48 protein-coding genes (2 of these 48 cut by a window edge) are annotated in these 57,671 nt (G+C 60.9%); 17 read left to right on the plus strand and 31 right to left on the minus strand.

Going from position 1 to position 57,671, the window contains the following annotated elements; genetic code table 11:
- The 3 genes in view from BMX62_RS02615 to BMX62_RS02625 are tightly spaced (at most 34 nt apart) and all read left to right on the plus strand, a layout consistent with a single transcriptional unit that may run on beyond the window.
- On the plus strand, positions 1–763 hold the final stretch of the coding sequence (locus BMX62_RS02615) for a putative bifunctional diguanylate cyclase/phosphodiesterase (protein ID WP_238375818.1). It extends 1,319 nt beyond the left edge of the window; 763 of the gene's 2,082 nt are visible here — the last part of the coding sequence; its start codon lies beyond the left edge, outside the window; it ends in the stop codon at positions 761–763.
- Positions 764–797: 34 nt separating this feature from the next.
- A complete protein-coding gene (locus BMX62_RS02620; protein WP_090203705.1) occupies positions 798–1,967 on the plus strand; it encodes an FIST signal transduction protein in 1,170 nt (389 codons plus the stop codon).
- Entirely contained in the window at positions 1,954–4,089 is a 2,136-nt protein-coding gene (locus BMX62_RS02625; RefSeq protein WP_143339643.1) for an ATP-binding protein, read from the plus strand. Before BMX62_RS02620 ends, BMX62_RS02625 begins: the two co-directional genes overlap by 14 nt.
- On the opposite strand, the gene BMX62_RS02630 is transcribed toward BMX62_RS02625, so the two are convergent.
- Both BMX62_RS02630 and BMX62_RS02635 read right to left on the minus strand, forming a co-directional pair.
- Positions 4,077–7,136 carry an efflux RND transporter permease subunit gene (locus BMX62_RS02630; RefSeq protein WP_090203712.1) on the minus strand — a complete coding sequence of 1,020 codons (3,060 nt, stop codon included), beginning with the start codon at positions 7,134–7,136 and terminating at the stop codon, positions 4,077–4,079. The two genes, BMX62_RS02625 and BMX62_RS02630, sit on opposite strands and share 13 nt — an antisense overlap.
- 18 nt (positions 7,137–7,154) lie before the next feature.
- Positions 7,155–8,288, minus strand: coding sequence for an efflux RND transporter periplasmic adaptor subunit (locus BMX62_RS02635; RefSeq protein WP_090203714.1), 1,134 nt, complete (start codon positions 8,286–8,288; stop codon positions 7,155–7,157).
- A 199-nt stretch (positions 8,289–8,487) separates the two neighbouring features.
- On the opposite strand from BMX62_RS02635, the gene BMX62_RS02640 reads away from it, so the two are divergent.
- The 5 genes from BMX62_RS02640 to BMX62_RS02665 all read left to right on the plus strand — a co-directional run bounded on the left by BMX62_RS02640 (position 8,488) and on the right by BMX62_RS02665 (position 16,091).
- A complete protein-coding gene (locus BMX62_RS02640) occupies positions 8,488–9,876 on the plus strand; it encodes a cytochrome ubiquinol oxidase subunit I (protein WP_090203864.1) in 1,389 nt (462 codons plus the stop codon).
- A gap of 19 nt (positions 9,877–9,895) precedes the next feature.
- A complete protein-coding gene (gene cydB / locus BMX62_RS02645; RefSeq protein ID WP_090203716.1) occupies positions 9,896–10,900 on the plus strand; it encodes a cytochrome d ubiquinol oxidase subunit II in 1,005 nt (334 codons plus the stop codon).
- Between the two features lie 92 nt (positions 10,901–10,992).
- A complete protein-coding gene (gene cydD / locus BMX62_RS02650; RefSeq protein ID WP_274377149.1) occupies positions 10,993–12,633 on the plus strand; it encodes a thiol reductant ABC exporter subunit CydD in 1,641 nt (546 codons plus the stop codon).
- Positions 12,630–14,303, plus strand: a complete 1,674-nt coding sequence (gene cydC / locus BMX62_RS02655) for a thiol reductant ABC exporter subunit CydC (protein ID WP_090203719.1) — start codon at positions 12,630–12,632, stop codon at positions 14,301–14,303. The genes cydD and cydC overlap by 4 nt, the downstream gene beginning before the upstream one ends.
- Before the next feature lie 357 nt (positions 14,304–14,660).
- Positions 14,661–16,091 (plus strand): Glu/Leu/Phe/Val family dehydrogenase, encoded by a 1,431-nt coding sequence (locus BMX62_RS02665; RefSeq protein ID WP_090203725.1) that lies wholly within the window; start codon positions 14,661–14,663, stop codon positions 16,089–16,091.
- A gap of 26 nt (positions 16,092–16,117) precedes the next feature.
- On the opposite strand, the gene BMX62_RS02670 is transcribed toward BMX62_RS02665, so the two are convergent.
- Complete coding sequence (locus BMX62_RS02670; protein ID WP_090203727.1) at positions 16,118–17,506, minus strand: leucyl aminopeptidase family protein; 1,389 nt, start codon at positions 17,504–17,506, stop codon at positions 16,118–16,120.
- A 132-nt stretch (positions 17,507–17,638) separates the two neighbouring features.
- Here BMX62_RS02670 and BMX62_RS02675 point away from each other — a divergent pair, with 132 nt between their 5' ends.
- Positions 17,639–18,562, plus strand: a complete 924-nt coding sequence (locus BMX62_RS02675) for an ABC transporter ATP-binding protein (protein WP_090203730.1) — start codon at positions 17,639–17,641, stop codon at positions 18,560–18,562.
- Positions 18,559–19,335: an ABC transporter permease gene (locus tag BMX62_RS02680; protein ID WP_090203734.1), complete on the plus strand. Its 777-nt coding sequence runs from the start codon at positions 18,559–18,561 to the stop codon at positions 19,333–19,335. Before BMX62_RS02675 ends, BMX62_RS02680 begins: the two co-directional genes overlap by 4 nt.
- Here the strand turns inward: BMX62_RS02680 and BMX62_RS02685 are convergent.
- The gene (locus BMX62_RS02685) at positions 19,325–21,139 is read right to left on the minus strand and encodes a sensor domain-containing diguanylate cyclase (protein ID WP_238375820.1); all 1,815 of its coding nucleotides are present in this window, start codon (positions 21,137–21,139) and stop codon (positions 19,325–19,327) included. The two genes, BMX62_RS02680 and BMX62_RS02685, sit on opposite strands and share 11 nt — an antisense overlap.
- A 228-nt stretch (positions 21,140–21,367) precedes the next feature.
- Between BMX62_RS02685 and ettA the strand changes: the two genes are divergently transcribed.
- Positions 21,368–23,035: an energy-dependent translational throttle protein EttA gene (ettA, locus tag BMX62_RS02690; protein WP_090203738.1), complete on the plus strand. Its 1,668-nt coding sequence runs from the start codon at positions 21,368–21,370 to the stop codon at positions 23,033–23,035.
- A gap of 49 nt (positions 23,036–23,084) precedes the next feature.
- On the opposite strand, the gene BMX62_RS02695 is transcribed toward ettA, so the two are convergent.
- Positions 23,085–23,495 (minus strand): bacteriohemerythrin, encoded by a 411-nt coding sequence (locus BMX62_RS02695; RefSeq protein ID WP_238375821.1) that lies wholly within the window; start codon positions 23,493–23,495, stop codon positions 23,085–23,087.
- A gap of 77 nt (positions 23,496–23,572) precedes the next feature.
- On the opposite strand from BMX62_RS02695, the gene BMX62_RS02700 reads away from it, so the two are divergent.
- On the plus strand, positions 23,573–24,019 hold the full coding sequence (locus BMX62_RS02700) for a DUF2721 domain-containing protein (RefSeq protein WP_090203741.1): 447 nt from the start codon (positions 23,573–23,575) through the stop codon (positions 24,017–24,019).
- 112 nt (positions 24,020–24,131) lie between these two features.
- On the opposite strand, the gene thrC is transcribed toward BMX62_RS02700, so the two are convergent.
- The 14 genes from thrC to alaC form a co-directional block, all read right to left on the minus strand.
- Positions 24,132–25,271, minus strand: a complete 1,140-nt coding sequence (gene thrC, locus BMX62_RS02705) for a threonine synthase (protein WP_090203744.1) — start codon at positions 25,269–25,271, stop codon at positions 24,132–24,134.
- Positions 25,272–25,291: 20 nt separating this feature from the next.
- A complete protein-coding gene (locus tag BMX62_RS02710) occupies positions 25,292–26,602 on the minus strand; it encodes a homoserine dehydrogenase (protein WP_090203747.1) in 1,311 nt (436 codons plus the stop codon).
- Positions 26,603–26,696: 94 nt separating this feature from the next.
- Complete coding sequence (locus BMX62_RS02715; protein ID WP_090203751.1) at positions 26,697–27,770, minus strand: HD domain-containing phosphohydrolase; 1,074 nt, start codon at positions 27,768–27,770, stop codon at positions 26,697–26,699.
- Between the two features lie 72 nt (positions 27,771–27,842).
- Positions 27,843–29,600 carry an ATP-binding SpoIIE family protein phosphatase gene (locus tag BMX62_RS02720; RefSeq protein ID WP_238375822.1) on the minus strand — a complete coding sequence of 586 codons (1,758 nt, stop codon included), beginning with the start codon at positions 29,598–29,600 and terminating at the stop codon, positions 27,843–27,845.
- 11 nt (positions 29,601–29,611) lie between these two features.
- Positions 29,612–29,917 (minus strand): STAS domain-containing protein, encoded by a 306-nt coding sequence (locus BMX62_RS02725; RefSeq protein WP_090203758.1) that lies wholly within the window; start codon positions 29,915–29,917, stop codon positions 29,612–29,614.
- Between the two features lie 73 nt (positions 29,918–29,990).
- A complete protein-coding gene (locus BMX62_RS02730) occupies positions 29,991–31,055 on the minus strand; it encodes a protein-glutamate methylesterase/protein-glutamine glutaminase (protein ID WP_090203762.1) in 1,065 nt (354 codons plus the stop codon).
- 34 nt (positions 31,056–31,089) lie between these two features.
- A complete protein-coding gene (locus tag BMX62_RS02735) occupies positions 31,090–32,313 on the minus strand; it encodes a methyl-accepting chemotaxis protein (protein WP_238375823.1) in 1,224 nt (407 codons plus the stop codon).
- Between the two features lie 61 nt (positions 32,314–32,374).
- Positions 32,375–32,986, minus strand: a complete 612-nt coding sequence (gene cheD / locus BMX62_RS02740) for a chemoreceptor glutamine deamidase CheD (protein ID WP_090203765.1) — start codon at positions 32,984–32,986, stop codon at positions 32,375–32,377.
- Positions 32,987–32,996: 10 nt separating this feature from the next.
- Positions 32,997–33,824, minus strand: a complete 828-nt coding sequence (locus BMX62_RS02745; protein ID WP_090203770.1) for a CheR family methyltransferase — start codon at positions 33,822–33,824, stop codon at positions 32,997–32,999.
- 96 nt (positions 33,825–33,920) lie between these two features.
- The gene (locus BMX62_RS13220; protein WP_090203773.1) at positions 33,921–36,353 is read right to left on the minus strand and encodes a methyl-accepting chemotaxis protein; all 2,433 of its coding nucleotides are present in this window, start codon (positions 36,351–36,353) and stop codon (positions 33,921–33,923) included.
- Between the two features lie 30 nt (positions 36,354–36,383).
- Positions 36,384–36,887, minus strand: coding sequence for a chemotaxis protein CheW (locus tag BMX62_RS02755; protein ID WP_090203777.1), 504 nt, complete (start codon positions 36,885–36,887; stop codon positions 36,384–36,386).
- Positions 36,884–39,214, minus strand: a complete 2,331-nt coding sequence (locus BMX62_RS02760) for a chemotaxis protein CheW (protein ID WP_090203781.1) — start codon at positions 39,212–39,214, stop codon at positions 36,884–36,886. The genes BMX62_RS02755 and BMX62_RS02760 overlap by 4 nt, the downstream gene beginning before the upstream one ends.
- 36 nt (positions 39,215–39,250) lie before the next feature.
- A complete protein-coding gene (locus BMX62_RS02765) occupies positions 39,251–39,616 on the minus strand; it encodes a response regulator (RefSeq protein ID WP_090203785.1) in 366 nt (121 codons plus the stop codon).
- 245 nt (positions 39,617–39,861) lie between these two features.
- Positions 39,862–41,061: an alanine transaminase gene (alaC, locus tag BMX62_RS02770; RefSeq protein ID WP_090203789.1), complete on the minus strand. Its 1,200-nt coding sequence runs from the start codon at positions 41,059–41,061 to the stop codon at positions 39,862–39,864.
- 137 nt (positions 41,062–41,198) lie between these two features.
- On the opposite strand from alaC, the gene BMX62_RS02775 reads away from it, so the two are divergent.
- Complete coding sequence (locus BMX62_RS02775) at positions 41,199–41,576, plus strand: Mth938-like domain-containing protein (protein WP_238375824.1); 378 nt, start codon at positions 41,199–41,201, stop codon at positions 41,574–41,576.
- 11 nt (positions 41,577–41,587) lie between these two features.
- Here the strand turns inward: BMX62_RS02775 and rpoS are convergent, their stop codons facing one another.
- Genes rpoS through surE form a run of 5 tightly spaced genes read right to left on the minus strand, consistent with a single transcriptional unit; the run spans position 41,588 to position 45,493 of the window.
- Positions 41,588–42,604, minus strand: a complete 1,017-nt coding sequence (rpoS, locus tag BMX62_RS02780) for an RNA polymerase sigma factor RpoS (RefSeq protein ID WP_090203795.1) — start codon at positions 42,602–42,604, stop codon at positions 41,588–41,590.
- A gap of 35 nt (positions 42,605–42,639) precedes the next feature.
- Positions 42,640–43,488 carry a peptidoglycan DD-metalloendopeptidase family protein gene (locus BMX62_RS02785; RefSeq protein WP_090203798.1) on the minus strand — a complete coding sequence of 283 codons (849 nt, stop codon included), beginning with the start codon at positions 43,486–43,488 and terminating at the stop codon, positions 42,640–42,642.
- Positions 43,489–43,497: 9 nt separating this feature from the next.
- Complete coding sequence (locus BMX62_RS02790) at positions 43,498–44,082, minus strand: YqaA family protein (protein WP_090203800.1); 585 nt, start codon at positions 44,080–44,082, stop codon at positions 43,498–43,500.
- Positions 44,079–44,717: a protein-L-isoaspartate(D-aspartate) O-methyltransferase gene (locus BMX62_RS02795; protein WP_090203802.1), complete on the minus strand. Its 639-nt coding sequence runs from the start codon at positions 44,715–44,717 to the stop codon at positions 44,079–44,081. The genes BMX62_RS02790 and BMX62_RS02795 overlap by 4 nt, the downstream gene beginning before the upstream one ends.
- A 23-nt stretch (positions 44,718–44,740) precedes the next feature.
- Positions 44,741–45,493 carry a 5'/3'-nucleotidase SurE gene (surE, locus tag BMX62_RS02800; protein ID WP_090203805.1) on the minus strand — a complete coding sequence of 251 codons (753 nt, stop codon included), beginning with the start codon at positions 45,491–45,493 and terminating at the stop codon, positions 44,741–44,743.
- Positions 45,494–45,607: 114 nt separating this feature from the next.
- On the opposite strand from surE, the gene BMX62_RS02805 reads away from it, so the two are divergent.
- From BMX62_RS02805 to tsaB, 3 genes are all read left to right on the plus strand, one after another.
- Entirely contained in the window at positions 45,608–46,150 is a 543-nt protein-coding gene (locus BMX62_RS02805) for a Smr/MutS family protein (protein WP_090203809.1), read from the plus strand.
- A 163-nt stretch (positions 46,151–46,313) separates the two neighbouring features.
- Positions 46,314–47,018 (plus strand): Crp/Fnr family transcriptional regulator, encoded by a 705-nt coding sequence (locus tag BMX62_RS02810; RefSeq protein WP_090203813.1) that lies wholly within the window; start codon positions 46,314–46,316, stop codon positions 47,016–47,018.
- A complete protein-coding gene (tsaB, locus tag BMX62_RS02815; protein ID WP_090203817.1) occupies positions 46,999–47,700 on the plus strand; it encodes a tRNA (adenosine(37)-N6)-threonylcarbamoyltransferase complex dimerization subunit type 1 TsaB in 702 nt (233 codons plus the stop codon). Before BMX62_RS02810 ends, tsaB begins: the two co-directional genes overlap by 20 nt.
- Here tsaB and truD read toward each other — a convergent pair.
- The 6 genes from truD to BMX62_RS02845 all read right to left on the minus strand — a co-directional run bounded on the left by truD (position 47,697) and on the right by BMX62_RS02845 (position 56,725).
- Positions 47,697–48,716, minus strand: coding sequence for a tRNA pseudouridine(13) synthase TruD (gene truD, locus BMX62_RS02820; RefSeq protein WP_090203879.1), 1,020 nt, complete (start codon positions 48,714–48,716; stop codon positions 47,697–47,699). The genes tsaB and truD overlap by 4 nt on opposite strands.
- A gap of 37 nt (positions 48,717–48,753) precedes the next feature.
- Positions 48,754–50,691 carry a DNA repair helicase YoaA gene (locus BMX62_RS02825; RefSeq protein ID WP_090203821.1) on the minus strand — a complete coding sequence of 646 codons (1,938 nt, stop codon included), beginning with the start codon at positions 50,689–50,691 and terminating at the stop codon, positions 48,754–48,756.
- Positions 50,688–51,185, minus strand: a complete 498-nt coding sequence (locus tag BMX62_RS02830) for a tetratricopeptide repeat protein (protein ID WP_238375825.1) — start codon at positions 51,183–51,185, stop codon at positions 50,688–50,690. Before BMX62_RS02830 ends, BMX62_RS02825 begins: the two co-directional genes overlap by 4 nt.
- 159 nt (positions 51,186–51,344) lie before the next feature.
- Positions 51,345–53,516: a GTP diphosphokinase gene (gene relA, locus BMX62_RS02835; RefSeq protein ID WP_090203824.1), complete on the minus strand. Its 2,172-nt coding sequence runs from the start codon at positions 53,514–53,516 to the stop codon at positions 51,345–51,347.
- A gap of 30 nt (positions 53,517–53,546) precedes the next feature.
- Positions 53,547–56,039 carry an ABC transporter permease gene (locus tag BMX62_RS02840; RefSeq protein WP_090203827.1) on the minus strand — a complete coding sequence of 831 codons (2,493 nt, stop codon included), beginning with the start codon at positions 56,037–56,039 and terminating at the stop codon, positions 53,547–53,549.
- Positions 56,036–56,725, minus strand: coding sequence for an ABC transporter ATP-binding protein (locus BMX62_RS02845; protein WP_090203830.1), 690 nt, complete (start codon positions 56,723–56,725; stop codon positions 56,036–56,038). The genes BMX62_RS02840 and BMX62_RS02845 overlap by 4 nt, the downstream gene beginning before the upstream one ends.
- Between BMX62_RS02845 and BMX62_RS02850 the strand changes: the two genes are divergently transcribed.
- The gene (locus BMX62_RS02850; protein WP_090203833.1) at positions 56,724–57,344 is read left to right on the plus strand and encodes an arylesterase; all 621 of its coding nucleotides are present in this window, start codon (positions 56,724–56,726) and stop codon (positions 57,342–57,344) included. The genes BMX62_RS02845 and BMX62_RS02850 overlap by 2 nt on opposite strands.
- Positions 57,345–57,350: 6 nt before the next feature.
- On the opposite strand, the gene BMX62_RS02855 is transcribed toward BMX62_RS02850, so the two are convergent.
- A protein-coding gene (locus tag BMX62_RS02855) for an HAD family hydrolase (RefSeq protein WP_090203836.1) crosses the window boundary here: on the minus strand, positions 57,351–57,671 show its final stretch. The gene runs 366 nt beyond the window's last position; 321 of the gene's 687 nt are visible here — the last part of the coding sequence; its start codon lies beyond the right edge, outside the window; it ends in the stop codon at positions 57,351–57,353.

The raw sequence follows: 57,671 nt of genomic DNA on the forward strand, positions 1-57,671 counted from the left end.
CCTGCGGATGGCTCAGGAAAAAAACGAATTCTTCATGGTATTCCAACCTCAACAGGAGTTGTCCAGTGGCAGGATCGTGGGAGTGGAAGCACTGATCCGCTGGCGCCATAGTCAACGAGGCATCATCTCTCCAGCAGAATTCATCCCCCTGCTGGAAGAATCCGGCAGAATTCAGCATGTGGGTGATTGGGTCATTGCCCAGGCCTGTCAACAGGCCGCCCGCTGGTGTCGCCAAGGGCTGGATCTGCGTATGAGCGTCAATCTCTCTGCACGCCAATTCGAACCGGACCTGGCGGACCGCATTTTGGCCCATGTGGAACGCTACAAGATTGAACCCGCCAATCTTGAACTGGAAATCACCGAAAGCATTGCCATGCACAGCCCCGAAACCACCATGACCATTTTGCGTCAACTCAGGGATATGGGCTTTCATATCGCCATTGATGACTTCGGGACTGGTTACTCCTCCTTTGGGTATTTGCTGAAATTCCCCCTGACCACCCTGAAAATCGACAAAAGCTTTATCGACAACATCACTGAATACCGCAACAGTCGGGCCATCATCCGCTCTTTGACTGCCCTTAGCCAGGGTCTGGGACTGAAAACCATTGCCGAAGGTGTGGAAAGTCTAAGGCAGAGGGACTATCTGGATGCCTTGGGGATCAACGAAATACAGGGATATCTGATTTCCAGACCTGTACCGGCAGATGAACTTCAAGCCCTGCTGACCCATGATCAACAGCTTGTCATGCCAGATCATTAACCACCCTGCAGCCGCACAACATGGAAACCGCTTGATGAACACATTGGATATCCAGTTTCACCTTGAAACCACAGGCACTCTGGAAGCTCTGGCCCCCTGTATACAGGCCATGGAACAGCAACCGGGGGTGAAAACCTTGATGATATTGGGTTGCGACGAAGACAACTGGTGCCCCGAAGCGGCTACGGCGCTATTTAAACAATGCCGGTTACCGGTGTTTGGCGGCACCTTCCCCCAGATCATCCACGAGCGTAAACCCCATACCAAAGGTACCCTGCTGGTGGGGTTACCAGTGACAGCAGATCTTTTATTCATCAACAATTTAAGTGACAAATCGATGGATATCGACTCCAGTATCCTCGATGACCAGACACAATGGCACCAAGCGCTGGACAGTGACAATACCATCATCGTCTTTGTGGATGGTTTTTCCAGTCGGATCAGTGCCCTGATTGAATCTCTCTTTCTGCATTTTGGTCTGGATTTTAATTTTGTCGGCGGCGGCGCCGGTTCTCTGAGCCTGCAACAAAAGCCCTGTATCATCACTCCCCAGGGATTGACCCAGGATACTGCCGTCATGGCCCGCATTCCCCTTTCCAGCAGTATCGGCGTCACCCACGGCTGGGAACCCATCAGCCAGACCCTCAAGGTCACCGCCTCGGAACGAAACATCATTCACTCTCTGGACTGGAAACCGGCCTTTGAAGTGTATCGAGAAATGATTCTTGATCACGGCGGACAGGAGATTACCCGGGATAACTTTTTCGATATTGCCAAGGCCTATCCCTTTGGCATCTCGAAACTGGACAGCGAAATGGTGGTGCGGGATCCCTTGATGGTGGTAGACGATCATTCCCTGATGTGTGTGGGAGAGGTCAATGAAGGCTGTTTTGTCAAACTCCTCAACGGCACACCCAGCTCTCTTGTTCAGGCCGCCACCCAGGCCAGAAAGATTGCTCAGGCACGATATCCTGCTGGCCATCAATCCTCCGCATTATTCATCGACTGCATCTCCAGAGTGCTGTTTCTAGGAGATGAGATCTCCCGTGAACTGGAAGAGGCCGGTGGTAATATGCCCTTGTTCGGTGCCTTTACCCTGGGAGAAATCGCCAACACAGGAAAGGACTATATGGAATTCATGAACAAGACCTCCGTACTCTGCCTCTTTGATCTGGAACAAGGACATTCAGGTGAAACGGCTTGAAGCCACACAGATTCTTTATGAAATTGCCCTGTCCGTTGGTCAGACCCTGGAACTGAACCGGATGCTCAGGCATAGCCTGGGCACCATGATGCGCTTGTGCAATTTCAATCTCGCAGTGGTGATACAAACTGCCGACGGGGCAGGGGCATCAGCGCCCACACAGAAGATCGTCGAGGCAATCCCACGCAGCGTCATCCAGAGGCCATATTTCAATGCCTTTCTGGAGCGGATGGACATACCTCAGGCGCCTGCCGACTTTGAACCCTGGTTGTCCCGTCTGCCCCTGCACTATGAGGAGGAAGAAGGCCAGCACTGGTATGCGTTTGCACTGAGCGGATTTGGCGTGCTGGTGGTACGCAAGCATACCTCCCCGATTCACGAGGATCTGTTCAACAGCCTGCCCAAGTTGATGGAAAAGCTGGCCCAGGCCATTCGTGCCTGCATCTATGAGCAGGAACTCAAACAGCAGATGGAAGCCGCCCAAAGCGCCGAACGGACCAAGAGCCTGTTCATGGCCAATATCAGCCACGAAATTCGCACTCCGATGAATGGCATCCTCGGACTGCTGGATGTGGTGCTGGATCACCCCCTGCCGGAGGAAGCCAGGGAACAGCTAAAACTGGCCCGGCTATCGGCAGAACATCTGCTGGGCATCATCAATGCGGTACTGGACCTGTCCCGAATCGATGCCGGAAAAATGACACTGGAGGCCAAAGACCATGATTTACCTGAACTTTTGATCCAGATCGTCCGCAGCCAGACCCCCACGGCCCACTGTAAACGATTGCAGCTCAAGCACCAGCTAGACCCCAACCTGCCCAGATATGTGCAGGTGGATGCCACTCGACTGCGCCAAATCATCATCAACCTGATGGGCAATGCCATCAAATTCACTGAAAAAGGAGAGATCACACTCAAGGCAACACTGGTCAGCCAGCATGATCAGGGTGCAGATATCCTCTTGTCCGTGGAGGACACAGGCATCGGCATCCCCACCCATGCCATTGAACGGATCTTTGAGACCTTTGAACAGGGCGACAACACTTACAGCAGGATGTACGAGGGCACGGGGCTTGGACTGGCCATCACCCGTAAACTGATCACCCTGATGGGCGGGGAAATCTCGGTGACCAGCGAGGTGGGCAAGGGTTCGAAATTTACCATCCAACTGACCCTGCCTCACGGCAACCCGCCGCCGGATGTTTCCGATATCGACATCCAACATGCCCAGGTTACGGAACAACTCAGCAGGATGAAACTGCGGATACTGGTGGCCGAAGACAATTTGATCAATCAAATGGTGATCAAAAAGATGCTGGACCGCATCGATGCTGTGTATACCGTGGCAGAAAATGGTCTGGAAACCGTGGAAATGGCAGCCCGAAGGGGGTTTGACCTGATTTTCATGGACATGATGATGCCTCTGATGGATGGTCTGGAGGCCACCTGCCACATCCGCCAGCAGGAAAAGGAAAATCACTGGCCCAATTGCCCCATCATTGCCATCACCGCCAATGCCATGGCCGGAGATCGGGAACGCTACCTTGCCAACAATATACAAGGTTATGTCGCCAAACCCATCCAGTATCCGGTACTGATCCAGGAAATCGACCGGGTGCTGACACAGTATCCTCCCTCACTACCGATGGATACCCCGGACACGGACATTGACGACATCCATATTGAAAATGAACCCGCCTGGTTCATCGAGGAACATTCGACTCAATGGCGCGAAACACTTGCCCAAAGCACTCAAGCTCTGCCTTTTGACTGGAACAAGGCGCTCAGGCAGATCGGTGATGATGAATCCCTGCTCATTCAGGTGCTGGCGGTCTTTCTCGAAGGGATCGATGATCAGTTGCAACAGATGCAGGCCCATCTGGCCGAGGGGAAGATGCACGAACTGGGCATCCATGCCCACACCCTCAAGGGCCAATGTGGCACCTTCTGCGCCAGCGCCGCCAAGGATGCAGCCCAACACCTGGAAACCCTGTGCCGAAATCAGGGGAACACCGATGCCATCCGCCTGGCTCTTGACGACCTTATGGCACAGATGGCGACATTGCTGCCCCCATTACGAGAACAATGGGCCAAAAGTCCACCACTGGATCAACTGGACTGAGCGCTCATGGCGGCCCTGTCCCGGGCCAGATAGGTGTACACCGCCGGCACCACAAACAGGGTGAACAGGGTGCCGATGGTCATGCCGGCGGCGATCACCAGGCCCATGGCAAACCGGGAACCGGCGCCAGGACCACTGGCAATCAGCAGCGGGATCATGGCCAGCACCGTGGCCGCCGTGGTCATGAGGATGGGCCTGAGCCGAATCCCCGCCGCCTTTTCCACCGCTTCCCGACGGGATAACCCCTGCTCCTGCAGCTTGTTGGCGAACTCCACGATCAGGATGCCGTGCTTGGCGATCAGGCCAATCAGGGTCAGCAGCCCCACCTGGGTATAGATATTCAGAGTGGTCAGGCCCAGGCTGACGAACAGCAGCGCACCAGCAATGGACATGGGCACGGTCACCAGCATGATCAACGAATCCCTGAAGGATTCAAACTGGGCCGCCAGTACCAGGTAGATGACCACCAGGGCAAAGAAGAAGGTCATCACCAGCTGGCGGCCCTCGGTCATGAACTGGCGTGACTGCCCCGCATAATCCACACTGTAACCCGGCGGCAGGACATCGGCGGCGATCTCCTGCAGCACCTCCAGGGCCTCCCCCAGGGTCACCCCTGGCCGGGGCACACCGGACAGGGTGACCGCGTTGAGCTGCTGGAAGCGCTTGAGCTGCTGGGGATGCACCGAGTCCTTCAGGGTGATCAGGGTATCCAGCGGCACCAGCTCGCCGTCCCGGTTGCGGGTATAGAGATCCTCAATCTGATCCGGCGTCAGCCGATCCACCCGCTGCAGCTGGGGAATGACCCGGTAAGACCGGTCATCCAGGGCAAAGCGGCCCACGAAACCGCCGGAGAACAGAGACGACAGGTCCGCCGACAGGGTTTGCATGTCCACCCCCATCAGGGCGGCCTTTTCCCGGTCGATATGGATCTCGGTCCGGGGGCTATCGATCCTGAGGTCGCCATCGATGTAGATGAAACGACCACTGGCCATGGCCCGATTCACCATCTCCCTGGACACCTCCAGCAGGTTCTCCGAAGGATCGGTGGAGCGGATGACGAACTCCACCGGAGCGCCGCCTCCGGCACTGGGCAGGGACGGCGGCGCCAAGGCGAAGATGCTCAGCCCCGGGATCTCTTCCAGCCGGGGCTGCAGGTCGTTATCCAGCACTGCCTGGGTGCTGCGATCACGCTCGTCCCAGGGCACCAGCACGAAACCCGCCACCGCGGTATGGGTGCCGCCAAAACCATTGATGATGAAGATATTGGAAAGCTCCGGAATCTCGTCCAGATACCGGTTCATCACCGCCGTGTTGCGCTCCAGCTGATCCAGGGTCATGGGGGCATCCCCCTGGGCGATGGCAAAGACGAAACCCTGATCCTCCGCCGGTTCAAGCTCGCTGCTGCTGGTGATGAACAGGAAATAACAGGACACCAGGACAATCAGACCAAACACCAGCACCACATGGCGATCATCTAAAATCCCGTGGAGACGACGCTCATAACGCCGGTGCAGCCCGTCAAAGCGGGCATCAAGCCAAGCCTCAAAGCGGCGTTTACCGCCCTCACCGTGGGGCTTGAGCAGGCGGGAACAGAGCATGGGGGAAAGGGTCAGGGCGATCACGCCGGAGAGGATCACCGAGGCCGCCAGGGTAAAGGCGAATTCCACAAACAGGGTGCCGGTGATACCGCCGACAAAGCCGATGGGGATGAAGACCGCCACCAGGCTGGTGGACATGGCAATGATGGGCCAGGCCAGTTCCCGGGCGCCCTGCAGAGCCGCCTCCAGCGGCTTCATGCCCTCCTCGATGTGACGATGGACATTCTCCACCATGATGATGGCATCATCCACCACGATACCGATGGCCAGCACCATGGCCAGCAGGGTGAGCAGGTTGATGGAAAACCCCATCAGCAGCATCAAAAACAGGGTGCCGATCAACGACAGGGGCACCGCCAGGGCCGGGATGATCACGCTGCGCATGGAACCGAGGAAGGCATAGATCACCGCCACCACGATCACCAGGGCCAGCAGGATGGTGATCAGGACCTCCTGGATGGCACTCTCGATGTAGAGGGTGGAGTCATAGACGATGTCTCCCTTGAGACCCTCGGGGAACTGGGGTTCGATCTCCCGCGCCCAGACCCGTCGAACATCGGCGATCACGTCCAGGGCATTGGCATCCGGCGACACCTCGATGCCGATGAAGGTGGCGGACTGGCCGTTGAAACTCACGGCGCTGTCATAGCGCTCCGAACCCAGTTCCACTTCCGCAATGTCCTGCAACCGGACGATGGCGTCCTGTTCCGATCTCACCACCAATTGCTCGAAATCCTCGGCGCTGGACAGGTCCGTTTCCGCCGTCAACTCCACGGACACCAGGCGACCCTTGGTGCTTCCCACCGCCGAAAGCACGTTATTGGCCTGCAGGGCGCGACGCACATCGGCACCCGTCACCCCCAGGGCCGCCATCCGCTCGGGATCAAGCCAGATGCGCATGGCAAAGGTCCGTGCCCCCAGGATCTCGGCCCGCTGCACCCCCGGCAAGGTGGCCAGTTGCGGCTCCACCACCCGCACCAGGTAATCGGTGATCTGGTTGTCACTGAGCACCTCGGAATAGAAGCTCATGTACATGGCGGCGATGGTCTCGCCCACCGACAACTGGATCACCGGCTCCTCCGCCTCCTGGGGCAGATCCGAACGGACCTTGTTGACCTGGGCGGCGATCTGGGTCAGGGCCTCGTTGGGGTCATGGTCCATGCGCAGGTAGGCCTGCACCGTGCTGACGCCGGAAAGACTGGTGGAGACCAGATAATCGATCCCCTCGGCGGCGGCAATCTCCCGTTCCAGGGGCGTGGTGATGAACCCCTGGATCAGGTTGGCATCGGCACCGATATAGGTGGTGGTGACCGTCACCACCGCATTCTGGATCTCCGGAAACTGGCGCACGTTCAGCTCAAAGCCGGCCCGGATCCCCAGCAGCAGGATGAACAGGCTGACCACCGTGGCCAGCACCGGCTTACGGATGAAGACATCAGTAAATCGCATCAAGGCTCTCCGGCCGCATCAGGCATTGGGCGGTGTGGGTGCCAATTCTTCGCCAGGCTGCAGATCGGGATCGTCGTTGATCTTCACCACGGCGTTGTTGCGCAGCTTGAGCAGGCCACTGGTGGCCACCCGCTCCCCCGGCGCCAGCCCTTCCAGAATCACCACCAGATCCCCGCGCCGGGTGCCGGTACGCACGAAACGCTGGCGCACCCGCAGTTCATCCCCGTCACCCGACTGGATCACATAGACCGAATCGCCATAGGGGTTGAAGCTCACCGCCGACTGGGGCACCACCACCACCGTTGCCTCTTCTCCCACATCCAGGGTCACGCGACCGAACATGCCGGGGCGCAGTCGCTGTTCCGGATTGGGAATGATGGCCTGAACCTCGAAGGTACGGGTGGAGGCCCGCACGGCGGGTTCAATGGCACGGACGCGACCTTCGAAGCTATCCCCGAAGGCATCCACCCTCACCCCCAGGGGCTGTCCCGGTGCCACCTCTCCCAGGCGGCGCTCCGCCAGGGAGAAATTGAGATAGATCGGATTGAGGGCCTGCAGGGACACCACCGGATCACCGGCGGAAAGGAACTGGCCCACGTTCACCCGGCGGATGCCCAGTTGCCCGGAAAAGGGCGCCGTCAGGGTTTTTTGCTGGATACGGGCCTTTTGTTCCTGCACCGCCGCCGCGGCCTGTTCCGCCTCGCTCTCCCGGCGCTGCAACTCCGCTTCGGAGATATTGTTCTGACGCACCAGCCGGCGGGCTCGCTCCCGTTCCAGATCCGCCAGCCGGGCCGCGGCCTCCAGGCGACGGAGCTGGGCCACATCGGTGCGGCTGTCCAGGCGCAGCAGCACCTCCCCGGCCTGGACCTGGGCGCCGTTGTCGAACAGGATCTCCTGCACGATGCCGCTCACCTCGGTGGTCAGATCAGCCCCCTGCACGGCGACAAAACTGCCCACCGCCTCCAGTTGTGGCCGCCACACCAGTTCCCTGGCCTCGGTGGCAGTGATGGTGGCCACCGGCTCGGGCAGGTTGTCGAAGATGTCGGTGATCAGGGCATTGATGAATGCCTTGTAACCGAACACACCGCCCAGCAGCAGGGAAACGATCAGCAGCATGAGGATCATGCGCCGATTGAAGAATCTTTTTTTCATAAGCGGGAAGATGAGGAATCCTTGACTGGAAGCCGGCCTCGAAGCCAAAGCGAGCGGCGGACCGTTAGCGTACCGCATTTTGCTTTCCCAACAAGCGGATCGGGCGCAAAAATTTAAATTTGACCAAAATCATGGGAATTAAACCGGATAGGGACCACAATACGCTACTCTTTTCGGGACTCACGAGGATCGCCTGATGATGGAGCTTGACCCCCTACTTCTATCACGAATCCAGTTCGCCTTCGTGGTCTCATTCCACGCCATTTTTCCCGTTTTCACCATTGGCCTGGCCTCCTACATCGCCCTGCTGGAGGGTCTGCTCTACCGAACCGGTAATCCCGCCTACGAGCAACTGTCCCGATTCTGGACCAAGGTCTTCGCCGTGGTGTTCGGCATGGGGGTGGTGTCGGGCATTGTCATGTCGTTCCAGTTTGGCACCAACTGGAGCGTGTTCTCCTACGCCAGCGCCAATTTCCTCGGCCCGATCCTGGCCTATGAGGTGGTCACCGCCTTCTTCCTGGAAGCGGTGTTTCTGGGGGTATTGCTGTTTGGTCGGGACAAGGTGCCCAGGGGTACTCACCTGTTCGCTGCCTGCATGGTGGCCCTGGGCACCTTCATTTCCTCGTTCTGGATTCTCTCCGCCAACAGCTGGATGCAGACCCCGGCGGGGGCCGAACTGCGGGATGGCATCGTCTATCTGACCTCCTGGAGCGAGGCCATCTTCAATCCGTCCTTCTTCCCCCGCTTCTTCCACGTGGCCCTGGCCTCCTTCCTCACCGGTGGGTTCGTAGTGGCCGGGGTATCGGCCTGGTACCTGCTCAAGGGCAAGGCGCCGGAGGCGTCCAAAAAGGCCCTGCAGATGTGCCTGATCATGCTGGCCATCGCCGCCCCGGCCCAGTTGCTGGTGGGTGACATGCACGGCCTCAATACCTTCAAGCACCAGCCGGCCAAGGTGGCGGCCATGGAAGGGGTCTGGGAAACCACCGACGGCGCACCACTGCTGCTGTTCGCCATTCCCAGCCAGACCCAGGAGCGCAACTTCCTGGAGATCGGCATCCCCAACATGGCCAGTCTGATCCTCACCCATGAGTGGAACGGCACCATTCCCGGCCTGAAGGAATGGGCGCCCGAGGACCGCCCCCACATGCCCACCGTGTTCTGGTCCTTCCGCATCATGGTGGCCATCGGCCTGCTCATGATCATCATCGCCCTGTGGGGCGCCTGGCTCACCTGGCGGGATCGTCTGGTGGAATCCAAGCGCTTTTTGAGGTTGACCAGCCTGATGATTCCGCTACCCTTTGTGGCCGTTCTGGCGGGATGGTTCGTCACCGAGGTGGGGCGTCAGCCCTGGCTGGCCTACGGTCTGATCCGTACCGCCGACGGACTCACCCCCTCCCTGACCGGGGCCATGGCCCTGTTCACCCTGGTGGGCTATGTGGTCGTCTACGCGGTGGTGTTCATTGCCGGCATCAGTTTCCTGATCCGCATCATTCGCCAGGGACCGGATCAGGCAGACCTGTCGGAGGATCAGCCCGGCGCCCATGCCAAGCGGCCCTTATCCGCCGCCGACGACAAGACCATGGCCTGATGGCCGGGAGCACGCAGACATGGAACTGATTGACCTGACCCTGATCTGGATCTTCATCATCGGCTTTGGCGTGTTCATGTATGTGTTCATGGACGGTTTTGACCTGGGGGTGGGTATACTCTTCCCCTTTGCCAGCAATGACGACCAACGCGATGTGATGATGAACTCCGTGGCCCCGGTGTGGGATGGCAACGAAACCTGGCTGATCCTGGGTGGCGCCGGCCTGCTGGCGGCGTTTCCGCTCATTTATGCCGTGTTCCTGCCCGCCCTGTATATCGGCGTGTTCCTGATGCTGGCGGGACTGATCTTCCGCGGCGTGGCCTTCGAGTTCCGGTTCAAGGCCGAACCCCACAAACGACGGCGCTGGGATATTGCCTTCTTCGGCGGTTCCCTGGTGGCCGCGTTTGCCCAGGGGGCCGTGGTGGGGGCCTACATTCAGGGCTTCGAGGTGGAAGGCTTCTCCTATGTGGGTGGCGCCTTCGACTGGCTCACGCCGTTCACGGTGATGACCGGGCTGGGCCTGGTGGCTGGCTATGCCCTGCTGGGCGCCACCTGGCTCATCATGAAGACCGAAGGTGACCTGCAGACCCTGGCCTATCGCATTGCCGGCCGCATGGTGCTGACCGTACTGGGGGTCTTCCTGCTGGTGAGCCTGTGGACCGCCGTGGCCTACCCCCATATCCTCGAACGCTGGCTGGAGCACGCCGCCCTGCTGTGGATCTTCCCCACCCTGGCCCTGCTGGCCGGTCTGTGGCTCTGGCGCGGCCTGGGTCGGCGGGCCGAGGGCACGCCCTTCATCGCCACCCTGGCCCTGTTCCTGCTGGCCTACCTGGGCCTTCTGATCAGCATGTGGCCCTATGCGGTCCCGCCCCACCACACCTTCTGGGATGCGGCTTCCTCGCCCGACGCACAGCTGTTCACCCTGATCGGGCTTCTGTTCGTCATCCCCATCATCCTTGCCTATACCGCCTGGACCTACTGGGTGTTCCGCGGCAAGGTCCGGATCGGAGAGGGTTACCACTGAACGACGCAAGCCCCTCCCCCCACCACACCCCCGCCATCCCCAACGCCGAGGCGAAACGCTGGCTCAACGCCCGCGTCGCCCCGGCCCGGGGTCTGCTCAGCCTGGCCAGCGGTGCCGGCGTCCTGTCGGGACTGCTGGTGATCGCCCAGGCAGGACTGCTGGCCTTCATCCTGGATCGCGCCATCACCCATGGCGACGGCCTGTCGGCACTGACGGGGGCCTTTGCCTGGCTGGCCCTGGTCATGGGGCTGCGGGCGGCCCTGAACTGGTCCCGGGAAACCCTGGGGCAGGCGGCGGCCCTGAGCATCCAGAGTCGGCTGCGGGATGAACTCTTTGCCCACATGGCCGCCCTGGGTCCGGTACGCCTGGCACATCGCCACAGCGGCAGCCTTTCCTCGGCCATCGTCGAGCAGGTGGAGGGCATGAACGGCTATTACGCCCGCTACCTGCCGCAGATGGCGGTGAGCCTGCTGGTGCCCCTGGGGATCTTCATCGCCGCCCTCACCCAGGACTGGCTCGCCGCCCTGATCCTGCTGTTCGCCGCCCCGCTGATTCCCTTCTTCATGGCCCTGCTGGGCATGGGCGCCGAACAGGTCAGCCAGCGCCAACAGGAAACCCTGGCCCGCCTGGGGGGGCATTTCCTCGACCGGCTCCAGGGTCTGACCACCCTGCGCCTGTTCAATGCCCAGGAACGGACGGTGGACGAAGTGGCCGAGGCTGCCGATGGCTATCGGGTCACCACCATGAAAGTTCTGCGGGTGGCCTTTCTCTCCTCCGCCGTACTCGAATTCTTCAGTGCCGTCGCCATCGCCCTGGTGGCCATGTACGTGGGTTTTGCCCTGATCGGCTATCTGCACTGGGGGCCGGCCAGCCAGCTCACCCTGTTCTCGGGGCTGTTCATCCTGCTGATGGCACCGGATTTCTTCCAGCCCCTGCGGCAGCTGGCCCTGCACTACCATGACCGGGCGGCGGCCCTGGGGGCGGCCCAGACCCTCCTGCCCCTGTTGCGGCAGCCCGCCCCGACCACACCGACCACACCCACGCCACCACCTGGCCCCGGCGGGATGTCGATCCGGTTCAGGGACGTGCATGTAGGTTTTGATGGGGGTCGACGCACCGCCCTTGACGGGATCAACCTGGACATCCGCCCCGGTGAACGGGTGGCCCTGGCCGGACCCAGCGGCGCCGGCAAGTCCACCCTGCTGCACCTGCTGGCCGGTTTCATCGAGCCCGATCAGGGACAGGTGAGCGTGAACGGCGCCGCCCCCGATCCCCTGCGCCAGGCAGCCTGGGTGGGACAGCGCCCCCATCTCTTTGCCGGCACCCTGGCCGACAACATCCGTCTGAGCCGCCCCGACGCGGACCAGGCCACGGTGATCCGGGCCGCCACCGACGCCGGGGTGATGACCTTTGCCGAGGGGTTGCCCAAGGGACTGGAGACCGTGCTGGGAGAACGGGGACGGGGGCTTTCTGGCGGGCAGGCCCAGCGGGTCGCCCTGGCCAGGGCCGCCCTCAAACAGGCTCCCCTGTGGCTGCTGGACGAGCCCACCGCCGGCCTGGACCCGGAGGCCGAAGCCCTGGTGCTCGAAGCCCTGGAACGCTCCGCCACCGCCGGCGCCACCGTGCTCATCGCCAGCCACCACCCTCGGGTACTGGCCTGGGCGGATCGGGTCATCACCCTCCAGGACGGTCGCGTGGTCCATGATGCCGGCGATATCGGCGAACCCCCATGAAAGATCTGATCCCCTTCCTTCGCCTTGCCCTGCCTCGCCTGCCCTGGTTCCTGGGGGGGCTGCTGCTGGCGGTCCTCACGGTGGTGGCCGCCACCGGCCTGCTGGCCCTGTCCGGCTGGTTCATCACCGCCTCCGCCCTGGCGGGCGCGGGACTGATCATTGCCCTGGACATTTACCGACCCGCCGGCGGCATCCGCGCCCTGGCGGTGGGACGTACCGTGGCCCGCTATGCCGAGCGCATCGTCAACCACGAGGCGGTGCTGCGCCATCTGGCGGACCTGCGCAGCTGGCTGTTCCGTGCCCTGTCGCCCCTGGACCCAGGCACCCTGGCCCGCTTTCGCGCCGCCGACCTGCTCCAGCGGCTGGTGGGGGATATCGATACCCTGGATGGCCTGTTCCTGCGGGTCATCACCCCCACCCTGACCGCCATCCTTACCCTGCTTGGAGGCGCCCTGTTCTTCGGCCTGCTGGCCCCCCTCACGGTGCTGTGGGTGGTGGCGGTGCTGGCCCTGGCCGGCCTGATCCTGCCCGCCGTCGCCGTGGCCCTGGGCGGGCGCAGTGGCGAGGCCCGCATCCAGGCCGCCGCCCAGGTGCGGGAACGGACGGTGGAAGGCGTGCAGGGATTGGCGGAACTGCGGGTATTCGGCGCCCTGCCCCGGCAACAGGCCGCCCTGGCCGCCGCCGAACGGGACCGGGCCGAGGCCGAGATCCGGCTGGTGCGCTGGGGCGCCCTGGGGGATACGGCTGCCATGCTGGCGGGTCTGGGGGCGGTCTGGCTGGCCCTGTGGCTGGGGGTGGGCTGGCTGTCGCAGGACATGGTGACAGCCCCCATCGTGGTGCTGCTGGTCCTGGCCACCCTGGGCCTGTCCGAGGCCGTGGCCATGCTGCCGGGGGCCTATCAGCGTCTGGGGCAGATCCGGGCCGCCGCCACCCGACTGCTGGAGGTGGCCCATACCCGTCCCGCCCTGCCGGAACCGGCCCACCCCCAACGGCCCGACGGTGAAGGCAGCCTCACCCTGGAAGGCATCCGGTTGCGCCATGGCAACGATGCCCCCTGGGTGCTCAATGGGATCGATCTGAATATCCAGCCCGGTGAGTGCGTACTGATTACCGGCCCCAGCGGTGCGGGCAAGACCAGTCTCACCGCCGTGGCCCTGCGCCTTTTGGCGCCCCAGGCGGGGGAAGCCCGGGTGGGTGGCATTCCGGTTCAGGCCATGACCTATACCGATCTGTATGACACCGTCGGGGTGCTCAGCCAGGAGACGGTGCTGTTTGCCGACACCATCGCCGCCAACCTGCGCCTGGCCCGGCCGGAGGCCGACGACGCGGCCCTGGAGGAAGCCCTGTTTCTGGCCGGTCTGGAGGATTTCATCGCCACCCTGCCCCAGGGTCTGAACACCCCCGTGGGGGAAGGCGGCGCCCTGGTCTCCGGCGGTCAGGCCCGGCGTCTGGCCCTGGCCCGGCTGATCCTCAAGGATGCCCCGGTGGTGATCCTGGACGAGCCTTTCCGGGGGCTGGATCCGGCCACCATCGAGCGGCTCAGGCAGCGTCTGACGCCCTGGCTGTCCCGACGGGCCACTCTGGTGATTGCCCATGAGCCGGCCATGGCTCCCCCCTGCACCATCCACTACAGGCTGCGGGAAGGTCGCTTGCAGGAAATGGCACCGTAGGTTTGGACTCCCGCTTTCGCGGGCGTGATGGCGAGGAAGATGCCGAAAACGACAAAAGACAGGAGACCATAATAATGGGAGGTTGGGGTTGTCCACATGAACACCAAGGGCTCTGCCACAAGGTGGAAAACCGCCCCTGTGAACCGGGCATGAAGGGCTGCGTGCTGGCTGGCCGCTTCGTCTTCAGCGATGCCCACAAGAACACCCAGCGGGTACTGCGGGATAAACTCGGGCACAGACAACCCAGACCCTCAGGAAATCAGCAAAAACCTGACCCGGATTGATAATCCCCCCGGATTGGCATCCCGTGGGGGATCGGGTGTAGGGTGAACCATCACCCTACATGAGGAGTCACCGATGCCGAACGATATACCCCCCCCACCCCCCGTGAGTTTCCAGCAGAGCGTGGCCCGGATGGTGGATCGCGCCCTGGACTACGTCAAACTGGAACCCGGCGCCGATCGGGCCATCAAGACCTGCAATGCCATTTTGCAGGTCACCTTCCCCCTCAAGATTCGCGGTGAGGTACGGACCTTCACCGGCTGGCGGGCGGTACACAGCACCCACCGTCTGCCCGCCAAGGGCGGCCTGCGCTTTTCCCCCAGCATCGACCAGGACAGTACCGAAGCTTTGGCGGCCCTGATGACCTACAAATGCGCCATTGTCGACATTCCCTTCGGCGGCTCCAAGGGCGGCCTGTGCATCGATCCGGAACAGTATTCCCGCGACGAGATGGAACTCATCACCCGACGCTTTGCCCGGGAACTGGCCCGCCGGGGATTTCTCAGCCCGGCCACCAACGTCCCCGCCCCGGACGTGGGCACGGGCCAGCGGGAAATGGCCTGGATCCTGGACACCTACAAGAACCTGTACCCGGAAGACATCAACTACGTGGGCTGCGTTACCGGCAAACCAGTGGAACTGGGCGGCATGCCGGGCCGGCTGGATGCCACCGGTCGGGGCATCCACTATGCCCTGCGGGAGTTCTTCCGCCACCCGGACGCCGTGGCCGAAGCCGGACTCAGCGGCGATCTCAAGGACAAGCGCATCATCATCCAGGGCCTGGGCAATGTGGGCTACCATGCCGCCAAGCTGCTCCAGGAAGAGGACGGCGCCCGTATCATCGCCATCATCGAACGGGACGGCGCCCTGGTCCACGAAGCGGGCCTGAATGTGGAGGAAGTCCACCAGTACATGCAGCGGACCGGCGGCGTACAGGGGTTCCCCGGAGTGGAATGGGTGGAGCCAGGTACCATGGCACTGGAGCGGGACTGCGATATCCTGATTCCCGCCGCCCTGGAAGGGGTCATCCACACCGGCAACGCCGAGCGCATCCGTGCCCCCCTGATCATCGAGGCCGCCAATGGCCCGATCACCTTCGAGGCAGACGAGATCCTGCGCGCAAGGGGTACGGTGATCCTGCCGGATATCTACGCCAATGCCGGCGGCGTGGTGGTCTCCTACTTTGAATGGATCCGCAATCTTTCCCACATGCGTTTTGGCCGCCTGGAACGCCGTCTGGACGAGATGCGAGGGCAGCACATCGTCTCCGCCCTGGAACTGATGAGCGGCGAGCAGTCCCCCGACTGGCTGCGGGCATCCCTGCTACGGGGGGCCGATGAGCTGGACCTGGTACGCTCCGGACTGGATGACGCCATGCGGGTGGCTTTCCAGGAGATCGAGCGCATGCGCCAGACCCATGACCGGGCCATGGATTACCGGACAGCAGCCTATGCGGTGGCCATCAGCCGCATCAGCGGGGCCAGCCTGGACCTGGGGGCCTACTGAACAAGCCATACCACTCAAAGCCAAGGTCAGGGTTTGCCGTAACGATCCTCCAGCCAGGCAAAGGCAGCCCGTACCCCCAATGCCTCACCGCCCTTGGGACGGCCCGGACGGTTGCGGTTGTTCCAGGCCATGATGTCGAAATGTCCCCAGACCTGCCCGTCGGGCACGAAGGCTTGCAGGAACAGGGCGGCGGTGATGGCACCGGCGTAAGGTCCGCTGCCGCTGTTGCTCAGGTCCGCGATCCGGCTGTCCAGCTGGGCACGGTAGGGGGCATGGAGCGGCAGACGCCAACAGGGATCCTCCTGGATGTCTCCATGCCGAGTGATCCCCTCAGCCAGGGTTTCGTCATTGGTGAAGAAGGCACCGATCTCGGTGCCCACCGCCACCCGGGCTGCCCCCGTCAGGGTGGCAAAATTCAGCAGCACCTGGGGGGATTCCTCGGCGGCGGCGGCCAGCATGTCGCAGAGCACCAGCCGACCTTCCGCGTCCGTATTATCGATCTCGATGGTCAGACCCTTGCGGGAATGCAGCACATCGCCGGGGCGAAAGGCGTCGCCAGAGATGGCATTCTCCACCGCACCCACCATCACCCGCAGGTACACGGGCAACCCGGCCCCCATGATGAGGTCGGCCAGCCCCAGCACATGGGCAGCACCACCCATGTCCTTCTTCATCAGGCGCATGCCGCTGGCGGGCTTGATGTCCAGGCCGCCGCTGTCGAAGCAGACCCCCTTGCCCACCAGGGTGACCTGGGGATGGGACGGATTGCCCCAGCGCAGTTCGATCAGGCGCGGCGGGTGGGTGCTGGCTCGGCCCACGGCATGGATGCAGGGGTAGTTCTGCACCAGCAGGTCTTCGCCGACGATCTCACCAAAGACGGCCCCATACTGATGGGCCAGTTCCCGGGCCGCCTCGGCCAGGTGCTGGGGCATCATGTCCTGGGCGGGGGTATTGATCAGGTCCCGGACCCGTCCGATGGCAGTCACCATCCGCGTCACCCTGTCGGCATCATCAGCCGGTAGATGGGCCAGGCTCAATCGGGGCCGTGGCCGCTGGGAGGTTTTGTAACGCTCAAAGCGATAAGCCCCCAGACCCCAGCCGATGGCCGCCTGGGTCAGCCGTTCCACCGGCCAGTCGCACACCAGGTGATAAGTCCCCTCTCCCAGACGGCTGGAGAGATTGCCGATGGCCCAGGTGGAGGATTGGCTGTCCACGCCCACCAGCACCTGACGCACCTTGCCGTCCTCATCCGGCAGAGGCAGAACATCGCCGGTACGCCCCCGGAAGCGGGAGGCTTGCACCCAGTTGCCGATACGGGCCGGCTGATCCGCCAGCCACGACTCAAGGGTATCCCCTTCCACCGGAATCAGCGCAATGAGATCAGCATCGGAACGGGTATCGAAACAAGCGGGCATGGCAGTGTCCTAGAGAAGGCGTGGGCGGCCATTTTAAGCGGTTTCACGGTGGGCAGAAGCCCAGCCTGGAAGGTTATGTTAGAATTTTCGGTTTTAGTCGCCCTTCTTTCGCGAGAATGCCACAGACAGACCATGCCCAAAGCCCTCTGCATCCGCCAGCTCACCAAGACCTACAAGAACGGCCTTGAGGCCCTCAAAGGCATCGACCTGGACGTGGAGCCGGGAGACTTCTTTGCCCTGCTTGGCCCCAACGGGGCCGGCAAGTCCACCACCATCAGCATCATCGCCTCCCTGGTGAACAAGAGCAGCGGTAGCGTGTCCATCTTCGGTCATGACCTTGACCGGGAGCTGTATGCCGCCAAGCGCTGCCTGGGACTGGTGCCCCAGGAATTCAACTTCAACACCTTCGAGCCGGTACAGGAAATCCTGGTCAACCAGGCCGGTTACTACGGCATTCCCCGCAAGGCGGCCTGGAAACGGGCGGAAAAATATCTGGTAGAGCTGGGTCTGTGGGACAAGCGCAAGGACATGGCCCGTACCCTGTCAGGGGGCATGAAGCGACGCCTGATGATTGCCCGCGCCCTGGTCCATGAGCCTCGACTGTTGATCCTGGACGAACCCACCGCCGGGGTGGACATCGAGATCCGCCGCTCCATGTGGCAGTTCCTCAAGGATATCAACCAGCAGGGGTGCACCATCATTCTCACCACCCACTATCTGGAAGAGGCCGAAAACCTCTGCCGCAACATTGCCATCATCGATCATGGTCAGATCATCGAGAACACCTCCATAAAAGGGTTGCTGACCCAACTCAACATGGAAACCTTTGTTCTGGACCTGAGCCGCCCCCTGGCACGGTTGCCCGATCTGGCCGGCCATCGCCTGCGACGGGTAGACGATCTCACCCTGGAGGCAGACATAGACCGGGAAGTGAGCCTGAATCAGCTCTTCGTGGATCTGAACCGGGAAGGCATCCAGGTATGCAGCATGCGTAACAAGACCAACCGGCTGGAACAACTCTTCATGCACATGGTGGACAGAGGGCGCGCAAAATGACCAACGCCCACAGCAACTGGATTGCCTTTAAAACCATCATCATCAAGGAAGTCCTGCGCTTCTCCCGCATCTGGATCCAGACCATCCTGCCCCCGGTGATCACCATGGGGCTGTATTTCGTCATCTTCGGTGGCCTGATCGGCGCCCGGATCGGCGAAATGGACGGCATCCGCTATATGGACTTTATCGTTCCCGGGTTGATCATGATGGCGGTGATCACCAACGCCTATGCCAACGTGGTGTCCTCGTTCTATAGCTCCAAGTTCCAGCGCCATCTGGAAGAAATGCTGGTCTCCCCCGTCCCCAATTACCTGATCATCCTGGGCTTCATGGGCGGTGGCATCTGCCGGGGTCTGGCAGTGGGGATGGCAGTCACCCTGGTGTCCCTGTTTTTTAGCCCCTTGAGCATCCATAGTCCGGTCGTGGCCCTGTCGGTGGTGGTCCTCACTGCAGCCCTGTTCTCCCTGGCGGGCCTGATCAACGGCATCTTCGCCCGCAGCTTTGATGACATTTCCATCGTCCCCACCTTTGTGCTCACCCCGCTCACCTACCTGGGCGGGGTGTTTTATTCCATCACCCTGCTACCGGCATTCTGGCAGGGCGTCTCCATGTTCAATCCCATTCTTTACATGGTGAATGCCTTCCGCTACGGCTTTTTGGGGGTGACGGATTTCAGCCTGTGGCTGTCCTACGGCATCATCATCGGCTTCATCCTGGCGCTCTACGGCGTCGCCCTCTACCTGCTCAACCAGGGCATCGGGATCAGGCAGTGAAGACCTGATAGCGGTTCTTGCCCCGCGCCTTGGCCTGGTACAGGGCCTGATCCGCATGGCGCATCAGCGTGTCATAATGCTCACCATGCATGGGATAGATACTGATGCCGATGCTGCAAGTGACGGTGCATTCGACACCCTGCAAGGTGAAGGGCCGACTCAACGCAGACAGCAGTTTTTCCGCAACCGCGCCGGGAAGCGCGGCATCGGGAACATTCTCCAGCAGAATCACGAACTCGTCACCACCAAGCCGGGCCACCGTGTCCACCGCACGCACCGAGCCTTCCAGTCGCCTGGCCACCTCGCGCAGCAGCAGGTCTCCGACCTCGTGGCCGAAACGGTCATTGATGGGCTTGAACTCATCCAGATCCAGAAACAGCAGGGCGCAATGGATGCCCTGGCGTCGTGACTGATCCAGGGCATGGAGGACGCGGTCCTGCAGCAGAACCCGATTGGCCAGACCGGTCAGCGAATCATGCAGCGCCATATACCGGATACGATCCTGGGCGTTTTTCCGCTGGGTAATGTTCACCGAGATCCAGATCACCGCCGGACACCCCATGACATGATCCCCCAAAGGCATGACCCTGGCCTCGAACCACAGACGCTCCCGTGGCCCCGACCCTGGGTCCAGACCATCGACCTCGGTCGCGTCCAGATCGTATTCCATGAACTGCAGATGACCGCTGTCCAGGGCCACCCGGATCATGCGCAGGAAGGCATCCGCCTTGTCGGAGGGCAACACCTCGTGCAGGCGCCTGCCCAGCAGGGCCTGATGGCCGTGGTGGTAATAACGCGCATCCCGGCCACCGAAGATATCCAGATAACGCCCCTCCTGATCCAGCACGAAACAGATATCGGGCATGGCGGCGATGATGGCCTCCAGGCGCTCGCTCAAGGCACGGTAACGCAGTTCGGAGTCCCTGACCTGCCGGGCCTGATGGGACAGCTTCCATGCCATGCCGGCGCACAGCAGGCAGAGCAATGCCCCCGTCAAATACCAGAGTGGCGGCCTTCGCGCGACCGCCCGCCACCCCGGTTCGGGCAAAGCCGCCAGCTGCCAGCGACCACCGCGCATCATCACATCCTGAATCACGGCACCATGATCGAGATTGAACAGGTCGGGATCACCGAATATGACATCCCCCCCTGCTCCCAGGCCGTCACGGCCACGAATGGCAATGGCGAGTCGCTGCTGAAACTCCCTCATCCCCACCAGCCAGTAGATCGCATCCATATCGACCACGACACTGGCCAGCCCCCAGTAGCGTTCCCGCTTTTCACCCTCGGGGTGTCGTTGCGCATACACCGGTACCCGAATGATCAGTGCCTCCCCACCTTGCACCAATTGCCACGGCCCCGCCAGAACCGGCTCACCGGTCACCATCACCCGCAATACCGATTCCCCTTGCTCGGGATGATTAAGCAGGTCCGCACCCAGCGCGGAACGATTCTCTTCCAGTGGGTGGATGAAGCGAATGACATTGTCCGGCACCAGAGCAATGCTGTGGATCACCCCGGGCCGCTCGCCCATGATGTGCCCGGCCACGTGAGCAAATTCATCCTGCTCCAGCGCGGGATTCAGGGAAGCATGGGTGGCCAGGGCCTGGGAGAGAAAAATCGTGGCGTTGAGTTCACCTTCCAGGCGGGCACGCAGGGCGGAAAGCTGTCCGGTCACTTCCGCCCGGGATCGGTCCATGAGCCGCTGCTCCCAGGTCATGTCCGCCGCCATGAACAGCGCCAGGGACAGCACGGCAGCCATGGTGCCGTGCAGTAGCGGCGACTTCCACCCAGGGTCTTCCATCAAGGAATGTCCCGAAACAGCGCAGTTTTGCAGGCCATGGTGTCCGCATCCCTCGGTGACGGGCCGAAAGTAAACATGCCTAGGATGGCAAACCGGCGCCCTTCCCGCAAGCAGTCATTGGATCGGCGCGTGATCATCGGCCCCGGCCGGGTGACTGGCCGGGGCACTGGAAACCAAAGAGATGATTCCACATAATAGTGGGTTACGTTTCACTCACAGGTTGAATCCATGGCCCAGTACATCTACACCATGAATGGTGTGGGCAAGGTTGTCCCGCCCAAGAAGGAAATCCTCAAGGACATCTATCTGAACTTCTTCCCCGGCGCCAAGATCGGCGTGCTGGGGTACAACGGGGCCGGCAAATCCACCCTGCTTCGCATCATGGCCGGGGTGGACAAGGACATCGTCGGCGAGGCCCGCCCCCAGCCGGGCATCAAGATCGGCTACCTGCCCCAGGAACCCCAACTGGACCCGGCCAAGGACGTGCGCGGTAACGTGGAGGAGGGTGTCGGCGAGATCAAGGGCCTGGTGGACCGGTTCAACGCCATTGCAGAAGCCTTCGCCGACCCGAACGCCGACTTTGACACCCTGCTGGCGGAACAGGCGGAACTGCAGGACAAGATCGACGCCGCCGGCGCCTGGGATCTGGATCGCAAGCTGGAAGTGGCCGCCGACGCCCTGCGCCTGCCCCCCTGGGACGCCGATGTCAACAAACTCTCCGGCGGCGAGCGCCGCCGCGTGGCCCTGTGCCGTCTGCTGCTCTCCGCCCCGGACATGCTCATCCTGGACGAACCCACCAACCACCTGGATGCCGAATCCGTGGCCTGGCTGGAGCGCTTCCTGCAGGAATTCCCCGGCACCGTGGTGGCCGTCACCCATGACCGCTACTTCCTGGACAACGTGGCGGGCTGGATCCTGGAACTGGACCGGGGCCACGGTATCCCCTGGGAAGGCAACTACTCCTCCTGGCTGGAACAGAAGGAAAAACGCCTGGCCATCGAGGAAAAGCAGGAAAGCGCCCGGCGCAAGAACATGGAAGCGGAACTGGAATGGGTGCGCAGCAACCCCAAGGGCCGTACTTCCAAGAGCAAGGCCCGCCTCAAGCGCTTCGAGGAACTCTCCTCCCAGGAATTCCAGAAACGCAGCGAGACCCAGGAAATCTATATCCCGCCGGGTCCCCGCCTGGGTGACGTGGTGGTGGAACTGGACGGGGTCGGCAAGGCCTATGGCGACCGGCTCCTGTACGAGAACCTGAGCTTCAGCCTGCCACGGGGGGGGATTGTCGGCGTCATCGGACCCAATGGCGTGGGCAAGTCCACCCTGTTCCGCATGATCGTGGGCCAGGAACAGCCCGACAGCGGCACCATCCGCATCGGCGAGACGGTCCAGGTGGCCTATGTGGATCAGAGCCGTGACGCCCTGGCGGATGAAAAGACCGTCTGGGAAGAGATCTCCAACGGCCAGGACATCATCCAGGTGGGGCAGTACCAGATGCCCTCGCGGGCCTACGTGGGCCGCTTCAACTTCAAGGGCGGGGATCAGCAAAAACAGATGAAGCAGCTCTCCGGGGGGGAACGCAACCGGGTGCATCTGGCCAAGCTGCTCAAGAGCGGCGGCAACCTGCTGCTGCTGGACGAACCCACCAACGACCTGGACGTGGAAACCCTGCGGGCCCTGGAAGAAGGTCTGCTGGCCTTCCCCGGCAGCGCGGTGGTGATCTCCCACGATCGCTGGTTCCTGGACCGCATCGCCACCCATATCCTGGCTTTTGAAGAAGATGGCAACGTGCTGTTCTTCGAGGGGAACTACCAGGAGTACGAGGAAGACCGCAAGAAGCGCCTGGGTGCCCAGGCAGACCAGCCCCACCGGGTGAAGTACCGGCGCCTGGAAGGCTGACCCAGGACAGGACCGGGACCGTGGAGAGCCCTCCACGGTCCTCCCCGGCTCACCCGCCCTTTCGCGCCACGAACCGGGCGGTGGCCTGGTCCATGGTGGCGCAGTGGCGTCGATACCAGGGTATGAAATCCTCTTCAAGCCGTTGCTTCAGGTCTTCTGGCTCCATAACCCCGGCATCCAGATCATCCACATAGGCCACCAACGCCTCTAAACGGGTATCATGCTCCTGCTTATGGATCTGAAACGGCGGGAATTCCACGGCCTTCATCAGCGCCTCCTCACGGCGGAAATGGGCACGGCTATGCTCGATGAAATCGAGCAGATCCTCCCGCAGTCGTCCACTCCCCACCCCGGATGAGGGCATCTCCCCAAGACATTGGACCACCCGCGCCAGCAAGGCCATGGCCTCGTCATGGTCCTCATCCATGAAATCTGCAGACTCGGTGTGCTCGGTCATCATACTCGACACCTCTCACTGACCCTGTTCACCACGAACCATAGCACAGCCGGGCAACAGGAATGACAACGGGAAACCCCATGTCAACGACACAGACCCTTTTCGACATTTCCACCGTGATCCAGCTTTCAGTGGCTCCGGTGTTCCTGCTGGTGGGCATCGCGGGCTTCATCAACGCCTTTGTCTCCCGACTGTCCCGGGTGGTGGACCGGCGGCGTTATCTGCAGGAACGCATCCGCCACGAAGACCACGAATTCCACAAGACCGCCATCCGGGAACTGGAACTGCTGGAAGCCAGGGTGCGCATGGTCCACCTGGGCATCACACTGGGCATCACCACCGCCCTGCTGATCTGCCTGACCATCGTTTCCGCCTTCATCGAATACTTTCTCGGCATCGATAACCCCCTGCTCATCGGCGCCCTGTTCGTGCTGGCCATGTTCTCCCTCATCGGTGCCCTGCTGGCCTTTTTAAGGGAGGTATTCTTGGCCATCCGCAGCCTTAACCTCAGCCGGATCGACAAGTAGGATAGCCGCTTGGCAAACCCTTTCCTCATGCTCCTCATGCTTGGGGGGTGCATGTGAAATGAGGGGGGAGGAAAGGAACGGTAGCGGATATCGCCCTTCCCTCCCCTACCCTTCACATGTTCTCCAGAATCGCCCGCTTCACCGAATCCAGGGTGGCATCCACCGTCAGAGGTGAGCGAGTGGACTGGCGGATGGCGGTATCCGGGTCCTTCAAGCCATGACCGGTCAGGGTACAGACGATGCTGGAGCCTTCGGGAATCTTGCCCTGCCGCACATCCCGCAGCGCTCCCGCCAGGGAAGTGGCCGAAGCCGGCTCGCAGAACACGCCTTCCTTCTCCGCCAACAGCTTCTGCGCCGCCAGAATCTCCTCGTCGCTGCACTCGTCAAACCAGCCGCCGGACTCTTCCTTGACCTTCCAGGCATAGTCCCAGGATTGGGGATGACCGATGCGGATGGCGGTGGCCACGGTTTCCGGGTTATCCACCATGTGACCGCGCATGAAGGGGGCGCTGCCCTCGGCCTGATACCCCACCATCCTGGGCCGGTTGCCCACCACCGCGCCACCGGCATACATGCAGCGCCCCTTGCAGAAGCCGCAGGATTCGGTGACATGATCGCCGGAAGCAGAAGAATACTCGCAGTAACCGATCCAATGGGCTGTGATGTTGCCCGCATTGCCCACCGGCAGGCAGTGGTAATCCGGCGCCCGACCCAGTTCCTCCACGATCTCGAAGGCCGCCGTCTTCTGACCCTGCAGACGATAGGGATTGACGGAATTGACGATGGTCACGGGCGCAGTGTCGGCCACCTCCTTCACCAGACGCATGCCATCATCGAAATTGCCCTTGATCTGGATCACCACCGAGCCGTGCATCATGGCCTGGGCCAGCTTGCCCTGGGCGATCTTGCCGTCGGGGATCAGCACGAAAGCGGTGATGCCGGCCCGGGCCGCATAGGCCGCGGCCGCCGCGGAGGTGTTGCCGGTGGAGGCGCAGATGATGGCCCTGGAACCATCCTCCACCGCCTTGGTTACCGCCATGGTCATGCCCCGGTCCTTGAAGGAACCGGTAGGGTTGAGACCCTCGTACTTGACGTAGATGTCCACTTCCTTGCCGATCAGGCGCGGAATGTTGTTCAGGCGGATGAGGGGCGTGTTGCCCTCCCCCAGACCGATGATGCGGGTATCATCGTGGATCGGCAGACGGTCGCGATAACGCTCGATGATACCGGTGTAGCGGGGTCGAAAAGGCATGATGGTCTCTCGGGTATGGCTTACTTCAGATTCTCAAGGCGAATGCGGATCACCGGCGTCTTCACGGTCTCCAGGGCCTCGATCTCCCGAATGGCCTGGATCATGTTGCCTTCCCGCACCTCGTGGGTGAGCAGGATCACGTCCGCTTCCGTGGTGTCGTCATCCTGTTCCTTCTGCAGGATGGCTTCAATGCTGATGTCCAGGCTGGCCAGGATGCGGGTAATGTCGGCCATCACGCCGGGACGATCCAGCACCCGCAAGCGCAGGTAGAAGGAGGTCTTCACGTCTTCCATGGGCAGGATGGTGGTATCCGCCAGGGTATCCGCCTGGAAAGCCAGATGGGGCACCCGGTTCTCCGGGTCCGTGGTCATGGCCCGCACCACGTCCACGATATCCGCCACCACGGCGGAACCGGTGGGCTCGGACCCGGCACCGGCACCGTAATAGAGGGTCGGACCCACGGCGTCGGCGGATACCAGCACCGCGTTCATGACCCCGTCCACGTTGGCGATCAGGCGCCGCTCGGGAATGAAGGTGGGATGCACCCGCAGTTCGATGCCCTGCTCGGTGCGGCGGGCAATGCCCAGATGCTTGATGCGATAACCCAGCTCATTGGCATAGGCCACATCCTCCCGGGTGATGCCGGTGATGCCTTCGGTATGGACCCGATCGAACTGCAACGGGATGCCAAAGGCAATGGAGGCCAGAATGGTCAGCTTGTGGGCGGCGTCAATGCCTTCCACGTCGAAGGTGGGGTCGGCCTCCGCATAACCCAGTCGCTGGGCCTCGGCCAGCACATCCTGGAAATCGCGCCCCTTGTCGCGCATCTCGGTGAGGATGAAGTTGCCGGTGCCGTTGATGATGCCGGCCACCCAGTTGATGCGGTTGCCCGCCAGTCCCTCGCGGATCGCCTTGATGATGGGAATGCCGCCAGCCACCGCCGCCTCGAAGGCGACGATGACCCCCTTTTCCTGGGCGCGGGTGAAGATTTCGTTGCCGTGCAGGGCAATCAGGGCCTTGTTGGCGGTGACCACATGCTTGCCCTGGTCGATGGCGGCCAGCACCAGCTCCCGGGCCAGGGTGGTGCCGCCGATCAGTTCCACCACCACCTCCACCTGGGGGTCATTGACCACCGAGAAGGCGTCTTCGGTCAGGCGCATGCCGGTAACATCGCGGCACTGGTGACTGTCCAGGTTCTTGCCGGCGGCAGCCACAATCTCGATGCCCCGACCAGCCCGGCGGGTGATCTCATCACTGTTGCGTTTGAGCACGTTGGCGGTACCGCTGCCCACGGTACCCAGGCCCAGCAGGCCAAGCTTGACGGGTTTCAACAGGAACACTCCTTCGGCGCGGGAAAGGGCGAAATTATAGCGGAATCAGCCATCGGGATGGGACAGATTCCCGCGCACCGGGAACCGGAGGTGGTCAGACCTCATCCAGGTCCAATGGTGGCGGTTCGGCAAAGCGGTCGCGGATTTCCAGAATCTGCGGCACCAGCTTGAAGAAAATGGCGGTCAGGTTCGGATCAAAATGCTGACCACTGCCTTCGCGGATCAGATCTAGGGCATCGGGTACCGTCCAGGCTTTCTTGTAGGGCCGCTCGGAAGTCAGGGCATCAAAGACATCTGCCAGGGCAACGATACGGCCACTCATGGGAATATTGTCTCCCTCCAGTCCCAGAGGATAACCACTGCCATCCCATTTTTCATGGTGGCTCAGGGCAATCTCCCGGGCCAGGTACAGTAACTCCGACTCATCCCCTCCCAGGATATCGCCACCAATGGTGGTGTGGGTCTGCATGATGCGCCATTCCTCTGGCGACAGTTTGCCAGGCTTGAGCAGAATATGATCGGGAATACCGATCTTGCCCACATCATGCATGGGGCTGGCGTGAAGCATGCGCTCACATTCAGCCGCATTCCAGCCCAGGTGACGGGCAATCAGTTCGGAAGTGTGGCTCATGCGCAGGATGTGATACCCGGTTTCGTTATCCCGGTATTCCGCCGCTCGCCCCAGACGCTGCACCACCTGCAAACGGGTGTTGCGAATTTCTTCGGTGCGTTCACGCACCATCTGCTCCAGTACGTCTTTCTGGTTATGGGTCATACGGTGGGCCAACTGGACATCCAGCATGTTGCGCACCCGGGCCAGCACCTCGGCACGGTCAAAGGGCTTGCCGATGAAGTCCCTGGCCCCCACATTCAAGGCGCGCAACATGTATTCCCGGCTGGCCTGGGCGGTCAGGACCAAAATAGGGGGTACCAGGGGATCATCCAGAGCAGCAAACTGCTCCATCACCTGAAAGCCGTCCAGATAGGGCATCTGAATATCCAGCAAGACCAGATCCACCTGTTCTTCCCCGTAGATATCCATCACCTGACGAGGATCCTGAACCATGATCAAATGAGCATAGCCATCACTACGCAACAGGCGCTCCATCAACACCAGGTTGGCCCGTTCGTCGTCTACTACCATGATCCGCGCGGAATTACGGTTCATCAGTTTTGCGCGAGAAACCCCCGTCCTTCAGGTCTTCGCGTCCTCCTGTATCGGTTAGGTTGCAAGGTCGGCTCAGGCAGGGGGGCTTGACGACATGGCGCGGTTGATCAGATACACCGCCTCCACCTGGGTGCCCTGATGAGAATAGGTCACCGATTCGCACAGTTCCCGCACCAAAGCAATACCCCGGCCCCAGGGTTTCACCGAAGCATCCAGGGCATCCCGCGGTCTGTCCACATCAAAGCCTTGGCCGCTGTCGGTAATTGTCATCCTGACCCGATCCACCTGGGTTCCCGGCTCGTAACTCAGGTCTACACGAATACTACCACTGATCCCGGCGGCAATCCGCCGCTCACGCTCATTGTAATAAGCCGAAAATCCTTCCGGGGTCGCCTTCATCCAGGACGGTAACTGAAGAATGCCATGATCGAGGGCATTGGAATAGAGTTCATGCAGGATGGTTTGCAAAGGCCCCTTGTGGGCTTTGAGTACATCCATCAGTCCCAGTGGACACAGCAAACCGCTTAAACAGGGTATGGGAGCAAGCCTATCATCCCGCAGGATCAGGGAAAAGGCACAGCTATCGTCTTGGTGTGCCATGTCCTCGGCATGGGGCAAACCAAACAGGCCCGGCATCATGGGAATCTCCACCGCGCCAATGTCATCCTGCTGCTCGGCATCACCGCAATGGTCATCCAAAGCCTGGCACAGGGCCTCCATCAATCCGCTACCGTGGCGCCAACCGTCGATCAGCCCAGGCCAGACAGCCTCACCAAACATACGGTCGTTGTCGTCTCTGGCCTCAATAAGGCCATCACTCATCAATACCAGACGATCCCCCACACCCATGGACCGCCGACGAGGCGCATCCCCCGGAGACAACTCGGGTAAAATGCCCAAAGGCAAAGCATGGGAAGCCAAGCGCTCCACCCCGTTGGCCTGGCAGATCAAGCCGTCAGGCATCCCGCCATTCCACCAGATCATCCCCCCACCGCCGACGGGAAATGTCACCATGAAAGCGCACATAAAGCGATCAGGGGGCAGCACCCGATACAGTTTGCGGTTGATTTCGTCCAGCACAGCCTCATCACCGACCCCTTTGCGGGTCATGACATGAAAGACATCGGACACCGGCAGGGCGCCGATGGCAGCAGCCAGACCATGACCCGTAAAATCCCCCAGCAGCACCCGCAAACTGCCATCGGGCAGATACTGGCTCAAAAACAGATCACCATTGAACGTGGTGGCTGGTCGCTGCAGCAAAATCAGTTGCTCCAAGGCCACATTGCGGTCATTGACCGCATAACTGAAGATGCGCTCCGCCAGTTTTTGTTCCTGCCGGTCCATCTCGACCAATTGCGCCAGTTGCCGACTCTTGGCCGCGATACTGCGATGCAGATCCCGAACCCGCTCCATGGCCACAATGCGGGCTTTGAGGATATTGAAACTGAAAGGCTTGGAGAGAGAATCATCCCCCCCCACTTCAATGCAGCGAATCAGGGACTGGTCATCATGCAGGGCAGTGAGAAAGATCACCGGCACAAAATCCATACCCGACAAGGTTTTGATTCGCCGGGTGGCCTCAAAACCATCCATCCCCGGCATCATCACGTCCATGAACACAATATCGGGCGGGGACTGCTCAAACAGCTCCAGCGCCCGGTGGCCGTTTTCTGCCTCCGTGACCGCAAAGCCTTCCCGCTTGAGCATGGCACCCAGCAGGCGACGGTTGGAACTTTCATCGTCCACCACCAGCGCCATGCCGCGACTGCCGGGAGTAGCCGGAACCGCTGACGGTGGCTCACCCCCCATGCCTTCGGAATTCGTCATCAACGCCGCACCTAGGCCAGAGTAAAGAGCCGATCGAAATTGGCAATCTTGAGAATACGCAGCACATCATCGGTACACCCCCGGATGGTCACCCGGTCGCTCTCGGTACCTGCATGTTCACGCAGCAATAACAGCATCCCCAGAGCTGAACTGTCCAGATAGGTGGTGCCAGACAAATCCACCAAAAAACGCATGCCACTTGGCGGCACGTCCCGATAGGCATCACGAAAGGGACGATGCTCGGAAAAATCAAAACGCCCCTCAATGGTGATGGTCACAATACCCTTTTGCCTGTCGATATTGCGGGTGATACTCATGACATACAAACTCCGTAAAAGGTGATGGGTTAATCCGGTGACGCTGGTCCACCGACACGATGCCCAGGCAGCCTCACGACGATGCCGCCTTGAGCAAGGCACCAGCCACCTCCCGCAGAGGCAGCACCGCTGAAGCCCCACCTCGCTTGATGGCCTCTCCGGGCATACCCCAGACCACACTGGTGGCCTCATCCTGGGCAATGGTAAATACACCAACATCATGCAGTTCTTTAAGACCCTGGGCGCCGTCCGCCCCCATCCCCGTCAGCAGGGCGGCACAGGCATTGGTGCCTGCAGACTGCAACACCGAACGAAACAACACATCGACGCTGGGGCGATGGCGATTCACTGGCTCAGCCTGGCTCAGACGGCAGACATACCGGGCACCGTCCCTGACTACCAGCAGATGATGATCTCCAGGGGCAATGAAAACATGGCCGTTCACCAGGCGGTCCCCATCTTCGGCCTCCCTGACCACCAAACGGGTCTGACGGTCCATCCGGTCAGCCCAGGCCTTGCTGAATCCGGGCGGGATATGCTGTGCGATGACCACCGCCGGACAGTCTGCAGGCAGGGCCATCAGCACCTCCTTGACCGCCTCGGTCCCACCGGTGGACGCGCCAATGGCCATCATCCGGTCTGTGGTGCGCCAACGGCCTGCAGGGCGAGGAGGCACCACTTCATCCACGGAATACTTGGGCGGTGGTGCTGCCAGTCGTGCTGGACTGCGCAAACGGGCACCGGCAGCCATGCGTACCTTGTCGATCAGTTCCCGACTGTACTCCCCCAGGGTACGGGAAACATCCAGAGTGGGTTTGGTGACAAAATCCACAGCCCCCAATTCCAGCGCCTGCAGCGTGACATCCGCACCCCTGGCCGTCAAGGAAGACACCATGACCACCGGCATGGGCCGCAACCGCATGAGGTTACGCAGAAAGGTCAACCCATCCATACGGGGCATTTCCACATCCAGGGTCAACACATCAGGGTCCAGGGATTTGATCCGTTCCCTGGCCACATAGGGGTCCTGAGCGGTGCCCACCACTTCGATATCAGGTGCAGAACCCAGAATCTCCGTCAGCACCTTCCTCACCAGTGCAGAATCATCCACCACCAGTACACGAATCTTCCTGCTCACAGGTCTCTCACCATGGTGTTATCCCCCTTGAGCCTCAAAACAGCTCAATGTCTCCCTCATCCATGGATTTTTGGTGAACCGGACGATGGGCAGCGTCCTTCAACTCCTGCCGCAGCCGCTCCAGACGGCCACGGGCTTCCTCCAGCTGACGCCGGGAATGATCCGGCTCCACCATGGGCAATTGACGCAATTCAGCCACAAATCGCTCCATGAAATTGATCCGTCGCACCGCCCGTTCCAGCACCTGGGAGGCAATATCCTCAAACTGCAGCAAACGCACTGCATCACCCACGTTCCGCCCCACGTCCCCCACCACATCGGCAATCTGATTGAGTCCATCCTCAACGGTCTGGTTGAGCATGTTCACCTGCCGCATCATGTCATCCACCGATCCCTTGGCGTCAATGGAGGCATTCATATCCTGAGAGGCCATGCGACCCACAATATCGCGGGTATAGGCAAAGACCCGGTTGGCCTGCTCCACCAAACCCCGAATCTGCTCATTGAATTTGTCGGAGTCCTGGGACAGCTTGCGTACCTCCTGGGCCACCACCGCAAAGCCTCGCCCCGATTCCCCGGCCCGAGCCGCCTCAATGGCGGCATTGAGGGCCAGAAGGTTGGTTTGTCCGGCAATATGCTTGGCGCTGTCGAGCAGGGAAAAGATATCGTCCATCTGCTGGGACAGATCATCTACCTGATGAGCCACTTCCACGCTGTGCTTGCTCATATCGATGAGCATCTGCACATGCTCATTCATGACCCGGGCATTTTCCTGCATGAAAGCATTCATGTCGATGATCTGCTTTTGATCCTTGCCACCGGAAAATCCACCAACCAGCCCCGTCACCAAGCGCTGCTGATGGGCTGACGCACTGGAGAGACTTTCAAAACTTGCCCGCAGATCGACAGCAGCCTGTTCCACCAGGCTCCCGGTTTGGGTCACCAGTTCTCTTAATTCAGCAATCTCGGTGGCCATCATGGCGTCGATTTCCACCACCAGGCTCCAAAGTTCCCGATCCTGGTCCCGGGACGCGGGCATCAGCTGCTGATTGCCACTGTCTCTGGACGCCGGATGCTCAGAGTCAGTTTGACGTAAAATCCACAAGGGCCAGACCAAAACCACGAGCAACACCCAAACCCAGGTCGGCAGCAGATGGGAAAACGGCAGGGACAGCATCAGCACCAGCACGCTGACCACCATGGCTGGCCAATGGCCCATCAGCTTGTCTCTTGTGGCCGTCGCGCTCCAGCCAGGCATGTTTTGATTCCTCAACATTCGGTCCAAAGTCGGCCCGCAGCGTCCAAAATCTCCGGGTCCATCAGGAAAACAGTTCCACATCCCCCGCCAGAGGTGCCTGACGCAGACGCTGACGGTACTTCATTTCCCGTTCCAGAATCGTATCATTGCGCAGGGTGCGCAGTTTGCGTACCAGCACCCGACCGTCCGCCGGAAAGAAATACACCTTACGTGGATAATTGCCCATAAGATCCCTGGCCACCACCGGGATGCCTTCGGTCTTGAGATAATCCACCGCAAAACGGGCGTTGCGCTCACCGACAATATTTTGGGTAAATCCCTGCATGACGTTACCCCCACCGAACAGCTTGGCCTCCAGCTGACTGCGACGGGCGCCTTTTTTAAGCACCTCGTTGATCAGGATCTCCATGGCATAATCACCATAACGCATGGCGCTACCCACCCTGGCATCCTCCTCCCTTTTGTCATCAGGCAACATGAAGTGATTCATGCCGCCAATGCCGGAAACCCGGTCCCGAATGCAGGCGCCCACACAGGACCCCAGTACAGTCACCATTAATGGGCCGGGACCGGAAACATAGTATTCGCCGGGCAACACCTTGACCGCCTCAGTCTGAAAATGGCGATCAAAATAGTGGTTGCTGGCGAGCACTTCCTCAAAGCTCTTGCTCATCCTCGGTATCTCAAGCCCTGATGACAGGTTCGTAAATGGTCTTGCCCCTGAGCCGGAACAGATCTGCGGCGTGGGCCAGACTCTCCGAGTGTCCCACAAACAGCAGCCCATGACCGGCCATGAGCGGATGGAACCGCTCCATGAGCCTGTATTGTGTAGGTTTATCAAAATAGATCAATACATTGCGGCAGAAAATCGCGTCCAGTGGACCTTTCATGGGCCAACCGCCTCCAAGCAGGTTGAGCGTACGAAACGTGACCAGCGCCCGGACCTGGGGCCGCACCCTGGCCATGCCAGCATGGCTGCCCTTGCCCCGCAGAAAAAAATGCCGGCGCTCCTCTTCAGGTACCTTGCTCACCCGCTCCAGGGGATATATCCCTCTGGAGGCTTGAGCCACCACCTGGGTATCCAGATCCGTTGCCAGAATCCTTACCGGTGGCGTCCAGGAGCCAAAGGCACTGATGGCTGTCATGGCGATGGTATAGGGTTCCTCTCCGGTAGAACACCCCGCAGACCAGATACGCAGGGGACGCCGATATTTCCCGTGGACGCTCAGCAGGTGCTCGGCCAATACCGGAAAATGATGGGACTCACGAAAAAATGCCGTCAAATTGGTGGTCAGGGCATTGACGAAATGCTCCCATTCCGACGATTCCACCTCTAAAACATCCAGATAATGGGCAAAGGATGTCATCTGATTGGCCCGTAGACGCCGGGCCAGACGGCTGTACACCATATCCCGTTTACCGGGATTGAGGGATATGCCCGCATGGGCATGGATCAACGATCTGACCCGCTCAAAGTCCTGATCAGTAAAGTGAAATTCACGGTCACGCATGGGGGGCCAGTCGCTCCTTGGGGACATCCCTGTCCGGCCTTGTTCCCTGGCCCCGCCAACCGGGGGCAATGTGTTGCCAATGATACCTGGGAAATTCTAGAACTCTTCCCATTCGTCATCGACAGGCTTGGGGGAAGACGGCGCCTTTTTGGGGCCACCCACCGCCTTGGGCGGCGCCGGGCGAGCGGATGATGGCTTTTTCGGTGCCGCAGCAGGTAGCGCCTTGGGCTGGGGTGCCGGCAAACTCCCAGAGGGTTCATGGCTACCGGTGTCATCCACCCGAAAGACGCTCACCGCCTTGGCCAGCCCCTGAGCCTGCTCCTCCAGGGATTCTGCAGCCGCCGCCGCCTCCTCCACCAAGGAGGCATTTTGCTGGGTCACATCATCCATCTGGGTCACCGCCGTATTTACCTGTTCGATACCCGAACTTTGCTCATCGGAGGCAGCGGAAATCTCGGCAATCAAATCGGCCACCCGCTTGATCTGACTGACCATCTCCTCCATGGCATCACCGGCTTCAAGCACCAGCTTGCTACCCTGGGCAATGGTGGCGGCATCCTCGGCAATCAATCCCTTGATCTCCTTGGCGGCAGAGGCAGAGCGCTGGGCCAGATTACGAACCTCACCGGCCACCACGGCAAAACCTCGACCCTGCTCACCAGCCCGAGCCGCTTCCACCGCGGCGTTGAGCGCCAGGATATTGGTCTGGAACGCTATGCCGTCGATGACGGTAATGATCTCACCAATCTTGTCGGCACTGGCGGTAATGGCTTTCATCGACTCCACCGCGTCGCGGACCTTGCTGCCGCCAGTGGTGGCCGTTTCCCGGGCAGTATGGGAAAGCTGATTGGCCTGACGGGCATTATCGGCGGTCTGGCGGACCGTGGAAGTCAGCTCTTCCATGCTGGAAGCGGTTTCTTCCAGACTGGAGGCCTGTTCCTCGGTACGCTGGGAAAGATCCGAATTACCCACAGCAATTTCCCGAGCGGCAGTATTGATGGCATCCACCGATTCCTTGATTTGACCAATCAACTCCTTCAGACGATTGACCGTACTGTTGGTGTCGTTCTTGAGTTGACCGAAGGTGCCTTCGTAATTTCCAGTGACCTGCTGGGTCAGGTCGCCGTGGGATACGGCATCAAGCACCCTGGCCACTTCAGAAAGGCCAGAAGCGGTCTTTTCCATCAGGGTATTGACACCAACGCCCAGGCGTTCAAAGAAACCACTCAGTTCCTGGGTAGGAATACGCTGACTGAAGTCACCCTTGACTGCCCCTTCTACCAGGTCGCTGATCTGTTCTTCCACCCGCAATTCCTCGGTGCGGTCAGTCCATTCAATCACCACACCCACCCGATCACCCTCGGTGTTGAAGATCGGGTTGGACACCAGCCGGAAAGTGCGCCCGCCGATGTGGATCTGGGTATCGTGGGTGCTGCGCATGGTGTCCATCATCTGCCGCTGATGACCGGGATTCCTGTGGAAGATATCCATGCTTGCGCCCAGTACCTGATCCGGATTGAAATTGGGCAGATCCTTGCGGATCTCGTTGGCGGCCTTCTTGAACATCCCCGTCACGGCACCATTGGTATAGATGATGCGGGCTTCCGGATCGGCCACCATCACATTGGAGGACACACTGTCCAGCGCGTAGCGGATACGCAGGTTTTCCGCCGCCACCCGCTTGGTCTCGGCGATGTTCGCCTTGAGCTTGGTCTGCATGTCCGACAGCCCCTTGAGGGCCATGCCGATCTCGTCCTTACGTTGGGTCTGAATCTTCTGGTCATAATCGCCATCACCAATGGCACTAAAATGCATGACCAGAGCCTTGAGGGGGCGCACCATACTGATGACCGTAAGGGTGGCCAGGGCGATAGCCAGTACCATGGCAATGGCGGCCAGCCAGATCACCTGACGAATTTCTGCCTGGGAACTCTCCACCGCCTCCGTGGCATGGGCTGTAGCCCGAGCCATATTGCCGTTCACCAATTCCTCGAACGTGCTCCCCATCACGTTGGAAATGGGGACCATACGGTTCATGGTGGCACGATACTCGTTCATCAGCTGATCAAAACCCGCCGGGTCAGTGGTATTGATCATGGCCTGGATCAGGCGATCCAGTTCCACATAAATGGCACGCCAGGCCTGATACTCCCCGGTAAGCCGGGTGAACACCCGTTGGCCCTCCTCGGTCATGCGGGGAATACTGGAGATTTCGTTCCAGTTGCGATCGATGATGTCCCAGGACCGGCTGCGCTGGGCCGCAATGTCACGCAGGGCAGCTTTATCCTCGTAGGCATCATGCTGCACCAACACCTCTACCGTCTGGGCCCGAATCACCATACGCTCGGTGTTGAGTGCTCCCAGGGCACGAATGGACGGCAAGCGATTATCACGAATCTGCTGGGAATAATTGGACCAGCTGCTAAAGCCCAGGTAAGCCTCGTAAGCGGCAAAACCCAGGGCAAAAATGAGGACACCACCGAGAAATCCGATTTTGATGCCCGCGGAGAGATTGTCAAACCAGCGCATGTGCGTATCCTCCACTCAGGATAATGACAGCTACACGGCGCCTGACTGAATCTGATCCATCAGACCCATTTCGCCGCTGCTCATAAGTTTCTCGATGTCCACCACAATGACCATACGCTCATCGAGGGTCGCCAAACCATCGATGTAAGCTGTGTCCAGAATGGCTCCAAATTCCGGAGCCGGACGAATCTGATCCGGCTTGAGCGCCACCACATCAGAGACGCCATCCACCACCATGCCCACCACCCGGCCCACAATGTTGAGAATGATCACCACCGTGAACTGGTTGTACTCTGCATCCCCCAGATGAAATTTCAAACGCATGTCGATGATGGGGACGATCACCCCACGCATGTTGATCACACCCTTGATGAAATCCGGGGAATTGGCAATTTTGGTCACGGCATCGTAACCACGGATTTCCTGGACATTGAGGATATCCATGCCGTATTCCTCATCCCCCAGGGTAAAGGTGAGGTATTCACGGCTTTCTTCTGCGTTGATGATTGCCCTGTCCTTTGTCTTGTCAGTCATGTCCCGGACTCCTGCACCATCGTGGGTGCTGTTGATGGATTGAGCCTGCGATTGATCTTCATCAGCTCATCCACATCAAGAATCAATGCCACACGCCCATCACCCATGATGGTGGCACCGGACACCCCATCGACCTTGCGATAGTTGGTTTCCAGGCTCTTGATCACCACCTGATGCTGGGCCATCAGTTCATCCACCAGCAGCGCAGCACGACCCTCACCGGTATCCACAATCACCACGATGCCATCTTCCACCGGCAGGTGGGCGGCATCCTGGGAAAAGATACGTCTGAGTTCCACCAAAGGCAGGTATTCTTCCCCCACCTGAAACACCCGACCCTTGCCGGATACGGTTTTGACCTGCTCCCGACGTGGGCGCACCGATTCCCGGATTGCGGTCAGTGGCAGAATGAAAATTTCATCATGCATACGCACGGACATGCCATCGAGAATGGCCAGGGTGAGGGGCAAACGGATCACGATGCGCGTCCCCTGGCCCAGTTCTGAATCAATCTCCACCCGACCATTCATCTCCTCGATGTTCCGACGGACCACATCCATGCCCACCCCACGCCCGGAAATGTCGGTGACTGTATCTGCGGTGGAAAATCCTGGCGCAAAGATGAGATGCCAGACGTCCTTGTTGGACGGATTTTCCGGCAGGGGTACCCCTTTTTCCATGGCCTTGGCCAGCAGCTTTTCCCGATTCAGGCCCGCGCCATCATCACTGACCTCCACCACGATATTGCCCCCTTGATGACTGGCCCGCAGGACAATCTGGCCGGCTTCAGGCTTACCCGCAGCCTGACGCTGAGCCGGTGATTCGATGCCGTGGTCGATGCTGTTACGCACAAGATGGTTAAGCGGATCCGCCAGGCGTTCGATGAGTCCTTTGTCCAGCTCGGTATCTTCCCCCATCAGCTTGAGGTTCACCTTCTTGGACAAGGCGCTGGCGGTGTCCCGCACCACCCTGGGGAAGCGGTTGAAGACAAAACTGATGGGCATCATGCGAATGGACATGACCGCCTGTTGCAGATCCCTGGAATTGCGCTCCAGATTGGACAGTCCGTTAAAAATGGACTGATGGGTCACCGGGTCCAGCATGGAAATGGACTCGGCCATCATGGCGTGGGTGATGACCAGTTCTCCCACCAGATTGATCAGCTGATCCACCTTCTCCACGCTGACCCGGATGGAGGTATCACCAGCGGGGGGGCGCCGGGGCGGTGGCTGACGGGGGCCACCGCCGGCAGGCGGGACATTGACCGGCGGGGCAGCGCCTGACGATGGGGCCTGTTCACTTGCAGGGCCACCTGGGGCATCCTCAAAAAATCCGAACCCCTGATCTGCTTCCTGCTGCTGGCGCGCCACCTGGGCCGCCACCTGTTCCATGCCCGGAGCACCCCCGTACAGACCATATCCGGGGTGTTCCTGATCCATCGCCTGGGTCGCACCGGGGGCATCGGTAAAAAAACCATAGCCCTCATCATTCTCATCATTCGATGCCACCGGTTCTTCCGTGGGAGGTGCAAAGAAACCATATCCTGGATCTTCCCCGGTTTCGGTATCGTCAGCCGGCACGCTGGCTACCGGCACCAGCTTCACCGCAGCCTCATCACAGACAAAATCCAGGGTATCGAGAATCTCGGAACGATCCACCGCCGTGGTCAAATGCCAGCACAGGGTCGTCTCCTCCTCCCCGGAAAGCTGTTCCAGGGTGCCTTTTTCAGACAGGACCTCCACCAGACCATCCAAAGAGGTGGCCAATGCCTCCCCCGCCAGATTACGGTCTATCTCGATCCGCCAGCAGACCGGCGCAGTCTCTCCTTCGTCATGGTCTACCGGCCCGGCCCCGGCAGAATCAGCGGCAACTTCAGGCTTGGTGCGGGCAACCGGCGGGGGGGGCGGTGGCGGGGTGACGGCAAGGGGCGAGGCGGCATCTCCGTGGGCCAACTGCTGCAGGACAGCACAGACCTGGGCGATACTGGGATCTTCAAAGGTATCCCCCTCCTGGTGAGCCGCCAGCTGCGCCTTGAGTACATCACCAGCATCCAAAAAGGCGTCCACCATCGCCGTGGTTGGCTTGAGTTCCTGCTTGCGCAGCCGATCCAGCAGGGTTTCCAGTACATGGGTCACCTGAGCCATGTCGGAAAAACCAAAAGTGCCCGCCCCTCCCTTGATGGAGTGGGCGGCCCGGAAAATGGCGTTGAGCATTTCCTTGTCAGCCGTTTCCACGTCCAGCTCCAGCAACAGGCTTTCCATCTGCGCCAAATGCTCAGCGGCCTCTTCGAAGAACACCTGGTAGAACTGGCTCATGTCTATGGTCATGCCAATAGTCCCCGCCGGAGTTGAAGGCTTGCGCCCTTAGCCGATCACCTTGCGTACCACCTCCAGCAACTTCTGGGGATCGAAAGGCTTGACCAGCCAGCCCGTCGCCCCCGCAGCGCGGCCCTGGGATTTCATGGCATCGCCAGATTCAGTGGTCAACATCAAGATGGGTACCGCTTTATATTGGGGCATGGCGCGCAATTGCTTGATCAGGGTAATCCCGTCCATGCGCGGCATGTTCTGATCGGTGAAAATCAGGTCGAATTTGCCCGACTTGGCTTTGTCAAGCCCATCCTGACCATCCACCGCCTCAGTGACCGTATAGCCGGCCCCCTTGAGGGTGAAGGACACCATCTGGCGAATCGAAGCGGAGTCATCCACCGTAAGGATCGTTTTGGGCATGGTTTTGCTTCCCCTATTGTCTTATCCAGAATCATCGGCCCGGTTCCATGATTCTTGAGGCCCCGGTGACCGTTCCCGGCATATCCTAAGCATAACGGGACGGCCAAAACAGCTGGCAACAAGAGCAGGGAAATCAGCGGGCAGCACAGTTCATGCCAGTCGCGGACATTCGTGGCCGCGCTGGCACAAGAGGATACGGGCGACACCACAAGGGTCGCCCTGGCAGGCAGGCTTTGGCAGAGGGATCAGGTATTCCCTGCGGTCCTGGCATCGTTACGGAACATGGCTTTGATGCCACGCAGCGCCTGGCGGGTACGGTGCTCGTTCTCGATCAAGCCAAACCGCACATGGGTATCGCCATGACTCCCAAAACCGATTCCAGGCGATACTGCCACCTTGGCATCCCGCAGCAATTTCTTGCAAAAATCCAGGGATCCCATATGCCGGTACTGTTCAGGAATAGGCGCCCAGACGAACATGGTGGCCTTGGGTTTTTCCACCGGCCAGCCCAGGGCATTGAGACCATCACAGAGCACATCACGCCGCACCCGGTAAAGCTGACGGATCTCTTCCACGCAATCCTGAGGGCCTTCCAGGGCCGTGATGGCCGCGACCTGAATCGGTGTGAAAGTACCGTAGTCCAGGTAGGACTTGATCCGGCCCAGGGCCGCCACCAGGGTGGGGTTGCCGCACATAAAGCCCACCCGCCAACCGGGCATGTTGTAGGTCTTGGACAGGGTGTAGAACTCAACGGCCAGATCCTTGGCACCGGGTACCTGCAAAATGGACGGGGCCTTGTAGCCGTCAAAAACGATCTCGGCATAGGCCAGATCGTGTACCACCCAGATTCGATGCTCCCGGGCGATGGCCACCACTTTCTCGAAGAAATCCAGTTCCACACATTGGGTGGTAGGATTGGCGGGGAAATTCAGAATCAGCATCTTGGGACGGGGCCATGAATCCTGAATCGACCGTTCCAGTTCGGCAAAGAAGTCCACATCCGGCGTCAACGGGACATGGCGGATGTCCGCCCCGGCAATGACACAACCATAGGGGTGGATCGGATAAGCGGGATTGGGCACCAGCACGGCGTCCCCCGGTCCCAGGGTGGCCAGGGCCAGATGGGCCAGCCCTTCCTTGGAACCGATGGTGACGATGGACTCGGTTTCCGGGTCCAGTTCCACGTCATAGGTGTCCTTGTACCATCGGCAAATGGCCCGGCGCAGACGGGGAATACCCTTGGAAACGGAATAGCGATGGGTGTCCCCCCGCTGGGCGGCTTCCACCAGCTTGTCCACAATATGGGCAGGAGTGGGTTGATCAGGATTGCCCATCCCGAAATCAATCACATCCTCGCCCCTGGCGCGGGCCTTGGCCTTCAGGTCGTTGACAATGCTGAAGACATAGGGGGGAAGTCGCTTGATTCTGGGAAACTCTTCAATCACAGGGGTAATCCGGATGGTCGCAAGGGCGTGAATGGAAAGTGTGCATGACAAACAAGGAACGATACTGACCCCCCGTAAGGCTGTCAATCATAAGGCTGTACTTGTCTTGCACCGGTTAACCCGGTTAGGTTTGCACCATGAAAATGACACTCGAACATGCCGCAGGTCGGCACCTGATCACCGGCCATGGCCCAGGTTGGGTGCGGATCAACCAGACCTGCCACCGGCACAACCTGGTGGTCATGCCAGATACCCTCATCACCGATTGGGCGCCCACCCTGACCGAGGCGCTGTCTGCTGGCAGTCTGGCGCCGGTTCTGGCCCGGACACCGGACATCATCCTGCTGGGCACCGGCCCAACCCGGCTGACACCGGATCAGGGACTCCTGCAACAGTGCATGGCCCAGGGTATCGGACTGGAAATCATGGACACGCCCGCCGCCTGCCGCACCTACAATGTCATCGCCAGCGAAGGCCGAAAGGTGGCTGCTGCCCTGGTGTTGCCATCAGACTGAGCCGGTTCCGGTCACTTGTGCAACAATGTCTCTTCGGAAAAGCCCCGACTTTCCAGAATTTTCCGCAAGCGCTTGAGGGCATCCATCTGAATCTGACGCACCCGTTCCCGGGTGACCCCCAGTTCCAGCCCCACCTGTTCCAGGGTGCTGCGCTCAAAACCGTGCAGACCAAACCGGCGCACGATCACCTCCCGCTGCTTTTCGTCCAGTTCCATGAGCCACTCATCCACATAATGGATCACGTCCTCCTCCTGGATCAAAGAATCCGGCTCGGGGGTCTGTTCGTCGGGGATCACATCCAGCAAAGGGCGGTCACTGCCCTTGGCCATGGGCAGGTCAACCGAAGTCACCCGTTCTGACAAGGCCAGCATCCGCTTGACCTCGTCCACGGATTTATCCAGATGCCGGGCAACCTCTTCTGCCGTAGGTTCGTGATCAAGCACCTGGGCCAGTTCTCTCGCGGCTCGCAGGTAGACGTTCAGTTCCTTGATGACGTGGATGGGCAGACGGATGGTGCGGGTCTGATTCATGATGGCCCGCTCGATGGTCTGGCGAATCCACCAGGTGGCATAGGTGGAAAAACGAAATCCCCGCTCCGGGTCAAATTTCTCCACCGCCCGGATCAGCCCCAGATTCCCCTCCTCAATCAGATCCAGCAGGGCCAGCCCCCGGTTCATGTAACGACGGGCAATCTTGACCACCAGACGCAGATTACATTCGATCATCTTGCGCCGGCCCCGTTCATCCCCTTGCTGGGCCAGACGGGCGTAGTACACCTCCTCCTCAGCCGTCAGCAAGGGGGAGAATTCAATTTCACTCAGATAGATGCGGGTGGCATCCCTATCCCTTCCAGGCAGTTCCCCAGCGCTGAACAGGTCTTCCTGCTCATCCGAACGATGATCCGGGTTCAGGTCCGGGTCTGCAACCTCCGACGGCTTTGAAATCTCGTTATCACGGGTTTCCCCGTCCAGTTCCAGAGGTTCCTTATCCCGTTCACATGCAGGATTTCTGGCTGGCCTTTTGGGCATGTCCCCTCCTGTGCGGAGACAGCACCGCCCCCAGCTTACCGGCGCGGCATGTAGCGCAGCGGATCAACAGGCTTGCCGTCCCGGCGAATCTCGAAATGCAGCATGGGCCGATCGGTTCCGGTATCGCCCAACAGCGCGATCCGCTGACCGGCGGAAACCGTAGCGCCTTCATTTACAAGAATTTTTTCATTGTGCCCGTAAGCACTCAGATAACTGTCATCATGCTTGACGATGATAAGCTTGCCATAGCCCACCAGTCCACTGCCACTGTAAACCACCCGTCCGGGTGCCGCAGCCCGCACCGGCTGCCCCCGTTGTCCGGCAATGGCAATGCCCTTTTTTCCGGTACCCTGAGGCTCAAAACGGCGGATCACCTGACCCTCGGTCGGCCATTGCCAGGTCAGGGTTCCCGTGGCCGCCGGAGGCGATGTCCGGGGAGGGGGGGCGGGGGGCGGGGCTGGACGCGCCGGTGGTGCAGCTGGAGGAGGAGCGGGGGCCGCCGGGGGGGTGGGGCGGGGTGGAGGCGTGGCCGGCGGCGGCGAGGGACGCTGGGCGGGTGGTGCCGGTGGTGATGGGGAAGCCGCCGGACGATCCGGTTCCGTGCGGGTTTCTCGCGGGGTTGCCGCCGTGCGGGTGGGGGCCGGTTGTCCGGGGGGAGGATTCATCCGCAATCGCTGCCCTGGATAAATGGTGTAAGGTGCGCTGATGCCGTTCCATTTGGCCAGGGACTGCCACTCAAGCCCGTAACGCCAGGCGATGGAATACAGGGTTTCCCGCTCCCTGACCGTATGTACACCGGAGCGAAAAGCCGGCTCCTCCGGCACCAGTGTCGCGCAGGCCGACACCAACAGCACCATCACCACAATCAGAGCCAGCGCCTTCACGACGTTTATTCACCCCAAAAATTGATAGATCAGTATCGCCACCACCAGCAAGACCACCGTCAACCAACCCAGCCATTCAATATAGGGACGCAATTTGGGTTCTACCCTTGGCCCCAGCCAACCCATCAGCAGGGCCACAGCGAAGAAGCGGGCGCCCCGACCGATGAAGGAGGCGATAATAAAGGGTAGCAAAGCCATGGAGAGCGCGCCGGCAGTGACGGTGAAGACTTTGTAAGGAATGGGGGAAAAACCTGCCACCAGCACCACCCACACCCCCCAGACCGTAAACCATTCCTGAGCCAGGATCAGCGCCTCACCATGGCCGGCGGCCACGATCCAGGGTTCCAGCAGGCTAAAGGCCAGATAGCCCAGCAGATACCCCAACAGACCGCCAAGCACAGAAAATACCGTGGTGACGGTGGCCAGCCGGATTTTTTGATCAGGCCGGGCGGCCACCATCGGTGCCAGCATCACATCCGGCGGCACCGGAAAAAAGGAAGATTCGGCAAAAGACAAGGCCGCCAGATAGCGGGAGGCATGGCGATGCCTGGCCCAATCCATAACCCGATCATAGAGGGGGCCAAACAGCTTCACAGGATTTCCCCCGACAACAGGGGCACAAATGTCACCGGCCCCAGATTTTCCTTGAAGAATGCCCGTTCGGTACGGGTGATGCACACCAGCGACTGGGTATCATGCTCATCTCCCACCGGCGCCAGCAAACGCCCCCCCATGCTCAGCTGCAATAACAGGGCATCAGGAATCCGGCGAGGTGCTGCCGTCAGCACAATACCGTCATAGGGCGCATGCTCCGGCCATCCCAGGGTACCATCCACATGACGCAAACTGATATTGTGCAGCCCCATCTGACTGAGCACTTCTCTGGCCCGGCGCTGCAGGGGCCGGACCCGTTCCAGGCTGATGACCCGATCCACCAGTTGGGCCAAAATGGCAGCTTGATAGCCCGACCCGGTCCCCAACTCCAGTACCCGTTGGGGAATATCCCGCTGTATCAGGGCCTCGGTCATCCGGGCCACGATATAGGGCTGGGAAATGGTCTGACCAAAACCAATGGGCAGGGCAATATTTTCATAGGCCTGATGGGCCAGGGCTTCGTCTACAAACAGATGGCGCGGCGTGGCCCCCATCACTTCCAGTACCCGCGGATCCCGGATGCCCGACGCCATCAGGCGCTGGACCATACGGTCCCGCGCCCGCTGGGAAGTCATGCCGATCCCCGTCAGGTGCTGCCTCAAGCCTGGGCTCCTGTCAGCCAGCGACTGACCACATCCATGGCGTCATAGCGGGTCAGATCCACCTGGATCGGGGTGACGGAAACGTAACCTGAACGTATGGCGTGAAAATCCGTACCCGGCCCGGCATCCTGCTCTGGCCCGGCAGGGCCGACCCAGTAAATGGGACGCCCCCTGGGGTCAGTGGATCGGGTGATCGGTTCAGCCTTGTGGCGATGACCCAGCCGGGTGGTCTCAAAGCCTTGAATCTCTTCCCAGGGGAGATCAGGTACATTGACGTTGAGAATGGTATCCGGCGGCAGAGGCATGTTACCCAGACGGTCGAGCAGTTCCATCACGGCACGGGCGGCAGACTCAAAATGTCGACAGGGATAACCGGCCAGGGATACGGCAATGGCCGGAAGACCCAGAAAACGCCCTTCCATGGCCGCAGCCACAGTCCCTGAATACAGCACATCGTCCCCCAGGTTTGCACCTGCGTTGATCCCGGAGATCACCATGTCCGGCTCCTGTTCCAAAAGGCCGGTGATGGCCAGATGAACACAGTCCGTGGGGGTACCATCCACGCGCACATCTCCGTTATCGAGAATATCGGCACGCAACGGCCTGGATAAGGTCAGGGAATTGCTGGCACCACTGCGGTCCCGGTCTGGCGCCACCACATGAACTCGGGCGCAGGTACGCAGGGTTTTGGCCAGCAGTTGCAGGCCCGGGGCATGGACACCATCGTCGTTACTGAGCAGTATGTGCATATCGAGTCACTGTGAAGTCAAGCGGTTAATATACTGGAAAGCGGGCGCTTGGCCCATGTTTGGCCCATGTAAAGTCGCGCTTCCATCAACGCCACCGGCAATGGACCCCTGATCATGCCCCCCCAGGATTCCCGGGATGATGACATTACCCTATTTCGCCAGGCCGTTGGCCCGGTAGCCAAGGTGCATGCGGACCGGGCCGAGTTACGGCCTCACCGCCCCCCACCCCGGCCCCGTCAGACAGAAGCAGACCATCAACGTGCCCTGGACGCACTGATGGAAGACCCGTTCCAGGTCACTGATCTGCAGCCTGGCGATGAGGTCAGCTTCATGCGTGAGGGGTTGCAGCGACAGGTATTCAAGAAGCTGCGCCGGGGATATTACCGGATCAGCGCAGAGCTGGATCTACACGGCATGACTGCCCGACAGGCCCACGAGGCCCTGGGCCTGTTTTTGGCCGAAGCCCGCACCCAACGACTGCGTTGCGTGCGCATCATCCACGGCAAGGGGCTGCGCTCCAGCAACCGGGGGCCAGTACTCAAAAGCCGGGTGGTCCACTGGCTGCAGCAGCGTTCCGACATTCTGGCCTTTTGTTCTGCCCGCCCCACGGACGGCGGCACCGGCGCTGTCGTGGTGCTGCTCAGGGTCAACCATTGATCGTGGTAGCATAAAACATCTTGCAAGATCGGTTGTGTTATCAGAATCAGCAGAGGGTTTGTCGTTGTCCAGTCCACGTGATCCAAAACCAGGTGGCAGCCCCCCCGCCAGTCGTTCTCTTCGACGCAGCCCCCGTCTGCCAGGGCGCCCTGCTATCCCCCAGATGGATAACGACTGCCGACGCTGTCCGGTACGGTCCGTCAGCCTGTTCGGGGATTTGCCCGACGAGGTGGTATTTCAGCTCGACAATCCATCAGAACACCTGAATCTTCCGGCCAGTCATCTGCTTTACCGGGAAGGCGCGCCGGCCAGCGCCGCGTTCACCCTCAAGGAAGGGGTCATCAAGCTGACACGCACGGCGGTGAATGGCCGGGATCAAATCCTGCGCCTGCTGACCCAGGGTGATGTGCTGGGGGCGGAAGGATTGATGGGACATACCTATAACCACACAGCCACCACCCTCACTCCGGTTCAAATTTGCCGCCTGCCCCTGCCAGTGCTCAAGCAACTTCAGGCCGCCCACCCCACACTCAATCATGCCTTGCTGGCCCGGTGGGCGCTGGCCCTGCAACAGGTAGAAAACCTGGCCCTGGAACTGGGCACCAAAAAAGCCAGCGAACGACTGGCTGCTTTTCTGCTCTACTGGTACGCCAGAAACGGCCATTATCCCAGTATGCCCCTGCCTCTGTCCCGCACCGAGACAGGAGAACTGCTGGGCTTGACGGTAGAAACCGTCAGCCGATTCTTTGCCGACTGGAAACGGCGGGGCTACCTGTCCGAAAAGACGGGTATCATCCATCTGCACGATCTCACCGCACTGAAAAACCTGAGCGGTCTGGAAAATTTTGATGAAACTGCTGGCCATTGAGACTGCCACCGAAGCCTGTTCCGCTGCCCTGCTCCTGGATCGGGATATCTGGGTTCGATTTGAAGTGGAACCCCGTGCCCATGGGCGCCTGATCCTGCCCATGATGGAGGGACTGCTGGCAGAGGCTGGGCTGTCCCTGGGGCAACTGGATGCTCTGGCCTTTGGCCGGGGACCTGGAGCCTTTACCGGAGTCCGCATTGCAGTGGGTGTGATTCAGGGGGCTGCCTTTGCTGCCGACCTGCCGGTGGTGCCCGTTTCCACACTGGCCGCCCTGGCCCAACAGGGTCTGGATGAAGGGGCCAATCAGGTGCTGGCAGCCCTGGATGCCCGTATGGGAGAAGTCTACTGGGGCGCCTTTCATGGGGATGGGGATGGATTGGTGGTCCCCGTTACCGAGGAGCGGGTCTGTCCGCCCGGCGATGTGCCTCTACCCCAATGGCAGGGCTGGATGGGGGTGGGTCACGGTTGGGCTGCCCATCAGGCGGTACTGGAAGCCCGCCTGGGACCATGCCTGAGTGGAAGACCCATGCCGGACGCCTTGCCCAGCGCTGCCGAAGTGGCCCGACTGGCCGCCAGGGATTTTCGCCAGGGTCAGGTGGTTTCGGCTGAATCCGCCCTGCCGGTTTACCTGCGCGACCAGGTTGCACACAAACCCGGCCCACGGCCCTCCAGGGCCATTTAACCGCAAGCCCCCGTATCGGCCAATCCGTCCACCAAAGTGGTGGCAAAGGCACCCGCTGGCAGGGTGAAATCCAGCTGCAAGGTATGCTCGTCTTCCCAATGCCAGCTCAACGCCTGGGGCCGAATGCGCAGAACCCGCCGTTCCTGGGTCAGGCCCGCCGCTTCAAGCCCCTGGGCCAGAACCGGCATGGTTGCCGCAATCTCGGACTCCAGGGCTGCCACCGGGCCTGTGGTGGCCAGATCTCCACACCCCCACAAGGGGCCGGTCACGTGCAGGGCCTGGGCCGCCAACCGCTCGGGCACCGTTGGATCATCCCCTTGATTGATGAAAAAACTACCCCGCCCATCCAGTTGCAGGGCGTCACCGAGCAGGGCCTGGTCCCAGGTGCCATTGTCCAACCGGGCCGCCAGCACCTGGTTGAAGATTTCTGCCCGGGCAGCCGACAGATAAATCCCCCGCAGCTTGTGATCCCGCACCAGCAAGGTGCCCTGGAACAGGGCTTCTGCCTTGGCCACATTACTGCCATCACGGCCAAAACGCTGGGCACCGAAAAAATTAGGCACCCCCCGCTGCTGCAGCAGGGCCAAATGGGTTTGTGCCCTGTCCCGATCCCCTGCACATTGACGCAGCACCAGCACGAACCGGTTGCCCCGCAAGTGACCGGTCTGGAGTTTACGCCGGTGACGCCGGGCGTCCAGAACTTCCACAGCAGGCGGTAACTGCTCGGACCAGGCCGGTGCCTCCCGACCCGGCAGATGGACACTGAACCATTGGGTCGTCACTGCGTGGCGGTCCTTGCGACCGGCATAGCCAACAGCCCGGCGGGGCACTCCGGCAATGCGCCCGAGTAACACGGCAACGTCATCGGTATTCATGCCCCGTTTGCGCACATGGAGCCAGACATGCTCACCCTCCCCATCAGGCAGGGTAGCGGGGATTTCCTCCACCTGAAAATCCTCGGGACGGTGACGCAAAACGGCTGTCAGGGGACGGTCGGGGCGTTGAGTTGCATGCATGAATACGAACCACATCCATTAACATCGTCAAAGGTATTCAGTCGGTTTCAGACTGCGGCGCCAGGTGCCGTAAAAAATCCAGGGCTTCAGGTAAAGTCCGGGCCTGTTCCACCGGGGGCAGGCTCTGCAAAAACAGACGACCATAGGACTTGCTGCGCAAGCGGGGATCACATAGCACCAGCAGACCCCGGTCCTGAGGATCACGGATCAGACGCCCCACCCCTTGTTTAAGGGCGATCACTGCCTGAGGGAGTTGCAAGGCAGTAAAGGGACTGCCCCCGTCCCGACGAATGGCAGCTATACGAGCCTCCAGAACCGGGTCGCCAGGGGAGGCAAAGGGCAGGCGGTCGATCACCACACAACTTAGGGCCTGCCCCCTCACGTCCACACCCTCCCAGAAACTTTGCGCCCCCAGCAGCACACCGTTACCCACCTTGCGAAACCGGGTGACCAGTTCCTGTCGCGGCGCACTGCCCTGCACCAGCACAGGCCGATCCAGATGATGAGATAACCAGGCCGCAGCCACCTGCAAGGCTCGGTGACTGGTGAACAGCATGAACGTACCACCAGGGTTGGCCTGGATCAGAGGCAGGACAGCCTGGGCCACCGCTTCGGTATAGCCAGGCGCATTGGGTTCGGGCAACCCTTCAGGCAAATAAAGCCGGGCGTTGGTCCCATAATCAAAGGGGCTGTCCAACTGCAGGCCTCTGGGGGCGTCCAGACCCAGGCGGCGATTAAAATGGTCAAAATTCCCGTCTACCGACAATGTGGCTGAAGTGAATACCCAGGCACTGTCACAGGCGCCCCGGTGCTGACGGAACAGACTTGCCACATCCAGGGGGGTCAAATGCAAACTGAAGGTCCGGGTCCAGGTCTCGTACCATTGCACCGCATCCTCCCGGGGGCCACCAAACAAGGCCAGACGCTGTAGCTGATCCTGCACCCGGCGGGCGCAGCCTTCCAGTCCCTTGCCCCGCTGAGCTGCCAACGCCAGGGCTTCGCTTAAGGATTGCAGGGCCGTCTGCAGAGATTCCATGGCCACCGCCATACCCGGCGCCACCGCCAGGGTCGACCAGGGGGCGCGGCGCATCCCTTCTCCCATGGCCAGACGAAAATCCTTAACCGCTTTGACCAGATCATCGGCACATTCCCGCAACCAGGGCATGTCCGGTGCTTCGTTGACCTGTTCAGCCACCGTATCCCGTGCCAGTTCCAACAACTGGCGGGCACTGAGGGTCACACCAAAAAAATGACCTGCCACATCCGGCAACTGGTGGGCTTCATCGAGAATAAAAGCCGCTGCCGAAGGCAGCAAATCGCCAAAACCCTCATCCTTGAGGGCCAGATCCGCCAGCAGCAGATGGTGATTAATCACCACCAAATCCGCCTCCTGGGCACGACGACGGGCCCGCAACACATGACAGTCCTGATAATCGGAACAGTCCGTACCCAGGCAATTGTCCACCGTGGACGTGACCCTGGCCCAGATCTCTGCATCCTCCGGTAACTGGGACAGCTCCGCCACATCCCCTGTCCGTGTGCCCGCCGCCCAGCGCTCCACCTGTTGCAAGGGAGCATGTAACCGGGCTGGCAACAATGGGCCCTCTGCCACAGCCAGACGCAGACGATGGGTGCATAAGTAATTGGAACGCCCCTTGAGCAAGGCCCGTCGTACCGACAACCCCAGGGCCTGACAGAGCAGGGGCAGGTCTTTGTGGAACAACTGGTCCTGAAGATTGCGGGTGCCGGTGGAGACAATGACCTTGCGCCCATCTACAAGCACCGGCACCAGATAGGCAAACGTCTTGCCTACACCGGTACCCGCTTCGGCCACCAACGTCCCCCCCTCCGCCAGCACCTGGGCCACGGCGGCAGCCATCTGTTGCTGGGGCAGGCGTGCCCGAAACCCCGTAATGGCCTTCGCCAGGGGACCATCATCCCCCAGCAACGCCACTACGGTATTGCCCCCGCTCATCCAGTACGCTCCGGCTGGAGTCGACGGGACCGTTCCAGGGCTTCCCTGGCACCGCGTTCATCGCCCCGCAGCCGCCGGGCCTGGGCAATGATCTGCCAGTTATCTGCCTGCAGGGCGCGATCCCCTCTGGCCAGATCATTGGACTTGGCCGCCAGACTCTCGGCTTCCTCTGCCTGACCCTGGTTTAATCGAACCTGGGCCAAACGGTGCCAGAGCAACGCATCATCAGGGGCAATACGCAACGCACGTTCCAGAGCCGCAGCGGCCCGTTCAGGCTGATCAGCCATGAGGTGACGTTCTGCATCTCCTGCCAGGGCCACCACCGCCGGTGGCCGGGCCTGTGGGGCCGATGGGGGCCGTTGACCAGCCCCTTCTCCTCCCGGCATACGCCCTGGCCGGGGATCACCGGCAATCACTGGTGCCTGGGGTGCTCGCACCTCCGGTCGGGGCAGGGGCACCGGCTCTGGTACCGGCACCGGGGCAGGTGCAGGCACTGACGGCGGCGGCACAGGCACTGGGGCAGGTGCCCGTATATCAGGCGCAGCAGCACAACCCGAGAGCATGATCAGTACAGCCAGCGGCGCCAGGTACCAAACAAGGGAATCATGGGATTTCACACGCGGCGGCTCCATCAAGGGTAAATCGGCACGAGATCAGGCCGTGGCCACTCGCCGTACCGCAAAAATATTGGGCAAGGCACCGATCTTGTCCATCACGGCACTCAGTTGCCCCGTATCGGCGATCTCCAGGGTCAGATCCATGGTTACGGTACGTTCCGATGGATCGGTACGGGTAGAGGCGGCCAGCACGTTAACCCGGTCATTGGCCAGTACCTGGGTGATATCCCGCAACAGTCCCTGACGGTCAAAGGCCTCCACATGCACCACCACCGGATAGGCCTGACGCTCTTCGCCCCAGCTCACCTCTACCAGACGGTAGCGCTTTTCCGTGGGCATTCGCAGAATATTGACACAGTCTCGCCGATGAATGGTGACCCCCTTGCCTCTGGTGATGTACCCCACAATGGCATCCCCCGGTACGGGTCGGCAACAGCGGGCCACCTGGGTGAGCAGGTTCCCCACCCCCCGGATCTGAATCCCTTTTTCACCATTGCCAGCCTTGCTGGCGGGACGACGGCTACGCCGTCCCATAAGCGTTTCCTCTGCAGTGGGGGTGATGGGCACCTGCAGGGCACTGGCCAACTGGGCGGGCGTGATCTCGCCGGCGCCGATGGCCACCAACAGTTCATCCCGGCTGGGCTGATGAAAGCGTCTGAGCAACTCGTCCATATCCGGTTCAGTGCCTCCCTGTCGCTGAACTTCCCGCTCCAGAATCTGCCGGCCTTCCTGCAGATTCTTGTCATGATCCTGGAACTTGAACCAACTGCGGGCCTTGGCCCTGGCCCGCGAAGTCCGCAGATACCCCATATTGGGATTCATCCAGTCCCGGCTGGGACCGCCCTGACGGGTGGTGAGGATTTCTACCCGCTCACCAGAACGCAGTTCATAGGTCAAAGGCACAATACGGCCATTGATCTTGGCGCCTCGACAACGATGACCCACCTCGGTATGAATGGTGTAGGCAAAGTCCAGGGGGGTGGCGCCTTTGGGCAGATCCACCACATCCCCCCTGGGGGTCAATACAAACACCCGGTCTTGAAATAACTCCGAACGAAAATCCTCCAGCAATTCCCGGTCGTTGTCCTGATGCTCCAGCAGGCGACGCAGGGAAGCAATGGCCCGCATCAGCGCCTGATCCTCCCGACCGCCTTCCTTGTAGCGCCAGTGGGCCGCCACCCCCAATTCGGCAAAGGCATCCATGTCACGGGTGCGGATCTGCACCTCGACCACCTTGCCCTGGGGGCCTAGCACCGCTGTGTGCAGGGACTGATAGCCATTGTCTTTGGGGTTGGCAATATAATCGTCAAATTCCTTGGGAATATGGGGCCAGCGGCTATGCACCACCCCCAGCACCGCATAGCAGGTGGACACCCGATCCACAATCACCCGAACCGCCCGCAAATCATATAAATCCTGAAATTCCAGCTGTTTGCGGTCCATCTTCTTCCAGATGCTGTAGATATGCTTGGGTCGGCCCCGCACATCTGCGACCACCTGCTCTTCCTCCAGCGCCAACCGCAGACGATCGGTGAAGTCCTGAATATACTGCTCCCGCTCCAGCCGGCTTTCCTCCAGCAACCGGGCCACCATGCGGTAATGTTCCGGACTTTGAATACGAAAGGCCAGGTCTTCCATTTCCCACTTGAGCTGAGCCACCCCCAGACGATTGGCCAGGGGCGTGAAGATTTCCTGGGTCTCCCGGGCATAGGATCGGGCCAGGGCATCCGGGTCCTGGGACATCAGCCGCAGATGTTGCAGGCGGTAAGCCAGCTTGATGAGCACGGCCCGTACATCATCCACCATCGCCAGCAACATGCGACGCAATCGCTCTGCCTGCTCCGGTGTCCCGTCCAACTGACCTGGGGCACTGCTAAAGCGGGTCAGCAGATGGACATTTTTCACCAGTCGGGACACCGACTCGCCAAAATGACGGGACAGATCCTCGTCAGACACACTCTCGTCAAAATGGGCGTCCAGCAACAGGGCTGCAATCAGGGTATCTTTATCCACCCCCAATACCCGCAGATTCTCGGCCACATCCAGGCAATGGGGCTGACGGGGCTGGCGGTCATGTTCTTTCAGGGCATGGGTCAGCGCCATGGACAGGCGCACGTCCGGGCCGCCCCCTGGCGGGGTAAACCGCTCCACCAGGGCCTCACGGGACTCATGAACCAGGGATGACTTATCGTATCGGGTATGGCGCATGGAGGCAGAGTATATCCATTTCTAACCCGATCAGGGGAGCTGACGCAGGGTCAGCAAAGGCGGCTGACGCAACACCGCACGGGTACCCAACCAGCCGGCAAGACCGACACCCAGGGCACCGCCGGCGATACCCAGCACCCAAAGCCAGGGATTGAAGGCATAGGACAAATCGAACACCTGATGGGCCAGCACCCAGCCAATACCACTGGCACCTGCGCTGGCCAGCAGACCCGCCAAAGCCCCCATGACGGTAAATTCTGCCAACAAGCCCATCAGTACCTGACGCCGACCGGCCCCCAGAGTGCGCAAAATGGCACTTTCCCGCCGACGCAGATCCCGGGTGGCATGAATGGCTGCGTAGAGCACGGTCACCCCTGCCGCCAGGGTGAATAAAAACACATATTCCACCGCAAGGCTGGCCCGGTCGATGATGTCACGCACCTGCTGCATCAAGGCCCGCACATCCAGGATGGTGATGCTGGGGAACTGTCTCACCATGGCCGTCAACAGGTCGGCACGCCCCTCTGCCAGATGGAAGCTGGTCACATAGGTGACAGGCTGATCCTCCAGCAGGCCCGGCGGTGACAGCACAAAGAAATTCACATTGAAGGAATTCCAGTCCACGCTGCGCAGGCTGGTGATCTGGCCGGTGACCCTTTCGCCGGATATGCTAAATTCCAGTACATCACCCAGCCCAAGGCCCAGAGTCTGGGCCAGCCCCTCTTCGATGGAAAACTCCTGGCCATCGGTATCGTCGGACCACCACCGACCCGCCACCACCTGATTGTCTGGCTGCAGTTCACGGGCAAAGGAAAGGTTGAACTCCCGGGAAGCCAACCGCTCTGCCCTGGGATTGGTCAATGTTTCCGGATCCACCGGTGTATCGTTCACCGCCACCAGGCGACCACGAATCATGGGGTAATACACGGGGGCCGGCAAACCTTCTGCCTCGAACAGGCTTTGCAAAGGGTCCACCTGATCTGGCTGAACATTGATCATGAAATGGTTAGGGGCTTCCGGCGGCAGGCTGCCCTCCCAGCTGGAGAGCAAATCCACCCGCACCAGCGCCAGCAGCAACAGGGCCATGATCCCCAGTCCAAAGGCTGCCAGCTGGACCGCACTCAAGGCCCCGCGCCGGGACAGATTGGCCAGACCAAATCGCAAGGCCACGCCGCCCCGGGTACGCAGGGGCTTGAGTCCCTGCACCAAGGCCCATGCAGCCCCCCACAGGAGCACCACCGTCAGGCCGGCGCCCCCCAGAACCCAGGCCGCCAGTCGTACATCTCCCGCCTGCCACAACAGCAGTCCCCCCAGTGCGGTCAAGGCTAGCACCAGAGCCAGCCACATGGCCGGGGGTGGCGCTCCCAGGTCGCGCCGGAGCACCCGCAGGGGCGGCACCTGACCAATCCGCAACAGGGCCGGCAGACCAAACCCCAGGGCGGTGACCACCCCCACCCCAAGCCCCGTGAATGCCGGCCACAGAGACGGCAATGGCAATGTGCCGGGGAACCACTGAGCCAGCAAGGCCGCTAAAAACCATTGGGCCAGAAAGCCCAGCACCAGCCCCACGGCACTGGCCAGCAGGGCCAGCCAGAGGATGCGTAAAATGAACACCTGCAATACAAAGGCCCGTGACGCTCCCAGACAACGCATGACGGCGCTCACATCGGACTGACGATCGCTGTAGTGCCGGGCCGCCACCGCCACCGCGCCCCCCGCCAGCAGCACCGCCACCAGAGCCGCCAGTCCCAGAAATTGCTCACCCCGGGCAATGGCCCCCTGCAGTTCGGGTCGGGCATCCCCAACCCCCTCCAGACGCTCCCGCTCCGTCAGGTTCTCCTGGGCCCAGTTGCGAAACGCGGCCACCTGGGATTCGCTGCCGGCCACCAACAGACGGTGACTCACCCGACTGCCCGGCACCACCAGTCCGGTGGCTTCCAGGTCTTCCAGGGATATCAGTACCCTGGGGCCCAACTGAAACAGGTCACTGCCCCGGTCCGGCTCGTAGGTGAGCACCTGGGTCAGGGTCATTTCCAGATCCCCCACCTGCAACCGGTCACCCACCGCCAGACCCAGCAGCTGTAACAGGCGAGGTTCGGCCCAGACCTCACCCCGGTCAGGTACCCGGTGGATTTCCCGCTCCTCTCCAAAGAGCACATCACTGACCCGCACCGAACCCCGCAGGGGCCAGCGGTCACTGACCGCCTTGATCTCCGTAAGCTGGGAGGCCTCATCGGTCATGACGACGCTGGGGAAAGTCACATGACGGGCCGTCTCCAGTTCCAGATGGGCAGCCTGCTGGACCACCGCCGGCGCCAGGGGCGCAGACGAGGTGATACTCAAATCCCCCCCCAGAAGCTGGGTCGATTGCTGGGACAGGCCCCGCTGCACCCGATCGGTAAAGAAACTGACCGAAGTGACGGCTGCCACTGCAATGACCAGAGCCATGGCCAAAATGCGCAATTCACCGGCACGCCATTCCCGTCCCAGGGACAGCCAGGAATACCGCAACACCTGATTCATGCCGCCTCCAGCACGCCGTCATTGAGTCGGTAGCGCCGCTCGCAGCGGTCCGCCAGCGCCATGTCATGGGTCACCAGCACCAAGGCCGTGCCATAAACCGCCTTGAGATTGAACAGCAGGCGGATGATCTGTTCTCCGGTCTGTTGATCCAGATTGCCAGTGGGTTCATCGGCAAACAGCACCCTGGGATGGGCGGCAAAGGCCCGGGCGATGGCCACCCGCTGCTGCTCACCACCGGAAAGCTGGCCGGGATAATGGGCCATCCGCCGGGCCAGTCCCACCTGCTCCAAGGCCTCCATGGCCCCGGTCCGTGCATCCCCGGCCCGCCCGGACAGTTCCAGGGTCAGCATCACGTTCTCCAGTGCCGTCAAGGCCGGCAGCAGCTGGAAGGACTGAAATACAAACCCCACTTGACCGGCCCGCAGCATGGCCCGTTGATCTTCGGTCAGCCCCCCCAAGGCACGGCCCAACAACTGAACCTCGCCGGCCGTGGGCAGGTCCAATCCCGCCAGCAAACCCAGCAGGGTGGACTTGCCTGAACCGGAAGCCCCGACGATGGCCACCACTTCGGCAGTTGTCACCGTCAGGTCCACACCCTTTAAAATGGCCAGTTCACCCCCCGGACCATGAACAGATTTGACCAGACGGCTTGCCGATACCACGGCGGCGGAGGATTGAGACACCATGGGATCACGACTCCTTTTCTTGCTGTGCATGTTATGCCTGCCCGCTTCGGCGATGGCCGAACGGCCTGCCCTGCTGATCATGGGAGACAGCCTGAGCGCCGCCTGGGGCATCCCGGTGGAACAGGGCTGGGTGGCCCTGCTGGAACAGCGCCTGGAACAAAACGGCCACACCTGGACCGTGGTCAATGCCAGCATCAGCGGAGAAACCACCCGTGGCGGCCTGACCCGCTTGCCCCGCGCCCTGGAACGACATCAACCCGAACTGGTGATCATCAGCCTGGGCGGCAATGACGGATTGCGGGGCGTCGCCCTGGACGAAATTCGGCACAATCTGTCCCGCATGATCCAGCTCAGTGGGGACCAGGGCGCCCAGGTGGTGCTGGTGGGGATTCAGGTACCGCCCAACTTGGGCAGACAGTTTACCCAGAGGTTCCACCAAATCTACCACGAACTGGCGGCGGAATATCAGATTCCCCTGGTACCGTTCCTGCTGGAGGGGGTGGCCCTGGAGCCGGACCTGATGCAGGCGGATGGCATTCATCCCACCGCCCAGGCCCAGCCGATCATGCTGGAGACAGTATGGGGGGTACTGGAGGCGGTGCTGGCCCAGGGAAGGTGATACCGCTCACCGAAGCAACAACCGGGCCGGCAATTCCGATACCGAACTCAGGGTCAGATCCGGTGGCGACCCCCCGTGCTCCCACACCAGGGCATGGGGATTGACCCAGGCGGCACGCATCCCCACCCGGGCCGCGCCACGCACATCCCGCTCTGCATCATCTCCCACGTGCAGGGTCTCGGACGCGGCCACACCGGCCTCGTCCAGGGCGGCGGTGAAAATTCGCGCCGATGGCTTGGCGGCCCCGGCAGCGGCGGAAGTGATCACAAAATCGAACCGGTCACCGATGCCGATGTGATGCACACAGGCATTGCCATTGGTGATGGC

This window comes from Ectothiorhodospira magna, from assembly GCF_900110965.1.
In the GTDB taxonomy this organism is placed as follows: Bacteria; Pseudomonadota; Gammaproteobacteria; order Ectothiorhodospirales; family Ectothiorhodospiraceae; genus Ectothiorhodospira; species Ectothiorhodospira magna.

Coding starts and splice junctions, on each gene's coding strand:
- BMX62_RS02620 (WP_090203705.1), top strand. CDS start 798: ATGAACACATTGGATATCCAGTTTCACCTTGAAACCACAGGCACTCTG.
- BMX62_RS02630 (WP_090203712.1), bottom strand. CDS start 7,136: ATGCGATTTACTGATGTCTTCATCCGTAAGCCGGTGCTGGCCACGGTG.
- BMX62_RS02635 (WP_090203714.1), bottom strand. CDS start 8,288: ATGAAAAAAAGATTCTTCAATCGGCGCATGATCCTCATGCTGCTGATC.
- BMX62_RS02640 (WP_090203864.1), top strand. CDS start 8,488: ATGGAGCTTGACCCCCTACTTCTATCACGAATCCAGTTCGCCTTCGTG.
- cydB (WP_090203716.1), top strand. CDS start 9,896: ATGGAACTGATTGACCTGACCCTGATCTGGATCTTCATCATCGGCTTT.
- cydC (WP_090203719.1), top strand. CDS start 12,630: ATGAAAGATCTGATCCCCTTCCTTCGCCTTGCCCTGCCTCGCCTGCCC.
- BMX62_RS02665 (WP_090203725.1), top strand. CDS start 14,661: ATGCCGAACGATATACCCCCCCCACCCCCCGTGAGTTTCCAGCAGAGC.
- BMX62_RS02670 (WP_090203727.1), bottom strand. CDS start 17,506: ATGCCCGCTTGTTTCGATACCCGTTCCGATGCTGATCTCATTGCGCTG.
- BMX62_RS02675 (WP_090203730.1), top strand. CDS start 17,639: ATGCCCAAAGCCCTCTGCATCCGCCAGCTCACCAAGACCTACAAGAAC.
- BMX62_RS02680 (WP_090203734.1), top strand. CDS start 18,559: ATGACCAACGCCCACAGCAACTGGATTGCCTTTAAAACCATCATCATC.
- BMX62_RS02685 (WP_238375820.1), bottom strand. CDS start 21,139: ATGGAAGACCCTGGGTGGAAGTCGCCGCTACTGCACGGCACCATGGCT.
- ettA (WP_090203738.1), top strand. CDS start 21,368: ATGGCCCAGTACATCTACACCATGAATGGTGTGGGCAAGGTTGTCCCG.
- BMX62_RS02695 (WP_238375821.1), bottom strand. CDS start 23,495: ATGATGACCGAGCACACCGAGTCTGCAGATTTCATGGATGAGGACCAT.
- BMX62_RS02700 (WP_090203741.1), top strand. CDS start 23,573: ATGTCAACGACACAGACCCTTTTCGACATTTCCACCGTGATCCAGCTT.
- thrC (WP_090203744.1), bottom strand. CDS start 25,271: ATGCCTTTTCGACCCCGCTACACCGGTATCATCGAGCGTTATCGCGAC.
- BMX62_RS02715 (WP_090203751.1), bottom strand. CDS start 27,770: ATGAACCGTAATTCCGCGCGGATCATGGTAGTAGACGACGAACGGGCC.
- BMX62_RS02720 (WP_238375822.1), bottom strand. CDS start 29,600: ATGACGAATTCCGAAGGCATGGGGGGTGAGCCACCGTCAGCGGTTCCG.
- BMX62_RS02725 (WP_090203758.1), bottom strand. CDS start 29,917: ATGAGTATCACCCGCAATATCGACAGGCAAAAGGGTATTGTGACCATC.
- BMX62_RS02735 (WP_238375823.1), bottom strand. CDS start 32,313: ATGCCTGGCTGGAGCGCGACGGCCACAAGAGACAAGCTGATGGGCCAT.
- cheD (WP_090203765.1), bottom strand. CDS start 32,986: ATGAGCAAGAGCTTTGAGGAAGTGCTCGCCAGCAACCACTATTTTGAT.
- BMX62_RS02745 (WP_090203770.1), bottom strand. CDS start 33,824: ATGCGTGACCGTGAATTTCACTTTACTGATCAGGACTTTGAGCGGGTC.
- BMX62_RS13220 (WP_090203773.1), bottom strand. CDS start 36,353: ATGCGCTGGTTTGACAATCTCTCCGCGGGCATCAAAATCGGATTTCTC.
- BMX62_RS02755 (WP_090203777.1), bottom strand. CDS start 36,887: ATGACTGACAAGACAAAGGACAGGGCAATCATCAACGCAGAAGAAAGC.
- BMX62_RS02760 (WP_090203781.1), bottom strand. CDS start 39,214: ATGACCATAGACATGAGCCAGTTCTACCAGGTGTTCTTCGAAGAGGCC.
- BMX62_RS02765 (WP_090203785.1), bottom strand. CDS start 39,616: ATGCCCAAAACGATCCTTACGGTGGATGACTCCGCTTCGATTCGCCAG.
- BMX62_RS02775 (WP_238375824.1), top strand. CDS start 41,199: ATGAAAATGACACTCGAACATGCCGCAGGTCGGCACCTGATCACCGGC.
- rpoS (WP_090203795.1), bottom strand. CDS start 42,604: ATGCCCAAAAGGCCAGCCAGAAATCCTGCATGTGAACGGGATAAGGAA.
- BMX62_RS02795 (WP_090203802.1), bottom strand. CDS start 44,717: ATGACTTCCCAGCGGGCGCGGGACCGTATGGTCCAGCGCCTGATGGCG.
- surE (WP_090203805.1), bottom strand. CDS start 45,493: ATGCACATACTGCTCAGTAACGACGATGGTGTCCATGCCCCGGGCCTG.
- BMX62_RS02805 (WP_090203809.1), top strand. CDS start 45,608: ATGCCCCCCCAGGATTCCCGGGATGATGACATTACCCTATTTCGCCAG.
- BMX62_RS02810 (WP_090203813.1), top strand. CDS start 46,314: ATGGATAACGACTGCCGACGCTGTCCGGTACGGTCCGTCAGCCTGTTC.
- tsaB (WP_090203817.1), top strand. CDS start 46,999: ATGAAACTGCTGGCCATTGAGACTGCCACCGAAGCCTGTTCCGCTGCC.
- truD (WP_090203879.1), bottom strand. CDS start 48,716: ATGCATGCAACTCAACGCCCCGACCGTCCCCTGACAGCCGTTTTGCGT.
- BMX62_RS02825 (WP_090203821.1), bottom strand. CDS start 50,691: ATGAGCGGGGGCAATACCGTAGTGGCGTTGCTGGGGGATGATGGTCCC.
- relA (WP_090203824.1), bottom strand. CDS start 53,516: ATGCGCCATACCCGATACGATAAGTCATCCCTGGTTCATGAGTCCCGT.
- BMX62_RS02840 (WP_090203827.1), bottom strand. CDS start 56,039: ATGAATCAGGTGTTGCGGTATTCCTGGCTGTCCCTGGGACGGGAATGG.
- BMX62_RS02850 (WP_090203833.1), top strand. CDS start 56,724: ATGGGATCACGACTCCTTTTCTTGCTGTGCATGTTATGCCTGCCCGCT.
- BMX62_RS02845 (WP_090203830.1), bottom strand. CDS start 56,725: ATGGTGTCTCAATCCTCCGCCGCCGTGGTATCGGCAAGCCGTCTGGTC.